Source organism: Streptosporangium canum (assembly GCF_900113865.1).
In the GTDB taxonomy this organism is placed as follows: Bacteria; Actinomycetota; Actinomycetes; order Streptosporangiales; family Streptosporangiaceae; genus Streptosporangium; species Streptosporangium canum.
In genome coordinates, this window is the sequence record NZ_FOQY01000013.1 from 55,019 (window position 1) to 109,060 (window position 54,042).

60 protein-coding genes and 2 pseudogenes (2 of these 62 only partly in view) are annotated in these 54,042 nt (G+C 69.9%); 31 read left to right on the plus strand and 31 right to left on the minus strand.

Annotation, left to right across the window (positions count from 1 at the left end; genetic code table 11):
* Positions 1 to 1,947, plus strand: partial view of a helix-turn-helix transcriptional regulator gene (locus tag BM085_RS20370; RefSeq protein WP_093888542.1) — the 3' portion only. It extends 783 nt beyond the left edge of the window; 1,947 of the gene's 2,730 nt are visible here — the last part of the coding sequence; the start codon falls outside the window, past its left edge; the stop codon is at positions 1,945 to 1,947.
* Positions 1,948 to 1,949: 2 nt separating this feature from the next.
* The gene (locus tag BM085_RS20375) at positions 1,950 to 2,279 is read left to right on the plus strand and encodes a cupin domain-containing protein (protein WP_093888543.1); all 330 of its coding nucleotides are present in this window, start codon (positions 1,950 to 1,952) and stop codon (positions 2,277 to 2,279) included.
* On the opposite strand, the gene BM085_RS20380 is transcribed toward BM085_RS20375, so the two are convergent.
* From BM085_RS20380 to BM085_RS20390, 3 genes are all read right to left on the minus strand, one after another.
* Positions 2,261 to 2,605: a DUF1330 domain-containing protein gene (locus BM085_RS20380; RefSeq protein WP_093888544.1), complete on the minus strand. Its 345-nt coding sequence runs from the start codon at positions 2,603 to 2,605 to the stop codon at positions 2,261 to 2,263. The genes BM085_RS20375 and BM085_RS20380 overlap by 19 nt on opposite strands.
* Before the next feature lie 28 nt (positions 2,606 to 2,633).
* Complete coding sequence (locus BM085_RS20385) at positions 2,634 to 3,002, minus strand: nuclear transport factor 2 family protein (protein ID WP_177245181.1); 369 nt, start codon at positions 3,000 to 3,002, stop codon at positions 2,634 to 2,636.
* Between the two features lie 468 nt (positions 3,003 to 3,470).
* Positions 3,471 to 3,833 carry a hypothetical protein gene (locus tag BM085_RS20390; protein ID WP_093888545.1) on the minus strand — a complete coding sequence of 121 codons (363 nt, stop codon included), beginning with the start codon at positions 3,831 to 3,833 and terminating at the stop codon, positions 3,471 to 3,473.
* 383 nt (positions 3,834 to 4,216) lie between these two features.
* Between BM085_RS20390 and BM085_RS46850 the strand changes: the two genes are divergently transcribed.
* Positions 4,217 to 4,339 (plus strand): hypothetical protein, encoded by a 123-nt coding sequence (locus BM085_RS46850; protein WP_281249857.1) that lies wholly within the window; start codon positions 4,217 to 4,219, stop codon positions 4,337 to 4,339.
* A 111-nt stretch (positions 4,340 to 4,450) separates the two neighbouring features.
* Here the strand turns inward: BM085_RS46850 and BM085_RS20395 are convergent, their stop codons facing one another.
* From BM085_RS20395 to BM085_RS44540, 3 genes are all read right to left on the minus strand, one after another.
* Positions 4,451 to 5,299 (minus strand): hypothetical protein, encoded by an 849-nt coding sequence (locus BM085_RS20395; protein ID WP_093888546.1) that lies wholly within the window; start codon positions 5,297 to 5,299, stop codon positions 4,451 to 4,453.
* Between the two features lie 178 nt (positions 5,300 to 5,477).
* A complete protein-coding gene (locus BM085_RS43210) occupies positions 5,478 to 6,842 on the minus strand; it encodes a hypothetical protein (RefSeq protein WP_143120996.1) in 1,365 nt (454 codons plus the stop codon).
* Positions 6,843 to 6,962: 120 nt separating this feature from the next.
* Entirely contained in the window at positions 6,963 to 7,106 is a 144-nt protein-coding gene (locus BM085_RS44540; protein WP_177245182.1) for a hypothetical protein, read from the minus strand.
* Between the two features lie 103 nt (positions 7,107 to 7,209).
* On the opposite strand from BM085_RS44540, the gene BM085_RS20405 reads away from it, so the two are divergent.
* Positions 7,210 to 7,566: a hypothetical protein gene (locus BM085_RS20405; protein ID WP_143120997.1), complete on the plus strand. Its 357-nt coding sequence runs from the start codon at positions 7,210 to 7,212 to the stop codon at positions 7,564 to 7,566.
* Between the two features lie 721 nt (positions 7,567 to 8,287).
* On the opposite strand, the gene BM085_RS20415 is transcribed toward BM085_RS20405, so the two are convergent.
* Positions 8,288 to 8,995: a type 1 glutamine amidotransferase gene (locus BM085_RS20415; RefSeq protein WP_177245183.1), complete on the minus strand. Its 708-nt coding sequence runs from the start codon at positions 8,993 to 8,995 to the stop codon at positions 8,288 to 8,290.
* A gap of 339 nt (positions 8,996 to 9,334) precedes the next feature.
* Between BM085_RS20415 and BM085_RS20420 the strand changes: the two genes are divergently transcribed.
* Complete coding sequence (locus tag BM085_RS20420; protein ID WP_093888551.1) at positions 9,335 to 9,616, plus strand: hypothetical protein; 282 nt, start codon at positions 9,335 to 9,337, stop codon at positions 9,614 to 9,616.
* 148 nt (positions 9,617 to 9,764) lie between these two features.
* Positions 9,765 to 14,201, plus strand: coding sequence for a ThuA domain-containing protein (locus BM085_RS46015; protein WP_143120998.1), 4,437 nt, complete (start codon positions 9,765 to 9,767; stop codon positions 14,199 to 14,201).
* A gap of 65 nt (positions 14,202 to 14,266) precedes the next feature.
* Here the strand turns inward: BM085_RS46015 and BM085_RS20430 are convergent, their stop codons facing one another.
* On the minus strand, positions 14,267 to 15,031 hold the full coding sequence (locus BM085_RS20430) for a class I SAM-dependent methyltransferase (protein WP_093888553.1): 765 nt from the start codon (positions 15,029 to 15,031) through the stop codon (positions 14,267 to 14,269).
* A gap of 135 nt (positions 15,032 to 15,166) precedes the next feature.
* Between BM085_RS20430 and BM085_RS20435 the strand changes: the two genes are divergently transcribed.
* From BM085_RS20435 to BM085_RS20445, 3 genes and pseudogenes are all read left to right on the plus strand, one after another.
* Entirely contained in the window at positions 15,167 to 15,787 is a 621-nt protein-coding gene (locus BM085_RS20435; RefSeq protein WP_093888554.1) for a TetR/AcrR family transcriptional regulator, read from the plus strand.
* A 278-nt stretch (positions 15,788 to 16,065) separates the two neighbouring features.
* Positions 16,066 to 16,497 (plus strand): annotated as a pseudogene (locus BM085_RS20440) (FAD-dependent monooxygenase); the annotation flags it as partial.
* Between the two features lie 220 nt (positions 16,498 to 16,717).
* Positions 16,718 to 16,945, plus strand: coding sequence for a serine hydrolase (locus BM085_RS20445; RefSeq protein WP_093888555.1), 228 nt, complete (start codon positions 16,718 to 16,720; stop codon positions 16,943 to 16,945).
* On the opposite strand, the gene BM085_RS20450 is transcribed toward BM085_RS20445, so the two are convergent.
* Together BM085_RS20450 and BM085_RS20455 are read right to left on the minus strand one after the other, a co-directional pair.
* The gene (locus tag BM085_RS20450) at positions 16,890 to 17,672 is read right to left on the minus strand and encodes an ABC transporter permease (protein ID WP_093888556.1); all 783 of its coding nucleotides are present in this window, start codon (positions 17,670 to 17,672) and stop codon (positions 16,890 to 16,892) included. The genes BM085_RS20445 and BM085_RS20450 overlap by 56 nt on opposite strands.
* The gene (locus BM085_RS20455) at positions 17,669 to 18,613 is read right to left on the minus strand and encodes an ATP-binding cassette domain-containing protein (protein ID WP_093888557.1); all 945 of its coding nucleotides are present in this window, start codon (positions 18,611 to 18,613) and stop codon (positions 17,669 to 17,671) included. Before BM085_RS20455 ends, BM085_RS20450 begins: the two co-directional genes overlap by 4 nt.
* A gap of 39 nt (positions 18,614 to 18,652) precedes the next feature.
* Between BM085_RS20455 and BM085_RS20460 the strand changes: the two genes are divergently transcribed.
* Positions 18,653 to 19,222 (plus strand): TetR/AcrR family transcriptional regulator, encoded by a 570-nt coding sequence (locus BM085_RS20460; protein ID WP_093888558.1) that lies wholly within the window; start codon positions 18,653 to 18,655, stop codon positions 19,220 to 19,222.
* A complete protein-coding gene (locus BM085_RS20465) occupies positions 19,219 to 19,413 on the plus strand; it encodes a hypothetical protein (RefSeq protein ID WP_093888559.1) in 195 nt (64 codons plus the stop codon). The genes BM085_RS20460 and BM085_RS20465 overlap by 4 nt, the downstream gene beginning before the upstream one ends.
* On the opposite strand, the gene BM085_RS20470 is transcribed toward BM085_RS20465, so the two are convergent.
* The 4 genes from BM085_RS20470 to BM085_RS20485 form a co-directional block, all read right to left on the minus strand.
* Positions 19,397 to 20,149 carry an ABC transporter ATP-binding protein gene (locus tag BM085_RS20470; protein WP_093888560.1) on the minus strand — a complete coding sequence of 251 codons (753 nt, stop codon included), beginning with the start codon at positions 20,147 to 20,149 and terminating at the stop codon, positions 19,397 to 19,399. The two genes, BM085_RS20465 and BM085_RS20470, sit on opposite strands and share 17 nt — an antisense overlap.
* Positions 20,146 to 21,162 carry a FecCD family ABC transporter permease gene (locus BM085_RS20475; protein WP_245789470.1) on the minus strand — a complete coding sequence of 339 codons (1,017 nt, stop codon included), beginning with the start codon at positions 21,160 to 21,162 and terminating at the stop codon, positions 20,146 to 20,148. Before BM085_RS20475 ends, BM085_RS20470 begins: the two co-directional genes overlap by 4 nt.
* Positions 21,163 to 21,203: 41 nt before the next feature.
* Positions 21,204 to 22,217, minus strand: coding sequence for an ABC transporter substrate-binding protein (locus BM085_RS20480; protein WP_093888562.1), 1,014 nt, complete (start codon positions 22,215 to 22,217; stop codon positions 21,204 to 21,206).
* 308 nt (positions 22,218 to 22,525) lie between these two features.
* Positions 22,526 to 23,473 (minus strand): helix-turn-helix domain-containing protein, encoded by a 948-nt coding sequence (locus BM085_RS20485; protein ID WP_093888563.1) that lies wholly within the window; start codon positions 23,471 to 23,473, stop codon positions 22,526 to 22,528.
* 101 nt (positions 23,474 to 23,574) lie between these two features.
* Here BM085_RS20485 and BM085_RS20490 point away from each other — a divergent pair, with 101 nt between their 5' ends.
* Entirely contained in the window at positions 23,575 to 24,618 is a 1,044-nt protein-coding gene (locus tag BM085_RS20490; RefSeq protein ID WP_093888564.1) for a saccharopine dehydrogenase family protein, read from the plus strand.
* A 37-nt stretch (positions 24,619 to 24,655) separates the two neighbouring features.
* On the opposite strand, the gene BM085_RS20495 is transcribed toward BM085_RS20490, so the two are convergent.
* Positions 24,656 to 25,087, minus strand: a complete 432-nt coding sequence (locus tag BM085_RS20495) for a hypothetical protein (RefSeq protein WP_093888565.1) — start codon at positions 25,085 to 25,087, stop codon at positions 24,656 to 24,658.
* A gap of 66 nt (positions 25,088 to 25,153) precedes the next feature.
* Here BM085_RS20495 and BM085_RS20500 point away from each other — a divergent pair, with 66 nt between their 5' ends.
* Complete coding sequence (locus tag BM085_RS20500) at positions 25,154 to 25,801, plus strand: TetR/AcrR family transcriptional regulator (RefSeq protein ID WP_245789472.1); 648 nt, start codon at positions 25,154 to 25,156, stop codon at positions 25,799 to 25,801.
* Here BM085_RS20500 and BM085_RS47425 read toward each other — a convergent pair.
* The gene (locus BM085_RS47425; protein ID WP_143120999.1) at positions 25,762 to 26,085 is read right to left on the minus strand and encodes a Tn3 family transposase; all 324 of its coding nucleotides are present in this window, start codon (positions 26,083 to 26,085) and stop codon (positions 25,762 to 25,764) included. The genes BM085_RS20500 and BM085_RS47425 overlap by 40 nt on opposite strands.
* 56 nt (positions 26,086 to 26,141) lie before the next feature.
* Here BM085_RS47425 and BM085_RS20505 point away from each other — a divergent pair, with 56 nt between their 5' ends.
* Positions 26,142 to 26,864, plus strand: coding sequence for a VOC family protein (locus tag BM085_RS20505; RefSeq protein WP_093888567.1), 723 nt, complete (start codon positions 26,142 to 26,144; stop codon positions 26,862 to 26,864).
* Positions 26,865 to 26,982: 118 nt separating this feature from the next.
* The gene (locus BM085_RS20510) at positions 26,983 to 27,168 is read left to right on the plus strand and encodes a hypothetical protein (RefSeq protein WP_218158771.1); all 186 of its coding nucleotides are present in this window, start codon (positions 26,983 to 26,985) and stop codon (positions 27,166 to 27,168) included.
* A gap of 342 nt (positions 27,169 to 27,510) precedes the next feature.
* Here the strand turns inward: BM085_RS20510 and BM085_RS20515 are convergent, their stop codons facing one another.
* On the minus strand, positions 27,511 to 28,017 hold the full coding sequence (locus BM085_RS20515) for a MarR family winged helix-turn-helix transcriptional regulator (protein WP_093888568.1): 507 nt from the start codon (positions 28,015 to 28,017) through the stop codon (positions 27,511 to 27,513).
* A 154-nt stretch (positions 28,018 to 28,171) separates the two neighbouring features.
* On the opposite strand from BM085_RS20515, the gene BM085_RS20520 reads away from it, so the two are divergent.
* The 4 genes from BM085_RS20520 to BM085_RS20535 all read left to right on the plus strand — a co-directional run bounded on the left by BM085_RS20520 (position 28,172) and on the right by BM085_RS20535 (position 31,509).
* Positions 28,172 to 28,888 (plus strand): hypothetical protein, encoded by a 717-nt coding sequence (locus BM085_RS20520; protein ID WP_093888569.1) that lies wholly within the window; start codon positions 28,172 to 28,174, stop codon positions 28,886 to 28,888.
* Positions 28,885 to 29,718 carry an SGNH/GDSL hydrolase family protein gene (locus BM085_RS20525; RefSeq protein ID WP_093888570.1) on the plus strand — a complete coding sequence of 278 codons (834 nt, stop codon included), beginning with the start codon at positions 28,885 to 28,887 and terminating at the stop codon, positions 29,716 to 29,718. The genes BM085_RS20520 and BM085_RS20525 overlap by 4 nt, the downstream gene beginning before the upstream one ends.
* 148 nt (positions 29,719 to 29,866) lie before the next feature.
* The gene (locus tag BM085_RS20530; RefSeq protein ID WP_093888571.1) at positions 29,867 to 30,217 is read left to right on the plus strand and encodes a YciI family protein; all 351 of its coding nucleotides are present in this window, start codon (positions 29,867 to 29,869) and stop codon (positions 30,215 to 30,217) included.
* Positions 30,218 to 30,222: 5 nt separating this feature from the next.
* Positions 30,223 to 31,509, plus strand: a complete 1,287-nt coding sequence (locus tag BM085_RS20535) for an RNA polymerase sigma factor (protein WP_093888572.1) — start codon at positions 30,223 to 30,225, stop codon at positions 31,507 to 31,509.
* Between the two features lie 132 nt (positions 31,510 to 31,641).
* Here BM085_RS20535 and BM085_RS20540 read toward each other — a convergent pair whose 3' ends face one another.
* Positions 31,642 to 33,684, minus strand: a complete 2,043-nt coding sequence (locus BM085_RS20540; RefSeq protein ID WP_177245184.1) for a serine hydrolase domain-containing protein — start codon at positions 33,682 to 33,684, stop codon at positions 31,642 to 31,644.
* Positions 33,685 to 33,757: 73 nt separating this feature from the next.
* Here BM085_RS20540 and BM085_RS44545 point away from each other — a divergent pair, with 73 nt between their 5' ends.
* Positions 33,758 to 34,087 (plus strand): GNAT family N-acetyltransferase, cg3035/Rv0428c family, encoded by a 330-nt coding sequence (locus BM085_RS44545; protein WP_177245185.1) that lies wholly within the window; start codon positions 33,758 to 33,760, stop codon positions 34,085 to 34,087.
* 68 nt (positions 34,088 to 34,155) lie between these two features.
* Here the strand turns inward: BM085_RS44545 and BM085_RS20545 are convergent, their stop codons facing one another.
* The 3 genes from BM085_RS20545 to BM085_RS20555 all read right to left on the minus strand — a co-directional run bounded on the left by BM085_RS20545 (position 34,156) and on the right by BM085_RS20555 (position 39,135).
* Positions 34,156 to 35,160, minus strand: coding sequence for a HEAT repeat domain-containing protein (locus BM085_RS20545; RefSeq protein WP_093888574.1), 1,005 nt, complete (start codon positions 35,158 to 35,160; stop codon positions 34,156 to 34,158).
* A gap of 6 nt (positions 35,161 to 35,166) precedes the next feature.
* Entirely contained in the window at positions 35,167 to 35,835 is a 669-nt protein-coding gene (locus tag BM085_RS20550; RefSeq protein ID WP_093888575.1) for a HEAT repeat domain-containing protein, read from the minus strand.
* Between the two features lie 153 nt (positions 35,836 to 35,988).
* A complete protein-coding gene (locus BM085_RS20555) occupies positions 35,989 to 39,135 on the minus strand; it encodes an ATP-binding protein (RefSeq protein ID WP_093888576.1) in 3,147 nt (1,048 codons plus the stop codon).
* A gap of 140 nt (positions 39,136 to 39,275) precedes the next feature.
* Here BM085_RS20555 and BM085_RS20560 point away from each other — a divergent pair, with 140 nt between their 5' ends.
* Positions 39,276 to 40,421 (plus strand): serine hydrolase domain-containing protein, encoded by a 1,146-nt coding sequence (locus BM085_RS20560; RefSeq protein ID WP_093888577.1) that lies wholly within the window; start codon positions 39,276 to 39,278, stop codon positions 40,419 to 40,421.
* Between the two features lie 166 nt (positions 40,422 to 40,587).
* Here the strand turns inward: BM085_RS20560 and BM085_RS43220 are convergent.
* The 3 genes and pseudogenes from BM085_RS43220 to BM085_RS20575 form a co-directional block, all read right to left on the minus strand.
* Positions 40,588 to 40,662, minus strand: a pseudogene (locus BM085_RS43220) (mycothiol transferase); the annotation flags it as partial.
* A gap of 190 nt (positions 40,663 to 40,852) precedes the next feature.
* Positions 40,853 to 41,296 carry a hemerythrin domain-containing protein gene (locus BM085_RS20570; protein ID WP_093888579.1) on the minus strand — a complete coding sequence of 148 codons (444 nt, stop codon included), beginning with the start codon at positions 41,294 to 41,296 and terminating at the stop codon, positions 40,853 to 40,855.
* A 310-nt stretch (positions 41,297 to 41,606) separates the two neighbouring features.
* Positions 41,607 to 42,458 carry an aminotransferase class IV family protein gene (locus BM085_RS20575; protein ID WP_218158772.1) on the minus strand — a complete coding sequence of 284 codons (852 nt, stop codon included), beginning with the start codon at positions 42,456 to 42,458 and terminating at the stop codon, positions 41,607 to 41,609.
* On the opposite strand from BM085_RS20575, the gene BM085_RS20580 reads away from it, so the two are divergent.
* Complete coding sequence (locus BM085_RS20580; protein WP_245789474.1) at positions 42,412 to 42,699, plus strand: TetR-like C-terminal domain-containing protein; 288 nt, start codon at positions 42,412 to 42,414, stop codon at positions 42,697 to 42,699. The two genes, BM085_RS20575 and BM085_RS20580, sit on opposite strands and share 47 nt — an antisense overlap.
* A 248-nt stretch (positions 42,700 to 42,947) precedes the next feature.
* On the opposite strand, the gene BM085_RS20585 is transcribed toward BM085_RS20580, so the two are convergent.
* Together BM085_RS20585 and BM085_RS20590 are read right to left on the minus strand one after the other, a co-directional pair.
* The gene (locus tag BM085_RS20585; RefSeq protein ID WP_093888580.1) at positions 42,948 to 44,093 is read right to left on the minus strand and encodes an RNA polymerase sigma factor; all 1,146 of its coding nucleotides are present in this window, start codon (positions 44,091 to 44,093) and stop codon (positions 42,948 to 42,950) included.
* Positions 44,090 to 44,497 (minus strand): YciI family protein, encoded by a 408-nt coding sequence (locus BM085_RS20590; protein ID WP_218158773.1) that lies wholly within the window; start codon positions 44,495 to 44,497, stop codon positions 44,090 to 44,092. Before BM085_RS20590 ends, BM085_RS20585 begins: the two co-directional genes overlap by 4 nt.
* A 440-nt stretch (positions 44,498 to 44,937) precedes the next feature.
* Between BM085_RS20590 and BM085_RS20595 the strand changes: the two genes are divergently transcribed.
* Together BM085_RS20595 and BM085_RS20600 are read left to right on the plus strand one after the other, a co-directional pair.
* Positions 44,938 to 45,249: a transposase gene (locus BM085_RS20595; protein ID WP_425443272.1), complete on the plus strand. Its 312-nt coding sequence runs from the start codon at positions 44,938 to 44,940 to the stop codon at positions 45,247 to 45,249.
* 197 nt (positions 45,250 to 45,446) lie between these two features.
* Complete coding sequence (locus tag BM085_RS20600) at positions 45,447 to 45,881, plus strand: hypothetical protein (protein ID WP_093888583.1); 435 nt, start codon at positions 45,447 to 45,449, stop codon at positions 45,879 to 45,881.
* A gap of 186 nt (positions 45,882 to 46,067) precedes the next feature.
* On the opposite strand, the gene BM085_RS46020 is transcribed toward BM085_RS20600, so the two are convergent.
* Positions 46,068 to 46,292: a hypothetical protein gene (locus tag BM085_RS46020; protein WP_245789476.1), complete on the minus strand. Its 225-nt coding sequence runs from the start codon at positions 46,290 to 46,292 to the stop codon at positions 46,068 to 46,070.
* A 71-nt stretch (positions 46,293 to 46,363) separates the two neighbouring features.
* On the opposite strand from BM085_RS46020, the gene BM085_RS46025 reads away from it, so the two are divergent.
* Positions 46,364 to 46,651, plus strand: a complete 288-nt coding sequence (locus BM085_RS46025) for a hypothetical protein (RefSeq protein WP_245789478.1) — start codon at positions 46,364 to 46,366, stop codon at positions 46,649 to 46,651.
* Here the strand turns inward: BM085_RS46025 and BM085_RS20610 are convergent.
* Positions 46,620 to 46,850, minus strand: a complete 231-nt coding sequence (locus tag BM085_RS20610; protein ID WP_245789480.1) for a hypothetical protein — start codon at positions 46,848 to 46,850, stop codon at positions 46,620 to 46,622. The genes BM085_RS46025 and BM085_RS20610 overlap by 32 nt on opposite strands.
* A 126-nt stretch (positions 46,851 to 46,976) precedes the next feature.
* On the opposite strand from BM085_RS20610, the gene BM085_RS20615 reads away from it, so the two are divergent.
* From BM085_RS20615 to BM085_RS20635, 5 genes are all read left to right on the plus strand, one after another.
* Positions 46,977 to 47,546, plus strand: coding sequence for a LuxR C-terminal-related transcriptional regulator (locus BM085_RS20615; RefSeq protein ID WP_245789482.1), 570 nt, complete (start codon positions 46,977 to 46,979; stop codon positions 47,544 to 47,546).
* A 156-nt stretch (positions 47,547 to 47,702) separates the two neighbouring features.
* Positions 47,703 to 48,080, plus strand: a complete 378-nt coding sequence (locus BM085_RS47430; protein WP_093888584.1) for a hypothetical protein — start codon at positions 47,703 to 47,705, stop codon at positions 48,078 to 48,080.
* Positions 48,077 to 49,516: an MFS transporter gene (locus tag BM085_RS20625; protein ID WP_093888585.1), complete on the plus strand. Its 1,440-nt coding sequence runs from the start codon at positions 48,077 to 48,079 to the stop codon at positions 49,514 to 49,516. The genes BM085_RS47430 and BM085_RS20625 overlap by 4 nt, the downstream gene beginning before the upstream one ends.
* A 122-nt stretch (positions 49,517 to 49,638) precedes the next feature.
* Positions 49,639 to 50,853 carry a cytochrome P450 gene (locus BM085_RS20630; RefSeq protein WP_093888586.1) on the plus strand — a complete coding sequence of 405 codons (1,215 nt, stop codon included), beginning with the start codon at positions 49,639 to 49,641 and terminating at the stop codon, positions 50,851 to 50,853.
* Positions 50,854 to 50,872: 19 nt separating this feature from the next.
* On the plus strand, positions 50,873 to 51,070 hold the full coding sequence (locus tag BM085_RS20635) for a ferredoxin (protein WP_093888587.1): 198 nt from the start codon (positions 50,873 to 50,875) through the stop codon (positions 51,068 to 51,070).
* Between the two features lie 274 nt (positions 51,071 to 51,344).
* Here BM085_RS20635 and BM085_RS20640 read toward each other — a convergent pair whose 3' ends face one another.
* Complete coding sequence (locus BM085_RS20640) at positions 51,345 to 52,007, minus strand: TetR/AcrR family transcriptional regulator (RefSeq protein WP_218158774.1); 663 nt, start codon at positions 52,005 to 52,007, stop codon at positions 51,345 to 51,347.
* A gap of 190 nt (positions 52,008 to 52,197) precedes the next feature.
* Here BM085_RS20640 and BM085_RS20645 point away from each other — a divergent pair, with 190 nt between their 5' ends.
* Positions 52,198 to 52,872, plus strand: coding sequence for an SRPBCC family protein (locus BM085_RS20645; protein WP_093888589.1), 675 nt, complete (start codon positions 52,198 to 52,200; stop codon positions 52,870 to 52,872).
* Between the two features lie 182 nt (positions 52,873 to 53,054).
* On the opposite strand, the gene BM085_RS20650 is transcribed toward BM085_RS20645, so the two are convergent.
* Positions 53,055 to 53,774, minus strand: a complete 720-nt coding sequence (locus BM085_RS20650) for an ABC transporter permease (RefSeq protein WP_093888590.1) — start codon at positions 53,772 to 53,774, stop codon at positions 53,055 to 53,057.
* 37 nt (positions 53,775 to 53,811) lie between these two features.
* Positions 53,812 to 54,042: the 3' portion of an ABC transporter ATP-binding protein gene (locus BM085_RS20655; RefSeq protein WP_093888591.1), read on the minus strand. It continues 654 nt past the right edge of the window; 231 of the gene's 885 nt are visible here — the last part of the coding sequence; its start codon lies beyond the right edge, outside the window; its stop codon occupies positions 53,812 to 53,814.

A 54,042-nucleotide genomic window follows, 5' to 3' on the forward strand; every position in this document is an offset into this window, starting at 1 on the left:
AGCCTGCTGCTGGTGGCGGCGGTCGACGAGACCGGTGAGCTCGCCGTAATCCTGCGTGCCGCCGCCGCACTGGATGCGGCCGTGGATGACCTGTCCCCCGCCGAGCAGGCCGGTCTGGTGCTCCGCGGTGATGCGGAGGGCACCACGATCCGTTTCCGTCATCCGTTGATCCGCGCCGCCGTCTACCAGCGGGCGCCGCTCGGGCAGCGCCTTGCCGTACACCGCGCGCTCGCGGCTGCCCTTGACTCGCCCGAGCACGTCAACCGGCGGGCCTGGCATCTCGCGGCCGCGGCCACCGGGGCCGACGAGGAGGCCGCCGCCGCGCTGGAACGCACCGCCGCCCGCGCTCGCGAACGCAGCGGCTACGAGGCGGCAGCGGCGGCGTACGAACGAGCTGCCCGCCTGAGCGTGGAGCCCGACGCCAGGGCTCACCGCGAGGCCCTCGCCGCGGAGGCGGCGCTTGAGGCCGGTGACTTGGAGCGCGCCAAATCGCTGGGGGGCCGCGCGTCCAGGTGGCTGGATAAGGATCTCTCGGTGAACGCGCGGATCGCCCAGGTGCGGGCACTCGCCGACTTCTGGCAGGGCTCCTATCCCGCCGCGCACCGGTTGATGCTGGACGGCGCCGAGCTCATCCGCGACACCGATCCCGGCCAGGCGGCCGTGATGCTGACCCAGGCCGTTCACACCTCCTGGTACCTCGGGGAGTCGCAGCTCGCCGCGACGCTGGACCTGCTGGCAGCGCTGCCGCTGGCCGATGCGGATCCGCTCGCGCCGGTGGAGCCCTACCTGCGCCACCTCGTCCGTGGCCGTTCCGAGCGGCCGCCGCCGCTGGGCGAAACCCTTGCTGCGGTACGGCTGCGCGGCCGTACCCCCGACCAGGTGTTGATGATCCTCTGCGGAGCGGCGCTCGCGCTGGGCCAGGACGCCGATGCCCACGAGCTGGCAACCTCGGTCGCCGCGGGCCACCGCGCGAGAGGCGGCGCGGGACGGCTCCCGACGGTGCTCTTCTTCGTGGCCGAAAGCGAGGTATTCACCGGACGGCACCTGGACGCGCTCGCCACGGCGACCGAGGCACTGCAGCTCGCCCGCGACACCGGCCAGCAGCAGTGGGTCAGCCAGTTCAGCAGCGTGCTGGCCTACCTCGACGCGGCCAGGGGCGATGAGGCGGCCTGCCGGAGCAACGCCGAGGAGGGGCTGGCTGGGGCAGCCGCAGGCGCCATCTCCGCCGGCGCGCCGTGGGCGCACTGGTCGCTCGGGCTGCTGGACCTGGGCCTCGGCCGCGCCGCGACGGCCCTGGCCCGATTTGAGCGGCTGACCCGCGAGCCGATGCGCCATCACATCTGCGCCACCCGCTCCACTCCCGACCTGGTGGAGTCGGCCGTACGGGTGGGGACGCCCGAACGCGCAGCCGAGCCTCTTGCGCGCTTCGAGCGATGGGTCTCCTCGGTCCAGCAGCAGTGGGCCGACGCGCTGTTGCTACGGTGCCGTGCGCTGGTCGCCGCCGACGACAACCAGGCGCAGGCGCTCTACACTGAGGCGCTCCAACTGCATGACCAGGACGGCCGGGCGCTGGAGTACGCCAGGACCGCGCTGCTCTACGGCGAGTGGCTACGCAGGGCTCGGCGCAAGGCCGAAGCGCGCGGCTGGTTGAACGAGGCCATTGAGGTCTTCGACCGGTTCGGCATGCGACCGTGGGCCGAACGAGCCCGCGGCGAGCTCACCGCAACCGGCGCCCAGGACGAGGGGTCCAAGCCCGCCGAAGGCGCGGCCATCGGCCTCACCCCGCAGGAACTGCAGATCGCCAGGCTCGCGGCGCAGGGCATGTCCAACCGCGACATTGCCGCGCAGCTGTTCCTCAGCCACCGGACGGTCGGCTACCACCTCTACAAGGCCTATCCAAAGCTCGGCATCGTCTCCCGGAGCGAACTCAAGAAGTTGGAGCTGTGAACATGATGGTTCTACCTGAACAAATAATCCCCCTGCACGTCGATGAGGTCCAGCCGGTCGAGCTGGCGCCCGGCATCCAGGTGCGGATGCTCACCGGCATGCCCGGGATCAGGCCATGGGTGATCGACCTGGCCCCTGGCGCCGAGTGGCCGGACATCGACGTCCACGAGACGTACGGCGAGGCGTACTTCGTCGTGAGCGGCGAGCTCATCGAGGGCGACCGCACCCACGGACCGGGCACCTACGTCGCCTTCGGCCCGAAGACGAGCCACCGGCCCCGTACGGAGACCGGTGTGCGCGCCTTCGGCTTCAACTACGACGTCACTGCTTGACGCATCGCCTCCGCGGCCGAAGCCGGGTCGTAGCCGCCGGGGATGCCTTCGACCAGGATGATGTCACCGTCGATGTGCCGCGAGCGCAGCGGCGCGATCTCCTGGTACGCGGGCGAGTTCCACCAGGCCCGCGCCTCGGCGATCCCGGGGAAGCCGATCATCACGAGGTGCCCGGGCCAGTCGCCCTCCAGCACCTCCAACTGCGTGGCGCGCACGAGGAAGCGCCCACCGTACGGCTCGAAGGTCGCGGAGATGCGCTCGATGTACTCGGCGATCTCCGGGTGCGGGTCGGCCTCCTGCAGGCGGGCAATGACATATGCGGACATGATTCCTCCCGATGTTGGTGGACGACCGTCAGACGCCGGCGGGCACCTTGTCCAGGAAGCCGAGCACCTGGCTGATCCGCCCGTCCTCGCCGAGCACCGCGACGTCGAAGCCGATGACGACCGGCTCGGCGCCCTCAGGGCCCAGGTGCCAGGTGAAGCGCGCGATGTTGTGGTGGGCGTCCACCACGCCGCCGAGGCTGAAGACCAGCCCACCGAACTGTCCCTGGACCGCGGCGATGGTGGCGTCGAGCCCGTCCCTGCTCTGCACGGAGACCAGCGGGTCGGTGTACACCGCGTCCTCGGCCAAGACCTCAGCCAGCATGGACTGCCGGGCGGCGGCGTCGGTCTCGTTCCACGCGGCCAGGTAGCGCTGGACCAGCTCGTTCATGTCGCTCATGTCTGTCTCCTCAGTGGTGGTGCTCTCTTGTGACCACAAACTTACGGATACGGGAACGACGGGGAATCTGACGCGCTTAGGTACTTTCGAGCGGGATGATCCGTCGGTACATGCCGCCGTGCGACCGTTCCGGCTCTTCCATCGCCCGAACATGAACACCGCCACCAACCCCGGCGCTCGATGGCTGTTCCCCGACGCCGCGCCGGTCAGCCTCTCAACCCCCCGGAGCCCTGCGCGAACAACGTCGCTGCGGTGCTCACCCGTATCCGGGGGACAGACCAAGTACGCCGGAAAGGGGCAACGGCGGTCGGCACACCGGACAGAGTTGAAACTCTGTCCGCTTCCCGAGACGGCGTCTGACCAGGTCAGCGCAGCCAGGCCGCTGCGGGCACCAATCCGGCCCCACGCCGGGCACGGCTATCCACAGCTGAAACCCCGGCTTCCGCCTCCACCGCCTGAGCAGCCCTATTAGCCCTTTCCGGCGTACTTGGTCTGCCCCCCGTCGAGATCGACGAGGTCATCGTCTTTCTGGACGGGGGCGGTCAACTCGCGGTGCGGGTGGGTTCGCGAGGCTTCTACTCGCGTCGCGACCAGCGTCGCGACCTCTTCGAGCACAACACGATGACTTTCTCCGCCGCTTCCGCGCTCAACCAAATCGACCTGCTTCACAGCGGGCGGCGTGAAGGGCTCGAAGGGGCCGCGCGAGCGGAACCTGCCGGTGTTCGGGAAGATGCCGCGTTCGGTGGCGAGAGCGTCGTAGATGGGTGTGCCCAGGTCAGTGCCGGACCAGGTTGCGTGGAGTGGGCTGGTCAGGGCTGCATGCGTGTCCATGCGGTGAGGTGTAGCGGGGCGGTGGGGCTTACGTCTGGTCTCGAGGTGGTGCTCCGCTAGAGGAAACGGAAGCAAACACCTGTCACATATTGTGATTTTTCATCACTCAGGGTGTGCGGCGGAGTGCGCGCTGGTAGTCGGAAGGCGTCGATATGCTTCCTGAGAACTCAAAGACTCGGCCCGTTAGGCGCGGGCCGAGCCTTGTTTTTCGAGTTCGCGCCGGGTCCGGAGACCGAGCGCTGAGACTGTCTACAGCAGCTTCAGCGTAGTCAGCAGGTGGCTCCACTTGCAATTTCTCTCTGGGCCCGGCGGCAGTTCGTCCTGTTCGCTTCGAGGCCGAGGGAGGCCGTATGCCTACTGGTAGATGCTTCAAAATTTCGTGGGTGGTGAGTGTGCCGGAGAGCTGGGGCCAGCACGTGCGGACGATCGTCATCGCGGTCGTGATCGTGGTGGCCGTCGCGTACGGGGTGGATCTGAGCGGGGTGCCGTACTTCCCGCGCGTGTGACGGCGGTGTAGGGCCTGAGGAATGCGTACGGCGGTCACCCCCTGCGTGGGGGTGGCCGCCGTCGTCGTGTGGTCCAAGAGCGGGCTGGCTTGGGCTGATTCTGTCTGTGTTCTACGACGTGCTCGGCTGGGTGTCGGCCAGTGTGCGGAGCACATACTCCGCAGTGCTTTGGAGACGTTGGCTGAGGGTGTCGGCGTATTCGAGGCGGCGGCCGGCGGTGGTGTGGTCGTGGACGAAGTCGCGGAGGGCGTCGGCGAGTTCGGCGGAGGCGAGGGTGGTGAGGTTGTCGCCGCGCCAGGCGTATTCGTCAAGGCGGCAACCGAGGGCGGCTTCGAGCTTGCCGAGGAGGTCGAGGCGTTTGCGGACGTCGCTGGGGAGCGCCCTGGTGTCGGCTTGGGTGCGGGCCGCGGTGACCGCCTTGTGGACCTGGGCGGCGTGCTCGTCGCGTAGGCGCCGCATTTCGGTGGCGCGGACGTTCTCCGATCGGGTGAGGAGGGCGTCAAGGTGGGCGGCGAGGATCCTGTGTGCCTGGGTGAGGATGGCGCCATCTCGGCGGCGGCGCGACGTCTCGGTGTCGAGCGCGGCGAGGCGGGCGACGGTGCGGATCCGCTCCTCCCAGGAGGTGAGGGTGGACAGGATCAGCCGGATCAGCTCGTCCGCGGCGAGGGACAGCGGGACCGGTGCGCTCTTGGACGTGGACACGACGGGGCCGCCAGCAACGGCGCGGATACCGCCGAGCTCCATGTGGACGCGGACGAACAGCATCGGCAGGTCATCGAGAGCCTTGGCGATCGCTCCCCGGTCGGCGTCACAGAACGCCCGCGGGGTCAGCGCGGGCAGGCGGGTCGTCTTCCCGCCGGCGGATTCGATGCGGGGGTCTGAGCATCGGCCGGCGCGGGCGCACTCGTTGAGGCCGTCGTCGAAGTCGTCGGGTGCGGAGTGGATCCAGTCATGCGGCATTTCGGCCTCCCCGATGGATGCGCTTACGGACAGGCCACTGGTGAGGCTGGTGGTGGGCAAGGAAGCAGCGGGGGCGGGGCGGCTCTCCGTTGGGGCGGAGAGCCGCCTTCGCGTCTCAGGCTAGACGATCTCTAGGGCGCTAGGCGTGCACGCCAATAGCAGCTCCGCTCTTAAGCGGTCACCAGTAAGAGACGTTCACGATCGCGGACGCTTTACAGCTACGGCTACCTGCGATGTTATCGCGGTAGACGTCATAGCTCAGCCTGTCCACGATTTGGGGCATGTGGCTGAAGGTGAACGTGCCATCCGCGTTCGTCGTGACGGCTGGCAGCATCGTTGTGGTGCCGTCCCACTCGCGGTAGGCAACGGTGAGTTGCTGAGCGCCGGGAGCTGAACCGTCATGCTCGGTGAGCTGGCCGGTGAAGGTGATTGTCCGGAACCACCGCGCCTCCGCTGGGCCCGTCAGGACGAGCTTGCATGAGGGGAGCCTTGCGCCATGCAGCCGCCACAGGTGAAAAGTGCGATCAATTGACTTTTCAACTACGGCGAACAGGTCTGATCCGGAGAAGGTGAGGCCCTGAATCCACACGAGGGACTGGGCAAACAGTTGGGCCTTTGCACCAGTGTTCACATCGAATAGAACTAACGGCTCGTCATCCACGTTGTCCGTGTTCCGGCTGACAGCCATCTGTGCGCCGTCTGGGCTGACGGTGATATTCCCGTAGCCGAGGACACCTTCTTCTTTGCCGTATGAGCGGGACTTGGTGAGCGTGGTCAGGTCCCAGGCGGCGAAGTCGTTCGCAGATCCAGGTGTCGTGTAGGCCGTAGAGCCATCCGGAGCGAGGGCAACTTGGCCCCAGCCATCCCAAAGTGCGTGGTCATAGGCATCTATGGTGCCGCGCAGGGTGGCGGCGCCGCCCTGGGTGTCGTACACCAGCAGGTCCTTGCCCTCTGCCACCAGCAGCGTGTTTCCTGCAGCGGCGATCCGAGGGGCGGAGTAGGGGGCGGCCGACGTTGGGACAGGCTGCGGTGTGGGATCGGACAGGTCGAGGCTAAAGGCGCCGCCGCCACTGGATGCTGGGCAGCCGTGGGAGACCCAGAGCCAGTGTCCGGATAGCGCGAGTTGGTTTGGGCATGGGAGCGCGGCGAGGTTGATTCGCCGGATGATGGCGAGGTCGGCGGTGTTGATCTCGGCCACCTCGTGTGAGCCTCTGAGGGCTGCGTACAGGCGGGTGCCGTCAGGTGTGGCGACCAGGTCTCTCACTTCGGAGACTCCGGTGATGGCCCCGGTAAGGGTTCCTTCGGTGTCTGCGACGATGATTCGGTCGTCTGTGGCGACGAATATCTTGCCGCCGGCGGCGGCGATGTCGCCGGCGCCTGTGACGTCACCTAGAGAGGTGAGCGAGTCGGCGGCTGTGGCGGTGGTTGCTTGAGTGACCGCCAGGCCGGTGATCAGGGTGAGGCCGGCTCCTATGGTGGCGAGTCGCCGGGTAATGCGTGTGAGGTTTGATTTACTGCTGGCCGACCGACGCGATAAGTACACAGGGCCTCCGGGAGACGCTGACTGAGGGGAACGCGTGTTCGACGATAGCCGGGCAAGCTTCCATGATCCAGAGGGGCGAGGGCCTTGCATTCCTCGATCTGCTGGCGATGATCCAGGCGGTCACGGCTCCTCCGGGGTGTCGGGGTGGATGATCTTCCGGTACTCGCAGGCGTCATCGCAGCGGGGGCAGCCCATGACGGTCTCGACCACGCAGTTGGGGCAGGCGTTGAGGGGGTCCAGCCCACATAGGGTCAAAACCCACATTCGGTGGATCATGTAGCTGAATGGGGATGCCGCCCTGGGCGAGGTCGGTCTCCGCGCGTACAGTGATCGCATGGTGCTGATCATGAAATGTCGTTTGATCAACATGTCTAGAGTTGTTCGGGCAGTGATCACCGGGCTGGCCGCGACGGCGGGAGTCTTCGCCCTCCTCATGCTGTCCATCCCCACACTGAGCTGGCTCGCGCTCCCCTTGATGCCGGTCTACCTCCTGCTGGCGTTGCCGCTCGGCGCGCTCGCCGGCCGTCTTGCGGGGCTGTCCCGTCCCTGTCTGACGGTGGCCAACGGCTGGCTTCTCGCCCTGGTCGCCGGGGAGGTGCTCGCCTGGCTGCCCTCCGGCTACGACGCCGGTGCCAGGGCCTTCGTCGTGGGCCCCTACCTGGCGCTGTTCGCTCTGCCGGTCGGGCTCGCCGTCGTGGCCGGGCTCACGTCCGGGCCCGAGTGACCGGCGTACGCCCTCTCGGCCCGGGTATGTGATCCGCCCGGGTTCTGGGCGCGTTCGACAGTTTCGACCTCCCGGGTCGTACCTCACCAGGGGCGACACTCGTTCATGATCCACCGAATGCGGGTTTTGATCTTATGTGGGCTGGATCCCCTCATCGAGGACCGCCCTGTGATCCAGGACAGTGTGCAGGGCGTCGCTCAACGTGCGGCCACGGCCTTGGCCTCGGTCGGCGCGCCCAGCAGTCCTCCGGCGCTGGAGATCCCCTTCCAGCGTGAATCCGCTCTCCCGTGCGGGGGATGCCGGCCGCGCGCAGGCTCAGCCGCGGCGACCCGGAGTCGCCCATGAGCCCCTTGTCCCACTCGTCAACGAGGACCGACGCCGATACCGGTCGCACCGCATCCCGCGCTGCCGGACCACCCCACCCGCCGGCATGATCTGGCCGTCTTCGCCGACATCGGCCGGCCCCTGCGGGCACGCGATCCCTGCCAGGCCCTGGACCTGCCGATCGTGCCGAAGAATGCTGCGAACATCCGCTCCAAGCTCAAGCGCTTGGCCAAGCGCGGCATCCTCGTCGAGGCCGAACCCGGATCGTTCGCTTGGCCGCAGCCCGTAGCTCCGGCACCGGGTCCCCGACCGGCTGGCACCCAATCCCAACGACGGGACGGGCATCAACTCGCGGACCGCCCTCTCGGAAACATCGAATAGGTAACCCCTGATACGGCTAGGGGCGTCCCTCTTTGACCACGGTGGCGAAACGGGAGGCCACCTCGCCCCAGGCGGCCCGCGAGAGCGGGTCGTTGGTCACGGCGACGGCGTACAGCTCGTCGAGGTCGAATCCTCGCCGGCGGATGTACTCGACGTCCCACCGCTGGATGCGTTCGGGCCCTACCTCGGGATGGAACTGCACGCCCCAGGCGCGGTCGCCCAGCCGGAAGGCCTGGTAGGGGCAGCGTTCGGTCTCGGCCAGCCAGACCGCGCCCGGCGGCAGGGCCGTGATGGCGTCGATGTGGTTCTCGATCGCCGGGACGGTGGCGGGCAGTCCGCCGAAGACCACGTCGTTCGCCGCCTCGGCCCTCATGGTGATGGACGTGCTGCCGTGCTCGGGCGCCCCGGCGTCGCCCTGGACCTTCCCGCCGCCGACCGAGGCCAGCATCTGCCCGCCGAGGCAGATGCCGAAGAACGGCACCGACCGGGCGAGGGCCTGCTCGACGAGGGCACGGGTGGCCGGCAGCCAGGGCGCCCTGTCGTCGTCATCGGGCAGGTAACCGCCGCCGAGCACGATCAGGCCGTCGTGCTCCAGCCGTGACGGGAGGGCGGACCCGTCGAAGGCGGTGACCACGTCGACGGCGACCCCGGCGGCGTCCAGCCATTCCCCGAACCGCCCAGAACCTCCGTTCGTCTCGTTCTGTACGGCAAGCACACGCGGCATTTCTGGCATGAGGCCCGACTCTACCGTCCTTGCCGGGGCGCTGGTAGGAGCGGGCACCGTGCCTTGAGCCAACGCCTGTCTTATCGCCGATACAGAAAGGCTATATATGGTCCATGTTATGTCTTGAAGTTGGCGGAGTTTCGTTGACAATCATCAAAAGTCGGCTCTACCGTCCCAAAACATGTAGGTGTTTAAGGCGCATGTCGCTGGAAGTCTTCTGTTCCGTACGGCCGTCGGCGCGTCCTCGGGCAGTGAAGGAGACACGCGTGTCTGCACCGGAACCGCTGCTCGTCATGAACGGGGTTCCCGCCCGCTCGGTCAGAATGAGCGGGGGAGTCCATGCTCATCAAGGCCCTGACCGGTGCGCACCAGCCAGGCAGCCTGTCCTTCGGCTTCGAGTCGATGAACGGTCCGCGGCGCCACGGCCACGCGCCGGCCGACACCGAGGCGGGATTCCGGCGGGTCTACCTATCCGAGCCCGGGCACCCGTACTCGGGAGCGCGGTGGCCGCCGGGCCACGGACCGGGGTACGAGCACACCTTCGTCCACGAGGTGAAGGCCCTCGCCACCGGGGCCGATCCTGAGCCGTCGTTCGCCTGCGAGAGCCGGTGGACCCGGTGAGCCATGACCGGACGGCCAACAAGCCCTGCCGGGCCGCCCATGTCCGGCAGCCCATCCCCCAGTGAAGGGAACCTCCGCCATGCCCCCCAGCCGGTTCACCGTCCGCGCATCCCGATGGGTGGCGCGGACCAGCGCCTTACTCCTGGCCATGTCGAGCACGGTCGTGCTCACCGTGGCCGCCACCCCCGCGCAGGCCCACGACGTGATCGACCCCGCCGACTACCAGCGCGTCGAGCTGGCCAAGGGCGTCGCCGAGATGGGCGAGCCCATGACCATGGCGGTGCTGCCCGACCTTTCGGCGCTCCACACCTCGCGCGACGGGACGCTGCGCCGTACCGACTCGCAGGGCCAGACCAGCGTGGTCGGCACGCTGTCCGTCTACACCCATGACGAGGAGGGCCTGCAGGGCGTCGCCGTGGACCCGGGCTTCGCCGCCAACCGGACCGTCTACCTCTACTACGCGCCCCGCCTGAACACCCCGGCCGGTGACGCGCCCGCGACCGGCACGGACTGGTCGGCCTGGCAGGGCGTCAACCGCCTGGCCAGATTCACCGTCAAGCCCGACTGGACGCTGGACACGGCCAGCGAGGTGAAGGTGCTCGACGTGTCCGCCGACCGAGGCATGTGCTGCCACGTCGGCGGCGACATGGACTTCGACGCCCAGGGCAACCTGTACCTGTCGACCGGGGACGACACCAACCCCTTCGATTCGGCGGGCTTCGCGCCGATCGACGAGCGGGCCGGCCGTAACCCGGTCTACGACGCCCAGCGCAGCTCGGGCAACACCGACGACCTGCGCGGCAAGATCCTGAGGATCAAGGTGAACCCGGCGGACGGAACCTACACGATCCCCCAGGGGAACCTCTTCCCGCCGGGCACCCCGAAGACCAGGCCCGAGATCTACGCCATGGGCTTCCGCAACCCGTTCAGGATGACCGTGGACAAGACCACCGGTGTGGTCTACGTGGGTGACTACGGCCCCGACGCGGGCAGCACCGACCCCGACCGCGGGCCCAGCGGGCAGGTCGAGTTCAACCGTGTCACCAAGCCGGGCAACTACGGCTGGCCGTACTGCACCGGGACGAACACCCTGGCCGAGACCTATAACGAGTACACCTTCCCCTCGGGCCCCGCGGGGCAGAAGTACGACTGCGCGGCGGGCGGCCCGGCCAACAACTCGCCGCGCAACACCGGCCAGGACAAGCTCCCGCCCGCACAGGCGGCGTGGATCAGGTACGGCGGGGACGCCGGCTCGCCGCCCGAGTTCGGCGGCGGCTCCGAGTCGCCGATGGGCGGCCCCGTCTACCGCTACGACGCCGGCCTGAACTCGGACGTCAAGTTCCCCCAGGACCTCAACGGGCACTTCTTCGCCGGAGAGTTCGGCCGTAAGTGGATCAAGGCGATCGACGTGGCGGCCGACGGCACCCGCGGTGAGATCGCCGATTTCCCATGGACCGGCACCCAGGTGATGGACCTGGCGTTCGGGCCCGACGGCGCGCTCTACGTCCTCGACTACGGCTCCGGATACTTCGGCGGCGACGCCAACTCCGCGCTCTACCGCTTCGAGTACATCAAGGACAGGGACCGCTCGCCGATCGCGGTGGCCAAGGCCGACAGGACCTCGGGGAAGACCCCGCTCACCGTGAAGTTCTCCAGCGCCGGTTCCGCCGACCCCGAGGGCGGCGCGCTCACCTACGCCTGGAACTTCGGCGACGGCGCCACCTCCACCGAGCCGAACCCGACCAAGACCTACACCACCGAGGGCGAGTTCTCCGCCACGCTCACCGTGCGCGACCCCCAGGGCAACTCCGGCACGGCCGGCGTGGTCATCACGGCCGGCAACACCGCCCCGGCCGTGGCCATCGACGTGCCCGCCCCCGGAAGGCTGTTCACCTGGGGCGACACCGTGCCCTTCACGATCAGGGTGACCGATCCCGAGGACACCGGCATCGACTGCGCGAAGGTCAAGATGACCTACGTGCTCGGCCACGACAGCCATGGGCACCAGATCACCTCGAAGAACGGCTGCTCGGGCGAGCTGACGATCCCGGCCGACGGTGAGCACGACGACGCGGCCAACATCTTCGCCGTCTTCGACGCCGAGTACACCGACAAGGGCGGGCTGACCACCCACACCCAGCACATCCTGCAGCCGCGCCACCGCCAGGCCGAGCACTACACCGCGATGTCCGGCATCGCGCAGATCTCGAAGACGGCCGCGCACGGCGGCAAGACCGTCGGCGACGTGCACAACGGCGACTGGATCGCCTTCACGCCCTACCGGCTCGACGACACCAGGACGATCAAGGCGCGGGTCTCGTCGGCCGGCGTCGGCGGCGCCATCGAGGTGCGGGCCGGCTCGCCCACCGGCACCCTGCTCGGCAAGGCCGTCGTCCCGGTGACGGGCGGCTGGGAGACCTTCGTCGACGTCCAAGCCCCGCTCAGCGGCGCAACGGCCGAGACCACCACGCTCTACCTGGTCTTCACCGGCGGCTCCGGCGCGCTGTTCGACCTCGACGACTTCACCCTCGCCAAGGAGGGCGCCGGCGGCGGCCCGATCCACGCCGCCGACGGCAGGTGCGTGGACGTCGCCGGCGCCAACAGCACTGACGGCACCAAGGTGCAGCTCTACTCCTGCAACGGTTCGAACGCGCAGACCTGGCTCGTGGAGGGCCAGGCCATCAAGGCGCTCGGCAAGTGCCTCGACGTCGCCGGCGCCAACAGCGCCGACGGCACCCGGGTGCAGATCTACTCCTGCAACGGCTCGAACGCGCAGAAGTGGACCGCCGAGAACGGGGCACTGAAGGCGCTCGGCAAGTGCCTCGACGCCTCGGACGCGGCCCAGCTGGTCATCAGGACCTGTAACGCGAGCGCGGGCCAGAAGTTCACGGTGCAGACCGGCCTTTCGGATGGCGGCGACGTTCTGGTCTTCTCCCGTACGGCGGGCTTCCGGCACGACTCGATCCCCGCGGGCATCCAGGCCATCAAGGACCTCGGTTTCACCGTGACCGCCACCGAGGACCCGGGTGCCTTCACCGCGGCCAACCTGGCCGGCCACAAGGCGGTCGTCTTCCTCAACACCACGGGCGACGTGCTCGACGCCGCCCAGCAGGCCGCGTTCGAGGGCTACATCAAGGCGGGCGGCGGCTACGTCGGCATCCACGCCGCCGCCGACACCGAGTACGACTGGCCGTGGTACGGCGACCTCGTCGGCGCCTGGTTCGCCTCCCATCCGGCGGTGCAGAAGGCGACGGTCGAAGTCGAGGACCGGGCGCACCCGGCGACCGCGCACCTGGGCGCCACCTGGGAGCGGACCGACGAGTGGTACGACTACAAGACCAACGCCAGGACCAGTGCCCACGTGCTGGCGACCCTGGACGAGTCGACCTACTCCGGCGGCAAGATGGGCGCCGACCACCCGATCGCCTGGTGCAAGCCGTACGACGGAGGGCGGTCCTTCTACACCGGCGGCGGGCACACCGCGACCTCCTTCGCCGAGCCGGAGTTCCGCAGGCACCTGCTCGGCGGCATCGACTACGCCGTGGGCGAGGCGCGGGCCGACTGCCGCCCCGAGAGCGGTTACACGGCCCTCTACAACGGCTCGACCACCGGGTGGGAGCAGGCCGGGCCCGGTAGCTTCGCCAACGCCGGCGGCACGCTGACCTCCCAGGGCGGCATGGGCCTGTTGTGGTACAAGGCGAAGGAGTACACCACCTCCTACTCGCTCAAGCTCGACTGGAAGGCGGCCGGCGACGACAACTCCGGCGTCTTCCTCGGCTTCCCGTCGTCGACCGACCCGTGGTCGGCGGTGGACAACGGTTACGAGATCCAGATCGACGCCACCGACGCCCCGGAGAAGACCACCGGCTCGGTCTACGGCTTCAAGTCCGCCGACCTCGCCGCCCGGGACGCGGCGCTCAACCCGCCCGGGCAGTGGAACACCTACGAGCTGCGGGTCGAGGGCGAACGCCTGCAGATCTTCCTCAACGGCGTGAAGATCAACGACTTCACCGGCACCGACCCCGCCCGCTCGCTGAAGAACGGGCACGTCGGGCTCCAGAACCATGGCGACGGCGACGAGGTGTCGTTCCGCAACATCCGGATCAAGGAGCTCGGCCCGCCCGCCGGTGACACCGTCATCCAGGCGGAGAGCTGGTCCCAGGCCAACGGGGTGGATACCTACCCGCATGGGCCCGCGCACGGCGGCACCGTGCTCGGCTACGTCAGCCCCGGCGACTGGGCGGCCTACGACGTGGACCTCACCGGCGTCACCGCCTTCACGGCTCGGGTCGCCTCGCCCGGCCCGACCGGCGGCTTCGAGATCCGCGCCGGCTCCCCGACCGGCTCGATGCTCGGCGGCGTCACCGTGCCGAACACCGGCGGCTGGGAGTCCTACACCGACGTCTCCACCGCGCTCGCGAACGTCCCCTCCGGCGCCGCCCGGCTGTACCTGGTGTTCACCGGGGCGAACTTCGACGTGGACGACCTCACCCTGGTCCGCGGAGCCAAGGCCGGTGAGGCGCCGGCGACCGAGGCCGCGCGTGATCTCCTCGGGTCGGTGACCCGCCCGGCCGGCCCGTCATAGTTGTTGTCGTGCCGTGGCCGGATACGCGTTCATCAGCTGGATCGGCGGCGATTCGGCGGATGGACTCAGGAGGTGTCGGCGCGTATGGCGGTCGCGGCCAGGGTGGTGTAGTTCATCGTGAAGCGTCCGCCCAGGGAGTCGATGGCGCCCCCGACCGCGTCCAGTATCTCGGCCAGCTGATCGGGACGGAGTTGGGTGAGGCCGCCGGTAGTGGGGAGCAGGTCCAGCCATTGGTCGCGCGTGTAGGACCGCTCCCAGTCGAATCGCCACTGTTCGGGATCGTCGAACTGTTCGGTCTCGCGGATCTGGTCGGCGAACTTCGCGTATGCCGCCTGGTAGAGGTCGAGCGGTCGCCGGGCCGGTTGACCGTTGAGCGGGGAGTCGGGCGCCGCCCGCCGGTAGGCGGCGGCGAACGGCTCAGCCACCTCGGCAGGCGGCTCGTACACGTGCCCGAAGATCGCCAGCCGTCCCCTTGGACGCAGCACACGTGCCGCCTTCACGGCGCCGGCGACCGGATCCACCCAGTGCCACGACTGGGCGGCGATGACCGCGTCGAACGTCCGGCCGGCCGGCTGCCAGGATTCGAAGGCCGCCACCTCGACCCGCAGGCCACGGGATCGCGCGAAGTCGGCCATCCGCGCATCGGGTTCGACGCCGAGTACGGCGCAGCCGGCGGCCTGGAACCGGCGGGCCGCGATGCCGGTACCGCAGCCGACGTCGAGCACGTCAGGCCCGGGGCTCCCGGCGACGATCCGCGCCACCAACGCATCGGGGTAGCCGGGCCGGGCTTGGTCGTAGCGTCGCGCGTCCACGCCGAACGACTCGGCCATCCGCCGGACCTTGTGCGACTCCGATGGGGAGGGTTCTGACTGCTCTCGAGGTAATATGGGCACGTGCCCACTTTAGTGGGCGTGTGCCCACTAGGCAACGGGTGCCGGCGGGCCGACGCACGAAAGGATCTCTGAGTGCCGACCGGTGTGCACCTTCACGACGCGCGGCAGCAGCTGTTCGACGCCGCCGAACGCGTGCTTCTGCGGGACGGTCCGAACGGGCTGACCAGCCGGGCCGTCACCGACGAGGCGGGCTGCGCCAAAGGCGTCCTGCACCGGCACTTCGCCGACTTCGACGCCTTCCTCACCGACCTCGTACTCGACCGGGCCGCGCAGCTCGAGACACAGGCGGGTGCGCTGCGCGAGTCCGCCGGCACCGACACGGTGGCCGACAACCTCACCAGCGCGCTGACCACCCTGTTCGGGCCGATTCCGATGGCGATCGTCCCGCTCATCACCTTCCGGGACGAGCTGCGCGCACGGCTGCGGCAAGCCAGACCCGGAGGCGGCATCGCGATCCTCGCCCAGGCCACGACCGCGATCTCCGCCTATCTGGCCGCCGAGCGTGAACTGGGCCGCATCGCGGCCGACGCCGACCTCGACTCACTCACCCTCTCCCTGGTCGGTGGCGGGCATCTCCTGTTCGCGGACCGCGACCTCGGCCCGCCGGCCGCGGCGGTCGTCAACAAGTTCGTGACAGCGGTCATCGCCGACGTCGTGCAACGACGACCGGCCTGGAGCATGCCTGACAAATGATCACTGTGGCTGCGGCTGGATGGTCGTCCATGGTGAGACGTGGTGAGCCGACCGACACAGACGGGCAGCGGCTGGAGCCGCCGCTGCCCGTCAGGGGATCGTCCATGGCGGACGACAAAGGGCAGGGGGAATACCCACTCCCTGCCACTCTCAACGTATAGCGCACCGGGGGGCTTGCGGTAAGACCCGGGTCGTGCCGCAGAATGGGCGGCCAAGGCCAGAACCTGGGGAAACGACGGATTCGCGACGTGCGCGGGTTGTCGGCGTACAGGTCGCGCGGGACCGTCGGACCGCGCTGGCTGTCCCGGTTCGGCGACGCCACCCGGCAGGCCGAGCGCTACCGGGTCGGCCGGGTGCTGCTGGCCGGCGACGCGGCGCACATCCACCCGCCGACCGGCGGGCAGGGGCTCAACCTCGGCGTGCAGGACGCGTTCAACCTCGGCTGGAAGCTGGCCGCCGCGGTCAACGGCTGGGCGCCGGAGGGGCTGCTGGACAGCTACCACGCCGAACGGCACCCGGTGGGAGCCCGCGTGCTGGACAACACCCGCGCGCAGATCACGCTGCTGGGGACCGATCCGGGCGCGACCGCGCTGCGGGAGCTGTTCGGGAAGCTGATGGACTTGGAGGAGGTGAACCGGTACGTGACCGGGATGATCACCGCGGTCGGGGTCCGCTACGACTTCGGCGAGGGCCACGAGCTGCTCGGCCGGCTGCCCAGGTGGTTCGGCGCCGCCGTCGGCTGAGCGCGCGGTTGCGGCCCGAAAGGGTGGGATCTTGATCGGGACGCTGGAGTGGCTGGTGGAGCTGCGAGCGTACGGCTGAGGCCCCGGACCCGCTGCCGGATGACCGCCTCGCCGAACCGCCGCCGGCGACACCGCCGAGGACATTGACCATGATGTCCCCCGCGGCGGTGGCGATGGCGGGCTGCGCATGCTGCTGAACCGCACCAGCGGCCTGTTCGACTGCACCGAGGACGCCGCGATCGGCGCCGTCCTGGAGCCGGTCACCGGGGCGAGCCTGGCCGATCCGGTCCGGGACCGGATCGGCCGGCCGCTCAACCTCAAGCCCACCTACGGCACCCCGCCTCCAGCGCGCCGCTTCCCTACCGGCTCAGCCGCCGGTAGGCGCGGGCCGACAGCGGCAGGAACACCAGCGTGATCGCCACGGGCCAGGCGACGGCCAGCAGCACGGCGTGCTGCGCCGCCCACGACTCGCCCGCGAAGCCCGGATTGCCGAACAATTGGCGGCAGGCGGCGACCGTGGCCGACAGCGGGTTCCACTCGGCGAGCGCGCCCATCCAACCCGGCATCTGCGCGGGGGAGACGAATGTGTTGGCGACCATGGTGAGCGGAAGCATGATCATCCACGAGGCGCTCGCCGCCTCGGGGGTGAGCTTCAGTCCGGCGAAGATGCCCACCCAGATGAGCGAGAAGCGCAGGAGCAGCAGCAGGCCCATCGCGGCCAGCGCGTTCAGGGGGCCGTTGTGCCAGCTCCAGCCCACTGCCATGCCACAGGCGATGAGGATGGTCAGCTCCAGCGTCGAGCCGGCCATGTCGGCGATGGCCCTGCCGAGCACCACCCCCGTCTGCGAGACCGGCATCGAGCGGTACCTGTCGGTCACGCCTCGGGAGGCCTGTGTGGTGACGACGATCAGCGTGGTCGTGATGCCGACGGCCATCGTCTGGCCGAACATGCCGGGCATCAGGTACTCCCGGTAGTTCTCGCCCGCGCCCGCGACGGCCATCGCGCTGCCGAAGACATAGCCGAACAGCAGCACCATCACGATCGGGTACAGCAGTCCCGACAGGATGGCGGCGGGGTTGCGCACCCAGTGCAGCAGATGCGCCCTGGCGATCACCCAGCCGTCGGAGAGCACGTGGGTCATGCCGTCACCTTCAGGAACACCTCGTCGAGCGTCGGACGGCGCAGGGCCACGTCCTCGACCTCGATTCCCTTGGCCTCCAGTTCGCGCATGACCTGCCCGAGAGCGTGCATGCGGTCGGCGACCGGTGCGGTCAGCCTGCGGGCGTCGGGATCGGCCACCGGCGGGCCGAACGCGGCCAGGACGTCGCCCGCCTCCTGAAGGTCCCGCTGGTCGCGCAGCACCAGGTCGAGCCGGTCGCCGCCGATCGAGGACTTCAGCCGGTCGGGAGTGTCGTCGGCGATCACCCTGCCCTCGCGCAGCACCGCGATCTGGTCGGCGAGCTGGTCGGCCTCGTCCAGGTACTGGGTGGTCAGCAGCACCGTGCTGCCGTCCGTGACCAGGGCGCGGACGGCCTGCCACACCTCGTTGCGGTTGCGGGGGTCGAGACCCGTCGTCGGCTCGTCGAGGAAGAGCACGCGGGGGGCCTGGATGAAGGTGGCGGCCAGGTCGAGGCGACGGCGCATCCCGCCGGAGTAGTGCTTGATCCGCTTGCCCGCGGCCTCGGTGAGCCCGAACTGCTCCAGCAACTCGTCGGCCCTGCGCGCGGCCCGTTTGGCGTCCAGGTGGTAGAGCCTGCCCCACAGCACCAGGTTCTCCCTGCCGGTGAGGATCTCGTCGACGGCGGGCTCCTGCGAGGCCAGGCCGATGACCTGGCGGACCTTCGCCGGCTGGGCGGCCACGTCGAGGCCGGCGACGGTGGCCCTGCCGCCGTCGGCCCGCAGCAGCGTGGCCAGGATGCGCACGGCGGTGGTCTTGCCCGCGCCGTTGGGGCCGAGCAGCCCGCAGAGCGTCCCTTCTCGCACGGTGAGGTCGAACCCGTCGAGTGCGTGGGCGCCGCCGAAGCGCTTGGTGAGCCCTTCGGCGACGATTGAATAGGAGTTCATTGCTTCAGAGTGGGACATTAATGTCCCAAAGTCAAACGCTCATGTTAGAGTTTGGGAGTGAGTAGTTCCACGACCGAGTCCGGGGCCCGTAACCGCACTCGCCGCGCGATCCTGGCGGCGGCCGCCTCCACGCTCGCCCGCGACCGCAAGGCGACCTTGGCCGACATCGCCGGGGCCGCCCAGGTCGGGCGCAGCACGCTGCACCGCTACTTCGCCGACAGGAACGAGCTGATGGCGGCGGCGATCGTCGACTCCTTCCGCGCGGTGGAGGACGCGGTCCGCGAGGCCGCGATCGACCAGGGGCCCCCGCTGGAGGCCATGCGCCGCCTGCTCACCGCCATGGTCGACGTCGGCGACCGGTTGGCGTTCCTGTTCGGCGACCCGCGCGTGCTGGAGGAGTTCACCGACTGCTTCGAGCCCGACATGTCGGTGCCGACCACGACCGACCTGATCAGGCGCGGCCAGGACGAGGGCGTCTTCGACCGCACCTTCAGCCCCGAGTGGATCCAACACGTCATCTGGGCGGTGACCTACACCGGCTGGGAGGCTGCGGAGAAGGGAGAGCTGCCACGCCACGGCGTCGCCGCCACGGTGATCCGCACCTTCGAGAACGGAATGGTGACATGAGGATCCCGGTGACCGGCGCTGGCGCCGGCGGCGACATCGGCAGGCTCGTGGCGAACGGCCTGGCGGGCCACGGGATGTTCGCGGGTGATCAGCTCGCGCAGGCCCCGGAGGGTGCCGACGGGTTCGGCGTCGAGCCCGCCGACGCGGGCGGTGACAGGCTCAGCAGCCGGGTGATCACTGATCCTCCTTGAGTTCGAAGACGAGCTGGGTGCGCTGTACGGCACGCACGCCGTACACCTGGGCGATCCGCTCGGGGGTCAGCACCTCGGCCGGAGATCCGCCGGCGATGATGCGGCCGCCGTCCATGAGGTAGAGGCGATCGCAGTACTCGGCGGCCTGGTTGAGGTCGTGCAACGCGGCCAGCGTGCTGATGCCCAGTCCGCGCACCAGCCGGAGGATCTCCAGCTGGTGGCGGATGTCGAGGTGGTTGGTGGGCTCGTCCAGCAGGAGCAGGCGGCTCCGCTGGGCCAGGGCGCGGGCGATGAGCACGCGCTGCTTCTCGCCGCCCGAGAGCGTGGTGAAGCCGCGCTCGCGCAGATGTCCCGCAGCCACCCGTTCGAGGGCCTGGGCGCAGATGAGCTCGTCGGCCGCGGTGGTGCGGTCGAGTGGCCTCTTGTGCGGGGTGCGGCCCATGGCCACTACTTCCGCCACGGTGAAGTCGAGCTCCGCCGGGGCTTCTTGGGCGACGACCGCCGTGCGCCTGGCGGATTCGCGTGGCGTGAGCCGTACCAGGTCGTCGCCTTCGACGGTGATGAGACCGGCGGACGGGCGGAGGGCGCGGTAGGCACTGCGCAGCAGCGTCGACTTACCGCAGCCGTTGGGGCCGAGCAGGCCGACGAACTCGCCCGGACCGATCTCCACGTCGGCTCCGTGGACGATCGGCCGGCCGTCGATCTGAAGGGAGACGCCGTTGAGTATGAGGATCATCCGCGCCTCCGCAGCAGCCACAGGAAGAACGGGACGCCGAAGACGGCGGTGACGATGCTCAGGGCCAGCTCCTGCGGGGCGGCGACGGTGCGCGCCGCCACGTCGACGAGTTGCAGGAACACCGCGCCCAGCAGGGCTGAGACCGGCAGCACCCGGCGGTGGTCGGCGCCGACGAGCATCCGCGCCGTGTGCGGGACGATCAGGCCGACGAAGGCGATGGCGCCGCTCGTGGCCACCAGGACGCCGACCAGCAGCGAGGTCAACAGGAACAGCCGCACCCGCAGGGCGGTCACGTTGATACCGAGGGAGATCGCACTCTCCTCACCGGAACCCAAGGCGTTGAGCGGCCGGTGCTGGACGAGCAGGTAGGCGACCCCGGCGAGCAGGACGACGGTGGGGATCGGCAGCATCTCCCAGCGGGCACCGCCGAGGCTTCCCATCAGCCAGAACAGCACCTGCTGCGCTGCCCTGCCGCTCTGCGCCTGCTGCAGGACGTAGCTGTAGACGGCCTGGAACAGGTAGGCCAGGGCGACGCCCGCCAGCACCAGGCGTGCCGGGGTGATCCGGCCCGAGCGCTGGGCCAGGACGTACACCAGCACCAAGGCGAGCAGCGCGCCGAGGAACGCGGCCACCGACAGGGAGAGCCCGCCGAGCACCGATGAGCCGAGGATGAAGACCAGCACCGCGCCCAGCGACGCGCCGGAGGAGACGCCGAGCAGGAACGGGTCGGCCAGCGGGTTGCGCACCAGCGCCTGCAGCACCGTGCCGACCACCGCCAGACCGGCCCCGACCAGCAGTGCCAGCAGGGCTCTGGGCAGGCGGTAGTCCCAGACGATCTGGGCTTGCGCGGGCGTCCAGACAGGGGTGACGGAGCCGGGCACGAGGCGGTCGGCGACGATGCCCCAGACCTGAGCCGGGCCGACCTGGACCGCGCCGATGGTCACCGCGAACAGTGTCGATGCGACGGTGGCGAGGACGAGCACGGTGATGACCGGCCACAGCCGATCAGACACACGTGCCGCATACCCCCGTCGCGACGCCGTCGGCTGCCCCATCAGGCGAAGGCTTCGGGGTGGAGGAACTTGGCGATCTCCACGACGGCCAGGATGTTGCGGTAGCCGGGGTGCTGGGCGGCGGCGGGAAGGGCCAGGTAGCGCCGGTCCTTCGCGGCGGCGCTGTTCTTGGCGATGGAGAAGGCGTCCTCCGCCTTGGCGGGTGCCGTGGGCGTCTGCTTGCCCATCAGCGTGGCGTACTCGGTGACGAGCAGCGCCTGGGGATCGGTGGCGGCGATCTTCTCGGCGCTCACCTCGGTGTAGTCGGCCTTGACGTCGCCGAGGACGTTCTCGCCGCCTGCCAGGGCCACCATCTGGTCGGTCAGCCCGGCTCCGCCGTACGCGTTGACCGGCCCCTTGCCGCCGTCGGTGGCCAGGACCCTGATCTTGGGCCGGCCGGCGACCCGCCTGGCGGCATCGTCCAGGGTGCCGCGCAGCTCGGTGATCAGTTTGTCGGCGCGGTCGGGGACGCCGAAGATCGCTCCGAGGTTGCGCAGATCGGTGAAGGTCTGGTCGATCTTGAATTCGAGCTGCTTCTCCGGGCTGCACCAGCCGCCCAGCAGGTAGACGGGCGCTCCTGCCGTTCCCAGTTCCTCGACGGTGGCATACCCGCCGGCGGCGTCGAAGCCGGCCGAGGAGTTGTCGAGCACGAAGTCGGCGCCCTGGGTGAGCATGATCTCTTTCTGCGGCAGCATGATCGTCGGTGAGATCTCCGGGATCTTGTCGTAGTGCTCTTTCTGGCCGGGCAGGAAGGCGCTCTCGGAGAAGTTGGTACGGCCGGCGATCCGGTCCTGCAGGCCGAGCGCGAGCAGGGTCTCCAGGGCGGGCTGATAGCCGGTGACCACCTTGGCGGGGGGTTTGTCGAAGGTCAGCTTCCGGCCGCAGTTCTCGACGGTGACGGGGAAGCCCGCCTGCTGAACGGCGGCCGGCCGGGTGGTGGCGGCCTGGGGGGTCACGGGCTGGGCGCCGCAGCCCACCAGGGCGAGCGCGGACAACGACACGGCGAACAGCCTCATGAGTGCCTGGCTCCTTGCAAAGTGATATCAGGTGCAAATCATTCGCAAGTTAGGGCCGATCGGATGCGGAGGTCAAGGCCGTCTCCGCACTTATTGCAGAAGTAACGCTGTTGCATATATCTTGCAGCTACTGCGCATAGGGGGTCGGCCGACGGGCCCCGCCTTCGACACGACGAGCGCCGGTTCGCCATCCCCGGTGACACGGGATCCAAATCATCTGGCACATGGATCGATCCAGTGGCGCGCCTGCCCCGTTTGCCTTTCGGCTGCCGGGGCGGCCGAGAGCCGTCAAGGCGAGGACCGCGGCCTCACGCCCGGAACGTGCGGCGGTAGGCGTCCGGCGGTACGCCGACCGTGCGGTGGAAGTGGCGGCGCAGCGTCGTCGCCGTGCCCATGCCCGCGGCCGAGGCGATGGTGTCGACGCTGTCGCCCGTGGTCTCCAGCAGCTCCTGCGCGCGGCGGATCCGCTGCGTCAGCAGCCACTGCAGCGGGGTGGTGCCGGTTACCGAGCGGAAGTGGCGGGCCAGGTGGCGCGAGCTCATGTTCGCCTGGCGGGCCAGGTCCTCCACGGTGAGCGGCTGGTCCAGCCGCCGCATCACCCAGGGGAGCAGCTCGGCCAGAGGATGGCCGTCCCGGGCGGGCACCGGTGTGGTGACGAACTGGGCCTGGCCGCCGGCCCGGTGGGGCGGCACGACCAGGCGGCGGGCGACCACGTTGGCGATCGCCGAGCCGTGGTCGCGGCGGACCAGATGCAGGCACAGGTCCATCGCCGCGGCCTTGCCCGCAGACGTGAGCACGCTGCCGTTGTCGACGTAGAGCACGTCCGGGTCGACCTTCACCCGGGGGTGGCGCGCGGCCAGTTCCTCGGTGTGGGCCCAGTGCGTGGTCGCGCGCAGCCCGTCCAGCAGGCCGGCGGCGGCGAGCACGAACGCGCCCGTGCACAGGGAGACCACCCGCGCGCCCGACTCGTGGGCCGCGCGCACCGCCTCGACCAGGTCGGCCGGCGGGTCCTCGCCGACGTCCGCCAAGGCAGGGACGATCACGGTGTCGGCGTGCGCCAGCCGGTCGAGCCCGCAGTCCGGCTCCAGCAGGAACCGGCCGACCCGGACGGCGTGCGTGCCGCACACCCTGACGTCGTACCAGGGGCCTGGCAGGGCGGCCGGAGCGGAGCCGAAGACCTCGTAGGCCAGGGCCAGCTCGAAGTGCAGCATCCCGTCGGTGGCGGCGACCGCGACGGAGCGCGGGACAGGGCTCATGTCGGGAATTGTACGGGTCATGTCATTCCGGACACTGGGCGCCGATGGGCCGACGGGACAGGATTTACGCAGTGGATCACTTCGAACACGCGGGAGCAGGCATGGGATCGGGTCGGAACGTGGCGGTGTTCGGCGCCTACGGGCACACCGGGCGGTTCGTGGTCGCGGAGTTGCGCGAGCGCGGATACGTCCCGCTGCTCCTCGGCCGAGACCAGGACAGGCTGCTGGCGCTGGCGCTGGCCCAACCGGGGCTCGAGGCGCGGCAGGCGTCGGTCGACGATCCGGCCTCGCTCGACCGCGCGCTGAACGGCGCGGCCGCCGTGATCAACTGCGCCGGGCCCTTCGCCTCGACCGCCGCCCCGCTGGTCGAGGCGGCGCTGCGCGCCGGCATCCCGTATGTCGACGTGGCGGCCGAGCTCGAGGCGAACCTTGACACGTTCGCGCACTTCGCGGAGCGCGCCCGCGCCGCGGGCGCCGTGGTGGTCCCGGCGATGGCCTTCTTCGGCGGCCTCGGTGACCTGCTGGTCACCACCGCGATGGGAGACTGGGCGGCGGCGGACGAGGCGCACATCGCCTACGGCCTGAGCAGTTGGCACCCCACCGCCGGAACGCTCGCTTCGGGTGTGGTCTCGGGGCGGCGACGGGGTGGCCGCCGTGTCCGCTACACCGGCGGACGGCTGGAGTACCACGACGACGCTCTGCCGACCCTGGAGTGGCACTTCCCGGCTCCGCTCGGCCTCCAGAGCGTCATGGGAGAGTTCACCATGGCCGACGTCGTCACCGTTCCCAGCCACCTGGCCGTCCCGGAGGTGCGCACCTACATGACCGCCAAGGCGGCCGCGGACCTGTCCGCTCCTGACGCCTCGGCGCCGACCGCCGTCGACGGGCGCGGCCGCTCCGCGCAGACCTTCGTCGTCGACGTCCGCGTCCGCTCCGGCGGCACGGAACGCCGCGTGGCCGCCGCCGGTCAGGACATCTACGCCATCAGCGCGCCGCTCGCGGTGGAGGCCGTCGACCGCATCCTCACCGGCCGGACCAGGACCACCGGCGTCGCCTCCGCGGGCGCGCTCTTCGACGCCCCGGACTTCCTCCGCGCCCTGTCCTCGCACCTCTCGCTGCAGGTCCCGCTCGACACACGCGGCTGACCGGCGACCGGTGCCGGGCTGCCGGTGAATCCACTTGTCAGGGGGCGCAGTCCTTCGCACGGGTGTCCGAGGTCGGCCGCACGGAGGTGGCGGCTACCAGCAGTGCGGCGAACGCGATGGGAACCGCCGTCTGATATCCGATCCACACCTCACCCCCGGCGCCGCTGCCCCGCCATGCCATCAGCAGGCCGGCGAGCGTCGCCAGCACCCAGCCGCTGTCGTAGGCGACCATGAGCCGCGTGTATGTGCGCATCGGGCGGCTGCGCACATACCCGATCTCGATCCCGCCGCCGATCAGTAGGGCGACGCCGGAGACGGCCATCAGCCAGGAGGGCACACCGAGCAGATCGCCGAGTCGGGCAGCGCCGATGATGAAGGCGGCACCGAGCGCCACCTTGAAGGCGCCGTCGGCGATGACCCCCGCCAACCGGCGTGTCGCCGGCGAGGTCACAGTCCGGGTCTGTGTCATGAGCGTTCCTCCCTGATGCCTGTCCGACTTCCTGTTCCGTAATTCGATTACTACAATAACGAAATTATGAGAATGACGAGAGCCGAGACCAAGGAACGCAACCGCCGCGCCCTGCTGGATGCCGCGTTCCACGTCGTCTCCCGAGACGGGTACCGGGCCAGGCTTGAGGAGATCGCCGAGCGGGCCGGCCTGACCACCGGCGCTGTCTACTCGCTGTTCGGCAGCAAGAGTGGCCTGGTGGCCGCCCTGGTCACCGACTACCTGCGGCCGCACTACGAAGAGATCGAGCAGGCGATCCCCGCTGAAATGGATCTCCTTGAAGCGGTCGACGCCTTCGCCCGGCACTACCGGCGCAGCTGTGACGCCCCTGACGCGCTGTCCGGCCTGTCGCTGCAGTTCACCCTGCTGGACATGGCCCTGCACGACCCCGAGCTGGGGTCCCGGCTTGCCGCATCCGTCCGGACACAGGAGAGCCGCCTGATCGCGTTGTTCACCGGCAGATCACACAACGGGAACGTCGTGACGTCGCATCAGGCGCGACGTCTGGCTACCGCGCTCAGGGCACTGTTCGTCGGCCTCAGCCAGGGCGTCATGCTGGGCCTCGCCCACGGTGCCGACGAGCGGTACTTCGCCGACACCGCCTGCGCCCTGGCGTCTGACGCGGCCCTCATCGATCACGATGCGGGCGCTCCTGAGCTTCGCGGTTCGGAGTGATTACGGCGGCGCAGGCACGAGGCCGACATGTGCGGGTTTGCTCCTGCGGCCTCGCTGGAGTGGCCTCGCAGTGGGTCCGCCCCCTCACCCGCGCGCCACTTCGCCGTCACCCGCCGGCGAAGCGGTGCGCCGGTGAGGTGGCGCAGCAGCCGCACAGCGCGAATCACGCGGCCGACCTCGCGGAAGGCGGCGCGGGTGGCGTTCTTCCGCGACCCGGAACGCAGCCGCTTGGGCAGGGTCGCCGGCGTCGCCGTCCTCGATCGGGCTAGCGTTGCTTCCGTCATGCGCCAGGAGGACGTGCCCTGTCTGCGCCTGTGAGCCAGCAGATTGGAGATGCGGGATGACTTCTCAGCTCGTCGCGCTCTGCTTCGATGCGAACGACCCGTTCCGCCTCGCGCGCTTCTGGGCCGGAGTCCTGGGCTGGGAGATGGCCGACGACCCCCACGATGGCATCGCGCTTCTGCCGAGCGATGACACCGGGTTCCGGATCCGATGTCTTCCGACCCAGGAGAAGAAGACCGGCCAGAACCAAATGCACTTCGATCTGACGAGCACGTCCCTCGAGGACCAGCAGCGGACGGTGGCGAGGTCGCTCGGACTCGGTGCGCGGCACATCGACATCGGGCAACGCCCGGAAGAGGGGCATGTGGTGCTCGCCGACCCCGAAGGCAACGAGCTCTGCGTCATCGGGCCGGGCAACAGGTTCCTCGCTGACTGCGGATTCGTCGGCGCGCTCGCGTGCGACGGGTCGCAGGAGGTCGGATACTTCTGGAGCGAAGCGCTGGGCTGGCCGTTGGTCTGGGACCAGGACCAGGAGACCGCCATCCGCTCGCCGCACGGCGGCCCGAAGATCACGTGGGGCGGTCCGCCAGTGGCGCCGAAGACCGGGAAGAACAGGCTGCACTTCGACCTCGCTCCACCTGTGCACGGTGATCAGCAAGCGGAGGTCGACCGCCTCGTCTCCCTCGGAGCGACTCGAATCGACATCGGCCGGCGCGGGGCCAGCCGGGTGGTGATGGCCGATCCCGACGGCAATGAGTTCTGTGTGCTGACCCACCGATAGCGTGACCAGACCCGGGGGCGGCGTGCCTCCGATCCACCCCGCGGCACGGTGTGATGCCGGATCGGCGAGTTACGCTCCTTCACGGCCGGCATCCGCAGATTGAGCTATCTTGTCCGGCATGATCACCGAAGGCTGGCTGGCAGACACCCGGGCGTCCTATGACACCGTCGCCGCAAGCTATGCGGACCAGGTGCGCGACCTACTCGATCAAACGCCCTACGAACGCGCGTTCCTGGCGCTGTTCGCCGATCTGGTGAAGACCACCGGCCGGGGGCCGGTTGCGGATGAATCGCCCCGACTTTGATGGAGACCTTGGTGTGCCCCGGGTTCCGTGGCGTCGGGTTTCTGGATTGTCATGCCACGATGGTCGTGTTTTCGACCTCCTCCGACGGCAGGTGCCCGATATATCAGTGACGTAGTCACCCTCTCCCGAGGGCAGCGCGGGTAGCGCGGCCGGTAGTGACCAGGGCCGGCCCTCGCCGCGCTGAACCGGGGTGCCGTCCAACGCAGCCCCCTTACACCGCCGCCCCGGGCGGTTCCTTCCGGCGGGAAACGGCCGGCGTCGTCATGCGCGGTCGCCGTCGACCACCCCATGCGTGTGCCGGTGACGTGCTGTGGCCTCCTGCGGCCGCACCTGCGTGCGTGATCACTGGGGCAGGTGCCGGTATCCGGGGTGAACGCCCGCCGTGAGGCCCTGCTGGGCGGCGATGGCTTCGAGCAGCTCGGTGAGCTGCGCGCGCTGGGTGTCGTCGAGCGCGGCGCAGATCTCGTCCTCGTGCGCGGAGGCGAGATCGCGCATCCCGGCCATCACGCGCTCGCCTTCGGCGGCCAGGTGCAGCGCGTAGTTGCGGCGGTCCTGCGGGTTCCGCCGTCGCTCGACGAGCCCTTTGCGCTCCAGGCCGTCGACCAGCGCGACGACCCGGCTCGGCACGACCCCCAGCTCCTCGGCCAGGGACTGCTGGCTGCGGCCCGGCCGGGTGGCGATCATACGCAGGAGCCCGACGTCGGAGGGGGCCACTCCGAGGCCGCCGATCCGTTCGGCGAACCGCGTCGCGGCGTGCGCGCCCACCTGGGAGAGCAGGAACGCCGCGCCCCTCGGTCGGGACCGCGGCGCCGATCCGTCGTCATGGCCGGTCTGCGGTTGCGTGGTCATGCAGTGATGGTAGTGGCAGTGAATAGTTCTGTGCTATGAATAGTTCACATCACAGAACGGAGATGGATGTGCCCGATGCCACAAATGAGGACTGGCCGCGCTATCCGGGCCTGGCAGGCAAGGTCGCGCTGGTGACCGGCGGGCGGGTGATCGTGTGACAGCCGCCGAGCGCACCCCGCGCCAGGCCCAGTCCGGGCCGCCGCTGGGGATTCTCGCCGTCGTGTTCACGGTGCTGTTCCTCGCCGGAATCGCGATCAGCACGATCATGGCGGGTGGCGAGACCTTCCCCTCGCCCTTCGGTTCCCAGGCCGGGATTCTCGCCTACTTCCACGATCACCCCGACGCCGTGCGGGTGAGCGGGTTCCTGCAGTTCGCCGCCTCGGTGCCGATGGCGATCTACGCCGCCACCGCCTCGGCCCGCCTGCACAACCTCGGCGTCCGCGCACCCGGTGCCACCATCGCCCTGGTCGGCGGCGCGCTGGCCGCCACCATGCTGGCCCTGTCCGCGCTGTTCAGCTGGGTGCTGTCGCGGCCCGAGGTGCTCACCGGGGCCGCCGTGGTCCGAGCCCTGCAGGACCTCGCCTTCGCCACCGGCGGCACCGGGCACGTCGTCTTCCTCGGCCTGCTCGTGGCGGGCATCGCCGTACCGGGGCTGCTGGCCGACCTGCTCCCGCGCCCGCTCGCGCTCGCCGGCCTGGCCGTCGCCGTCGTGGCCGAGCTGTCCACGCTCACCCTGCTCGTCCCCGGCGCGGCCGTGTCGCTGCCGATCGCCCGCTTCGCCTCCCTGGCCTGGCTCGTCACCGCGGGGTTCCTGCTGCCCCGCACCCGGGCCGGCAAGAACGCCTCCCGCACGAAGGACGCAGTCGCATGAACACCGAAATGACCGAACGGCTCCTGCGGTTCCAGCACCCCGAGAAGGTCCTGGGCTATCTGGGCGGCCTCGACGACGACCGGCTCGCCACCCTGTTCGGGCTGGACACGGCCACCTACCGGCGGGTACGCCGCTTCCACGAGGAGCAGGCCCGCGGCGCGGCGGCGGAGCTGCTCGACGCCCCCGGATTCGCGGAAAAAGTCGACCGGCTGCCTTTCGCCCCCGGTCAGCGTGTTCTGGCCGTCGGCGAGAGCACCACCGACGACCTGCTGTCATGGTTTGAGATCCTGCGCCATCTCCTCGACCTCCGGCGTCCCGCCGACGGCATCACCCTGATCAACGTGGCGGTCACCGGACAGACGACCACCCAGGCCCTGGCCGCGCTGCCGGGGCTGTCCCTCCACCGCCCGGACTGGGTGCTGTGCATGCTCGGCGGCAACGACGCCCAGCGTCTCGCGGCCGACGGACCGACGCTGGTCAGCCTCGCCGAAACCGAACGCAACCTGCACACCCTGCGCGACCTCCTCGTACGGCGCACCGCGGCGCGATGGGCGTGGATCACCCCGGCCCCGCTGGACGAGGAACGCGTCGCGGCCTATCCGCACTTCCAGCGGGCCGCGATCAGCTGGGCCAACCGGGACATCGACGCCATCGGGAAGATCTTGAACGCGCAGCCGGACCTCACGGTCGACAGCGGCCCCGTCATCTCCCGGCAGGGCGGAGAGCGCTTCCACCTCGACGACGGCCTGCACCTCTCCCTCGCCGGTCAGCAGGCCCTGGCCGCCGCCCTGGTCGAGGCGCTGGCCGACACCCGCGCGGACCGGCCGTAAGCTTCTCCTCTTCGGTCCCGCCGGCACCCGTGACACCGGCCTGGAGAAAATCTCGGGGAAGCTGTCGATGTGGCCGCATCCCGTTCGTCGTCATGGTGTACGGCGACCCGCCGCGCGAGAAGATGACAGGACCTGAAGGAGCCGGACCATGAAGTACATGCTGCTGATCAACAGTGGTGCGATCGACGCGAACGGCGGAGCCGCGGAGTGCGGCGTCGAGGACTGGATGGCCTACGACAAGGCCGTGCAGGACGCGGGGATCTACGTCTCGGGGGAGTCGCTGGCCGACCTGGTCACCGCCACGACGGTCCGGGTGGGAGCGGACGGCGAGCGGGCCGTCACCGACGGGCCGTTCGCCGAGACCCGCGAGGTGCTCGGTGGTTTCTACGTCATCGACGTGCCGGATCTCGATGCCGCGCTCGACTGGGCCGCACGCTGCCCCGGCGCCCGCGGTAGCGGCTCGGTCGTGGTACGGCCGGTCGCCGACTTCGGGGCCTGACGGAGATGGCGGAGCAGCCGACCGATGCCGGTACGGACAGGGCCGTGGAGTCGGTGTTCCGGGAGGAACACGGTCGGCTGCTCGCCTCCCTCGTCGGCCGTTTCGGGGACCTGGACCTGGCGGAGGAGGTCGCCTCCGAGGCGATCGAGGCCGCACTGGTGCACTGGCCGGTGCGGGGCGTCCCGGCTAAGCCGGGCGCCTGGCTGCTGACGACGGCCCGGCGCAAGGCCGTCGACCGGCTGCGGCGGGACCAGGCCTACGCCGCCCGGCTCGCCGCCCTGCAGGTGGAGGCGGACCGGGCCGCCCCCGCTCCACCCGCGGATGCGGACGCCGATCTCCCGGACGAGCGGCTGCAGCTGTTCTTCACCTGCGCCCACCCGGCCCTGCCGGCCGAGGCTCGCGGGGCGCTGACGCTGCGCTGCCTGGCCGGACTGACCACACCCGAGGTCGCGCGGGCCTTTCTCGTCCCGCCGGCGGCAATGGCCCAGCGGATCGTGCGGGCGAAGAAGAAGATCCGAGAGGCCCGGATCCCCTTCAGGGTGCCGGGCGCCGACGAGCTGCCCGCACGCCTGCCGGGTGTGCTCCAGGTCCTCTACTCGATCTTCACGGAGGGGTACGCGGCCAGCGCCGGCCCTCGGTTGCAGCGGCTCGACCTCGCCGAGGAGGCCCTTCGGCTGGCGCGGATCCTGCGCCGGTTGCTGCCCGCCGAGCGGGAGGTCGCCGGCCTGCTCGGGCTCATGCTGCTGGTCCACGCGCGGCGCGATGCCCGGACCGGCCCGGACGGCGGGCTCGTGCTGCTCGAGGACCAGAACCGCGACCGCTGGGACCGTACGATGATCGAGGAGGGCCTCGCCCTGGTGCCCGCCGCGCTGACCGGCGGCCCGCCTGGACCGTACGGCGTGCAGGCCGCGATCGCCGCCCTGCACGACGAGGCGGCAGACCTCGCGACCACCGACTGGCCGCAGATCGTGGCGCTCTACGGCGTGCTGCTCGCCCTCGCCCCCTCCCCGGTCGTCGCCCTGAACCGGGCCGCGGCGGTGGCGATGCGCGACGGCCCGGAGGCCGGCCTGGCGCTGCTCGACAGCCTGGCCGGCGAGGAGAGGCTGCGCGCCCACCATCCCTACCCGGCGGCCCGGGCGGACCTGCTGCAACGGCTCGGCCGGCTTCCCGAGGCCGCCGCGGCCTACCGGGAAGCGCTCGCCCTGGCCGGCACCGAACCCGAACGCGCCCACCTGCGACACAGGCTGAAGGCGGTTGAGCCGTCCGGCCCGGACGCCGGGGCCGGCACCTGACGGCCCCGGCACTCCAGCCGCCGCCATCGCAGCCGACACCGGCCGAGGACAGCTGAACGGCTCCGGCTGTCCCCCGGGGCCGGACGACGTCCGCTCCCATCGTGAAACACCGACGGAGGCCGGCGGGCCTCCTCAGAGGAGGCAGAAGACGTTGTCGATGAACTCGTCGTCGAAATTGACCGGGTTGGCTGACCCTTCCGAGTAGGCCCAGCTCAGGCTGCGCTGCCCGTTCTCGGAGTGCACTGACCACGTCCGGTAGCCGGGAATCCGGCCGTCGTGCCACCAGACGTTCTTACCGCAGCTCAGGGTGGTCCGGAAGATCCCCATTCCGGCCCACTTGGAGCCCTGGCCGGTGTAGACGAGGTTGCTCTTCATCTCGTTGAGCCAGCTCGCCCCGGTCACGTACCCGGCCAGCAGATACTTGTAGAAGAGGTTGAGCTCGGGGATGGTCGAGACCATCTGGCCGCCCGCCGCCCAGCGCGAGGCGTTCTGGCCGGTGGTCTCGACCCGGCTGGAGGTGTCGGGGTTCCACCAGTAGCCGCGCAGCCGCACCGACGAGAGCGCGGTGTCGGTGGGGACGGAGGTGCCGGTCAGCCCGAACGGGCCGATCAGGTCACGGCTCATCTGGTCGGGGTAGGACCGGCCGGTGACCCGTTCGATGATCATGCCGATGACCAGGTAGTTGCTGTTGGAATAGGAGTAGCGGGAGCCCGGCGTGAACAGCCGTGCGTGCCGGTTCACGATGTCCAGCAACTGCTGGTTGGTGAACCCCTGCGTCATCGTCGTCCCGAAGCTGGGCAGGTCCTCGGTGAAGTTGTACAGCCCGCTGGTGTGCTGGAGGAGATTCCGCAGGGTGATCTGGTCGCCGCCGGTCACGCCGGGCAGGTACTGCGAGACGCGCGCGCCCAGCGAGACCTGCCCGGCGGCGGCCAGCCGCAGCAGTTCGGCGGCGGCGAAGGTCTTCGAGACGCTCGCGACGCGCACCCGCACGTCCATGCCGGAGACGTCGCCGTAGTGCGCCTGGAACGTGCCGAGCGTCCCGTCCGACAGTTCGGCGATCGCCGAGGTGCCGTTGAGCCAGGCGGTGTGCAGCATGGTGTTCTGCACCATGGCGCGGGCCTGGTCGGCGCCGGTCGTCTCCCGGGTCATGACGCCGACGAAGAGCGTCTGACCGTTGTCGACGTACCCCTGCGCGCTGATCAGCCGGGCGCCCTTGCGCAGCGTCTTGAGGTTGAGCTGGTCGTGGCCGAGGCCGTACCACCAGCCCGGCCCCGGACCGGAGGTGTTGCGCAACATGATCGCGTTGAAGGTGCCGTCGGCGTTGCGGCCGGCGTCCACCAGCCGTGCGCCGTTCTGGTTCGCCAGGTTGTTGATCTGGGCGTCGCTGCCGCCCAGCCACCACCAGAACTGCTGCGAGCTCCAGCCCGTCATCAGCAGGTCGTACCAGCGGGTGCCGCCGCCTGCGTCGAACGGCCGCAGCTTGACGGGGCGGGCGCCGGTGGCCTGCTGCTGCGCGAGCACGAACGAGGTGTCGCCGTAGTACCACCACCAGGGCCGGGCGCCGTCGCCGGTGTTGTCGACCAGTGCGACGGCGAACCGCCAGCCGTCCGCGGTCCAGTAGCGGGCGACCGAGGCGGGCCGGGTGCCGGTGTAGTTCGCCAGGTCGACCACCCCCTGGTCGGTCAGCCCGTAGTAGAGCCCCCAGGAACGCACCCAGAAGGCGCCCGCGTTCTTGACGAGGGTGGCGGTGAAGGTGAGCTGGGTGCCGGGCTGGTGGGCGATGTCGCTGACCCGCGCGCCCTGGCTCTGCGCGTAGTCGTAGATCTGCTCGATCGTCCAGCCGTTGACGGTCCACCACTGCGTCGGCGCGGTGAGGTACTGGTCGTCCCCGTAGGACTCGTTGAACGCGGCGGCGGTGCCGGCCCTCGGGGTCGCCCGCGCCATGGCGCCCGTGCCGTCCTCGGTGCGCTCCGGCGCCTCCGTCGTGGTTTTCACCAGATGCCCGCCCGACCGGGTCTCGCCGACGACGGGGACCTTCGGCGTCGCCCTCGCCACGCGACCGTCCTGCTGCCCGACCACGACGCCGGGCGGGGGTCCGGGGGCGGCCTGGACGGGCGCCGCCAGGGCGAGCGGGAACAGGAGTATCACCAGCAGGGACAGCAGCCGTCGGCCCACAGGACGCACACCTCTCTTCGAGCGATCACTGACATGATCGACCAAAGCGGGCGCTTGTTCAATATCCGGGGCGGTGCCCGGCCAGGCGACGCCGGGCCGCACCCGGCACGAGATCGTCGGCCTGGGCATCACGGAGTACGCGCCATCAGATCCACGGGACGAGGAGATGCTGAGGCACCTGGTCCCCGAACTCGTCCGGCTGTGCAGCGCATCGGGTCCGTGGCAGATCGAACGGTGCGCCGCCAACGTCTGGCCTGCCCGGCACCTCGAGGAGCGCGACGGCTGGCTGCTGCGCCACACTCCCGGCGTGAACCGCAGGCGCTCCGACTCGGCGCTCCCGCTGACCGGCGCGACCCCGTCCATCCCGGCGCTGGAGGCCTTCTCCACCGCCCGCAGCCTCTGAGGAGCACATCTTGACGGACCTGGCCACCGCGGCGGCTCGGGAACGAAGAGCTCGCGGCCGGCCTTCGCCTATCGTGCGTCGCGTATCCCGAGGATGTATGCCGCGGTGAGCGCGACGGCACGGTCTTCGTCATGTGACAGATCCGCGAGGGCACGTGACGCTGTGGTTCCCGGGATGTCCGCGAGCGCCTGGGTCAGCCGTCGACGTGCGGACGGTCCGGCGGTGCCGTGGGCGAGGCGATCAACGAGCCTGGCAGCGATCCGATCCGCCAGCGCGGGACGACTCGCCAGCGCGCTCAGCGCATCGGCTGCATCGACGTCATTCGTCCCCTCGACGACCATGTCGATGAGCGTCGGGACCGCGTCGGCCACTCCACGTGCCCCGAGCGCCAGAGCCGCATACCGGCGGACCGCGATGTCGGGGTTCGCGAGGGCGTCCCGCAGCAGCGCGGTCGCCTCACCGTCCGGAATCTCGGTGATGGACTGGACGGCACGTTTCCGCACCTCGGCCACCGGTGAGCCGAGGCCCTCCGCCAGCAGCGCCAACCCGCCATCGCCCGATTGCGCCAGAGCCCATCGAAGGGCTCCGGCGACGTTCGGGTCCGTCTCGCTCAGCACCGCCTCGACCAGTGCTTCCACCGGCACCGGAACCTCTTCGACTGAGGACAGGGCCGCGCGCTGGCGCTTCCCGGCGCTCTTCGACCCCAACGACTGGAGGAGCGCGACGATCTGGAGGACGTCCTCCCAGCTGGTGGGTTCTACGGCGCCGATCCGACGGAGTCGCGTGAGCAGCTCCGTCTCAGCCGCGATGCGTTCTCGCGTCTGGCGGATGAGGTCGTCGACGAGCTCCGAGGGTGTGAAGCCGGGGTCATCGAGCGCGCGCCCGACTTCACGCAGCGACAGCCCCAAGGACCGCAGGCTCTCGATATGGAAGATCCGCCGGATGTCCTCGCTGGAGTACTCGCGGTAGCCGGCGCCGCTACGACCCGTTGGCCGCACCAGGCCGAGCGAGTCGTAATGCCGGAGCATGCGGGCGCTGACCCCGGACTGTCGCGCCACATCGCCGATCAACACTGCCTGTCACTCCTCCTTGCTGATCCCGCCGAGGGCTACGACGCGCTTGGCCTCCTCGATCGCGAACTCGAATCTGGTATCCGGGTCGCGCAACAGCCGTTCCGTGGCGATCGCATGCGCGCGCACGCGAGGATCGAGATCCGTCATCGCAATGCTCAGCGTGGGCACAATCACCTCACCGAGCGCCACCAGCGCCCGGCTGAGACTCAGCTGCGTCTCACGTTCGCCGCGGCCGAGCTGTGTCGACAATACTGCGGCCAACTCGGGCTCCTCACCTTCGGGCACGAGCACGACCGCTGTCCGCCAAGCGCTCCGCGCCACCTCATCGTTGGCGTCGGACAGAAGAGCCCGGGTGATCGCCGGCCATGCCTGCCGGTCCCCGATCTTGGACAGCGTGTGCAACGCCTGGCTCCGTGCCTGCGCGCGCTCCGAGCGGACTTCGTGGAGAAGCTTTGGGATCGTCATTGATGCCGAGTGGCGGGTGAGTGCCCACGTCAGCATGTCGCGCACGTAGAATTCGGGTTCGATCGCGCATCGTTCGATGAGCTTGTCGACGGACCGCGGGTCAGGGGTCGTGCCGAGTTCCATCGCCGCCCGCAGCCGCACTGACGAGCGGCTGTCCTCCAGCCCCCGGAGAGCTCGAATCGTATCCGTGTCCTGTTTCTGCATGGTCATCGGGACCACCTCCTTGGCCACAGTGAAGACCTTGTCACCGTGTCAAGGTCAAGCGGGATCACGCCGCGAGATCACCAGGCACCCTCTGCCCATCGAGTGCGGTGCCTGCCAAGCCTGCCTGTGCCCGGCCCACGACGATGCCCGTCCGCGGCCTTATCCGCACAGCTCTGTCAGCCGGTCGGTGGCCTCGTGCGGTGTCAGGTCCGCGCCCCGTCGGTAGGCGGTGTCGTAGCCGGTACGGCCCAGCCGTTCCGCGAGCACCTCCGCGAGGGAGCGCAGTTCGGTGTCGCCGTGGTCGAAGGCGCCGCGGATGGCCTGGCTCAGGCCGAGCGCGGTGGCGGCGCCGGCCGGGTCGCCCTGCAGAAGCAGCAGCCTGGCCAGGAGTTGGGCGGCCGAGGGGGCGTCCATGTTCGCCTGCGCTGCTCGGACGGCGCGGGGCAGCAGTTCGCGGGCGCGTACGGCGTCCCCGGCGGCGAGAAGGTTGGCCACCCGGGCGGGGAGCAGCTGATTGTCGGTGGCCTCTGCCGACAGGGGCAGCTTGCGGGCGATCGCCTCCATCCGGTCGAGTTCCTGATCGGCGCGTTCGACCTCTCCGGAGCGGCGGTACAGCTCGGCCAGGCAGCCGAGAACATCGATCTCCAGCACCGGCTGGCCACGCTGCCAGGCCGCTCGCTCGGCGGTTTCGATGTCGTGCCGGGCACCGGCCAGGTCGCCGGCGCGCATGCGTTCGGTGGCGAGCCCGAGCCGGGTCGAGACCTCGTCCTGCGAGCCGAGGTCGGTGGCGATCGCGATGCTGTGCTCGTAGGCGGTGATCGCCTGGCCGTGGTCACCGGCGATGGCGTGGATCTGCGCCAGGCCGTACAGCGTCTTCGCCGTCCACCACCGATCGCCCGTCTCCTCGAACGCGTGCAGCGCCGCCGCGATCGCGGTCGCGGAGCTCTCCCGGTCGCCCCGTCCGCGATACCGCATGGCTTCGATCATGAAGGTGCAGGCGATCGCCCAGCGGTCCGAGCCGCCGCGCACCCGAGCGATCTCCTGGTCGACCAGCCCGTCCAGCCCGAGCGTCGCCGCCATCGCCAGCGCTGTCGTCAGCAGCATCGGATAACGCCGTAGCGCGCCCGTGCGCGCGCAGTCGTCGATGAGCGCGCGCAGCCGTTCGGGGTCGTTGATCGGCCCGCCCTCGCCGGCTACCAGGTGGATCGCGGTGAACGCGGCCCGGGCGTCCGCGGGCAGCGCGTCGCCGAACCCGGCGACCTTGGCGACGTAGGCGTCGGCCCGAGCGTCGTAGCGGAGCATGACCCAATACCAGTACAGCGGCCCGAGAATCCGGGCCGCGGTCTCGGCGTCGCCGCCGTCGACGGCCGTTTGCAGGGCGAACATCAGGTTGTCGTACTCGGCCTGGAACAGCCGCAGCGACTCCGCCTGCTTGTCCGAGCGCAGCAGCGGCTCGTGTTCCTCGGCCAGGTCGGCGAAGTGCCGCGTGAGCCCGCGCAGGACGGCTTCGGCTTCCCCCGCGAGGCGGAGCTTGTCCGCCGAATGGGCTCGGATGGTTTCCAGCATCCGGTAGCCGTCACCGGCCCGCTCCACGATGGACTTGTCGACCAGGGAGTCCAGCAGGTGGACGACCTCGCCCGCGGGGAGCGCCTCGTCCGAACAGACCGCCTCAATCGCGGCGATTCCCATTCTCGCCGGAAAGATCGACATTCGGCGGGCCAGCGTCCGTTCTTGATCGGTGAGGAGGTCCCAGCTCCATTCGATGACCGCATGGAGGGTCTGCTGGCGGGGCTGGGCGGCCCGGTTACCGGTGCTGAGCAGCCGGAAGCGGTCATCCAGCCGCCGGGCGACCTGGCCGGCGCTCATGGTCCGCAGCCGCGCCGCGGCCAGCTCCAGGGCCAGCGGCAGCCCGTCCAGCCGGCGCACGATGTCCACGACCGAGGCCGCGGTCGACGCGTCCAGCGCGAAGCCGGGCTGTACGGCTGCCGCGCGATCGAGGAACAGCCGTACCGCGTCCGATCCGCCGGCCCGAGCGGAATCCGCGTGCGCCGGGGGCAGGTCGAGCGGGCCCAGACGGCACAGCGTCTCACCCATGACTTCCAGCGGTTCCCGGCTCGTGGCCAGGATGATCAAGTACGGCCGGCGCTCCAGCAGTTGCCCGGCGAACTCCGCGACGGGCTCGGAGATCTGTTCGCAGTTGTCCAGGACCAGCACGCCCTCACCACCGGCGAGCAGATTGACCACTCGGTCCAGCGGCGTGCCGGACGGCTGGGCATCGGCGACGCCGAGCGTGCCCAGCACCGCCTCGGGCAGCCCGTCCGCCGTGTTCACCCCGGCCAGGGAGACGAACCAGATCCGGCCACGCCGATGGGCCCGGTGCCGGCTCACCGCCTCCACGGCCAGCCGGGTCTTACCCACTCCTCCGGGACCCACGACGGTGACCAGCCGGGAGGTCTCCAGCAACCCAGCCAGCAGTCCCCGCTCCTTCGCCCGGCCGACGAAGCCGGTCAACTGGGCCGGCAGACGTCCTCGCACCGCCTCCGGCCGAGCCTGTCCCGCCTCGGGGATCTCCAGCTCCCCCCGCAGTACGGCCAGGTGCGTCTTGCGTAGTCCCTCAGACGGGTCGACGCCCAACTCCTCGGCGAGCGTGCCGCGGACCTCCTCGAACACGGCCAGCGCATCGGACTGGCGGCCTGCCGCGTGCAAGGCCCGCATGCGCAGTCCGGCCAGCCGTTCGCGCAACGGGTGGCCGGCGGCCATCGCCGCCATATCGGCCAGGATCTCGTCGTGGCGGCCCAGTCGCAGCTCCGCCTCGAACCGGTCTTCAACGGCCGCGACGCGCAGTTCCTCCAGCCGCGCGCCGGCCGTACCGGCGAAGGGGGCATCGCGTACGTCGGCCAGCGCGTCTCCCCGCCACAGCGCCAGCGCCTCGTCCAGCAGCGAGGCCGCCCGCTGCGCGGCGCCCGCGGCCAGTTCGCGACCGCCCCGCTTCGCCCTCTCCTCGAACCGGTAGGCGTCCACGTCCTCGGCGCGTGCGTGCAGGCGGTACCCGCCGGCCGCCCTCTCCACGACCCCGGCCCCGCCCAGAGCCTTGCGCAGCCGGTGCACCAGCCCGTGCAGCGCGTTGACGGTGCCCCCGCGCGGATGCTCCCCCCACAGGCCGTCAACGAGTGCGTCGACCGACACCGTCTCGCCCCCGGCCAGTGCCAGCCGGGCCAGCAGCGCGCGAACCATGACGCCGCCGACATCGATCGGCGCACCATCGTCGGCATAGGCCCGGACCGGCCCCAGCACCTCAATCCGCATGCGCAAAGGCTATGAGTACACAGCGGCGCGCGTGCGCTTGAAAGTGGCGCCGCGCCGACTGAAAGAGCGTTCTAAGAGGCATGTAAGCGCCGCCGGACACTGTGGAGGGCGTACGGAAGAAACGTCCGAAAGGCAGTGCAATGGCAGCGCACGAGAAACTACAGCAGGTGCTCGACCGGGCGGTGGCCGAGGTCGGCGTCCCCGGCATCGTCGCCGACGTCAAGGACGGGGACCGGACCTGGTTCGGCACCGCCGGTGTGGCCGACCTCGAGACCGGCGCCCCGCGCCGGCCGGGGGAGCACTTCCACACCGGCAGCAGCGGCAAGACCTTCACCGCCGCCGTGCTCCTGGCCCTGGAGGCCGAGGGCCGGCTGAGCATCGACGACACGGTGAACGCGCACCTGCCCGGCGTGCTGGACGTCAACGGCTACGACGGCGACAAGATCACCATCAGGCACCTGCTCAGCAACACCAGCGGCCTGTTCCCCACCGGCCTGGCCCCGGAGGTCAGCTACCGCTACGCCACCCGCTCCGGGTTCGTCCAGCATCGCTTCGACACCTTCAGCACCGAAGAGCTGCTGCGGGTGGCGGTGTCCCAGCCGCCGGTCGGTGCGCCCGGCGAGCGCTTCGAGTACGCCAACGGCGGCTTCTACATCGCCGGCGCGATCATCGAGAAGGTCACCGGCAACAGCTACGCCGACGAGGTCGAGCGCACAGTCACCCGGCCGCTCGGGCTGACCCACACCCGCGTGCGCCCCACCGCCGACACCGGCTATCCCACTCCGCACCCGCGCGGCTACTCCCACCTGTTCCTCAAGGACGGCGCCGACCCCGCCGCGCTCACCCCGGAGAACTGGCAGTCACTGATGGAGGAGCCCGGCCTGCCGCCCCTGGACGTCACCGAGCTCAACTCCTCGCTGGGCTACGCGGCCGGCAACGTCGTCTCCACCACCGGCGACATGATCCGCTTCTTCGCCGCGATGACCACCGGCAGCCTGCTGCCGCCCGCCCAGCACCGGCAGATGTGGACCACGGTCTCCACCGAGGGCAGCTACTGGATGCCGCACACCCGCTACGGCCTGGGCCTGTTCGAGTTCGACGAGCAGGCGACCGGCGGCCGGACGCTGCGCGGCGTCGGCGGCAGCCTCTGGGGATCCTGGTTCTTCGCGGTCGGCACCCCCGACGGGCGGCACACCATCGCCGTCCACACCAACACCGAATGGAAGACCTGGGACCTCATGTTCAAGGTCGTCGAAGCGGAGTTCGGCGTCTCCATCGGTGCGTAAGCACGCTGCCCGCCACCGGCTCGCGATGTCCACCGGGGGCCGGCGCGGCAGAAGCCTTCCCAACGGTGCTGTCTGTCCCCGGCGGCTCCTGGCAGACGGTGCACGGGCGGCCATCCTCAACCAGGTGAAGTCAGGACCCGTGGTGATGTGGCGGTCCGTGCGGCGGTTACTCGCCGGTGAGCCCGTCCACCGCCTCCCGCAGGAGGTCGGCATGGCCGTTGTGCTGTGCGTACTCCTCGATTCGGACACCCTGCGGCCACGGGATCGCGGTGACACTGTTGCCGCAGGTCATCGGCAGTTGTCTGCGGTAGATCGTGGTGGAACGTACAAGCGCACGACCCGGTTCCGATGGTCCTGTCACCCCGTCTCCCGGGAGACGGTCATGCTCCTCGGGGGCGAAAGACCGTGCGCCTCCCGGGAGACGGCCATGCTCACCCCCCGGCCGCGGGCTCTGGGGTGATGCGGTCCCAGGCGGATATCGGCAGCATGATCACCGAGGCGGGAAACAGGCCGTGCTCCTCGCTGTCGATGTGCCGGTGCAACTTCCCGATCGCCTCCAGCACGGCGGGCCAGTCCGGCGCCGCGCGGTCGATCGCGCCGAACACTCCGTGGATCTCATCGTGCTCATCGCAGAGCCGGTCCACCGCCCCCGCCAGCGACCCCTCGGCGCGCAACTCGGCGAACAGGCCGCTCTCCTCGAGGGCGGTGTGCGGGAGGAGCTGGGCAAGCAGTTCGTCGAGCAGAAGCGCGGCGTCGCCGTACCGGCTCTCGCCGATGGCCCGGCGCAGTGCCCCGGCGCTCTCCTCGATCTGCCAGTGCTCCTCGGACAGCCGGCCGATCAGCGGAAAGTCCCGGCAGCCACAGTAATTGCACATGATGTGATCCCTCGGTGTCAGCGTGTGAATCCAGGATGCCCCGCGAGGACTTCACCAGGTAGAGGAGGACGCCCGCCGTCGATAGGGTCTTTCGTCCTCTTCGGGACATCGGCGGCCATGCTCCTTGTGCGGACGCTCGGCCGCCCCGATCCCGAGCCCGGCGCGGACCAGCACGTACTGGTCCGCGAGGCCACCGCTCCGAAGGCGCCCTGGGGGAAGGCTCGCGCGGGACCGGCGGACACCGAGGTGAGGGCGGCCCGGCCCCGGCGGCCCTTCCGGTGTTCGGCCGGGGATGCGGTTGGACCGGCTCTCACGGTGAGGTGAGTGGTTCGGCCTGGTAGGCCCGGTGAAGCACCTCCAGGAAGGACGGCGCCTCAGGCAACGGCACGGAGCCGATCCGGCGCACCGCCACACCCGGCGTCCATGAGTTCATGACCACGGCCCCGGCCAGCGCCGGCAGGCCGGCGAGTGTGACCTCCTGGACGCGCTGGGGGATCCCGAGGCGATCCAGCTGCCGGCGGACGATGCCCATCGTGGTCCCGCCCAGCATCTCGGCCTCGGGCCACACCACCGCGGAGCCGTCCCAGAAGGCCAGATTCCAGATCGACGCCTCGCTGAGCCGGCCCCGGCGGTCGACGAAGGCGGCGTCGTCGAAGCCCTGTTCAACGGCCTGGCGGAGGAAGTACGTCTTCGCCACCTCGCCGACGTGCTTCACGGCCGGGAGGACCCGTTCGCGTTCGACCGTCGCCAGTGTCAGCGGACCCTCCGGGCCGGACGCGGGCGGTCCGGTACGGACCAGCACCTCGGGCTCCACGTCAGCCCCGGCCACGGTGAACTCGCCCGCCGGCGAGTACACCGTGGCCGTCAGTGAGAGGTCGGCCGGACCCGCCTCCAGTGCCGCCCGCAAATGGGACCGCACCCGATCGTCGGGCAGTGCCTGACCGAACAGCTTCACCGAGGCGAGGCGCAGCCGCTCCAGACGCAGGTCGAGGCCCCGGACCCGGCCCCCACGCACCTGCATGGCGGTGAAGTGGGCATAGCCCGCGAAGGCGAGTGGTGTCAGATCGCCGGCGGTCGCCGCCCGGCCGTTACGTTGAACGACGGGTTCGGACGTCGTGTCGCCTGCCGGTCGCCGTTCACTCGGAGCCAAGCTGCCTGACATAGGGACCCCGCTTTCCTGCTGGACTACTCGAAGCCGAGGCCAGATCCGCCCCGACCTCGCCCCTGACCTCGTCATCGAACTGCTGTACGGCCCTGCCTACTACCACTGGCTCATCCGCCAGCGGCCCGCCGACGCGGATCACATCCACATGATCGTCGATGTCGCCCTCGCCGGCCTCGCCCCGGCGAACACCCGCCCAGACGCTCCTCCCGCCGGTAACAGCCGCCCGCACCCGCAGTGAGCCAGGCCCGCGATCAAACAGCCACGCCCGCCTGAACGAGCCGGCAGCCGTTGGCACTGAGAACGAGCATGGTAGATGTCGCGCGATTGGTGCCGGGTGTCCGGTTGGGGTCCGGCTTGTGGTGATCGCCGGTCAGGAGCGAAGAGCACGGGATATCGGCCTTTGGAACGGCAAATGACGCGGTCCGGCCGGCCGACGGGGTGAGCGGACCGTCCCTATCGGGTCGGTGAATGCCTGCCGCCCGCCGCTCAACTGCGTAGCCGCGTGTTGAGCCGTGCGGCCTGTCGCGTGAGGTGGTCGCGTTCGGGGAGGCTGGGCGCCGATCGGGCGGCTTCGGCGTAGAGCCGTGCTGCGGCCACCGGGTCACCGTCACGCTCGTGCAGGTACGCCGCGACGGCGGCGTGGCGGGGCAGGGCGGTGTCCAGCCCCGCCAGTGCGGCCAGGCCGGCCCGCGGGCCGTCGGCCTCGCCGACCGCGACGGCCCGGTTGAGGCGGGCCACCGGGCTGTCGGTGAGGCGCACCAGTTCGTCGTACCACTCGACGATCTGCACCCAGTCGGTCTCCTCGGCCTTCTGGGCGTCGGCGTGGAGCGCGGCGATGGCGGCCTGAGCCTGGAATTCGCCCAGGCGGTCGCGGGCGAGGGCCGCCTGGAGCACGTCGACGCCCTCGGCGATCAGGCGGGTGTTCCACAGGCCGCGGTCCTGCTCGGCAAGAGGCACGAGGCTGCCGTCGAGGCCGGTCCGTGCCGGGCGCCGCGCGTGGTGGAGCAGCATGAGCGCAAGCAGGCCCGCGACCTCCTCATGTTTGGTCACTGCGGCCAGTTGGCGGGCGAGTCGGATCGCCTCGACGGCGAGGTCGACGTCGCCGGAGTAGCCCTCGTTGAAGACCAGGTAGAGCACGCACAGCACCGTGGCGACGTCACCGGGCTGGTTGAACCGGACGCCCGAGACGGTCCGCTTGGCCCTGCTGATCCGCTGGGCCATGGTCGCCTCCGGCACGAGATAGGCCTGCGCGATCTGACGCGTGGTCAGGCCGCCGACCGCGCGCAACGTGAGCGCGACGGCCGAAGCCGGTGTCAGGGAGGGGTGCGCGCACAGGAAGTACAGCTGGAGCGTGTCGTCGGCCGGCTCGCCCGGGCCGGGCACGGGCTCGCTCTCGACGCGTAGCTCGCGGTGCCGTCGCGAGGTTTCCGCGCGGGCGGCGTCGAGGAACTTCCGCCAGGCCACGGTGATCAGCCAGCCCTTGGGATCTCGCAGCGGGTCGTCCTGACACACGCGTACGGCCTCGACCAGGGCGTCCTGCACGGCGTCCTCGGCCGCCGCGAAGTCGGCTCCGCGACGGACGAGGACACCGATCACCGCGGGCACCAGCTCCCGCAGCAGCGACTCGTTCACTCGATCACCGTGGGATGCTCGGCCATGAACGGGCGCACCTCGAGCCACTCGTGGATCGGCTTCCCACCCGCCCCCGGAGCCGCGGACAGCTCGCCGGCCAGCTCGAGCGCCCGCTCGTAGGTCTCGACGTCGATCATCATCCAGCCGGCGATCAGGTCCTTGGTCTCCGCGAACGGGCCGTCGGTGACCGGCGGCCGCCCCTCGCCGTCGTATCGGACGAACGTGCCCTCCGAGGAGAGCGCCTGACTGTCGACGAACTCGCCGGTGCCCTCGAGCCGAGCCGCGAAATCCCGCATGTACTGCACATGGGCCGAAAGCTCTTCCGGCGTCCACTGGTCCATCGGCACGTCGTTGACCGATGCCGGCGCGCCCCGGTAGTGCTTGAGCAGCAGGTACTTGGCCATCATATTCTCCTTGGTGCGGTACGGCCCATTGTGGCCGTGTTCACTTCGGGGACGGAACCGCGCGCGGGTTCTCGACATCCCACCGCGACATTTCCTGGCGGACTTCAAAGACTCCGCGCGCCGCGGCGTCACGGATGGGCACTGCGCCTTGTCCAGCGCGAGCCCTGCGTCGTAGCCCGACCGGGCCTCGTCGATGGGTGGCGGATGCCCGCGGCCATCTTCGCCGCCGCAGACGCCACCGCCCGCCGCAACCCCACGGGACGGCGTTCTCCACCAGAGCGTCCCTGTCCGGCACCTTCGACGGCATCCCCTTCGACTAGGGCCTGTACGGGGTTGAGATCAGAGGGATGCGCCTGTGTGGTGGTCTGCCGTCCTGGTAGGCCATCTCTAAGGCGCGCGGAGACCTCACCGACGAGGAATGGGCCTTGATCGATCCTCACCTGCCCTTGGGTGAGCGCGGTCCGATCCCGGACCTGCGGCGGCAGTTCAACGCGGTGATGTGGCGGTTTCGTACTGGCAGCCCGTGGCGGGATCTGCCGGAGGAGTACGGGCCGTGGTCGACCGTCTACGACCGCTTCCGATCCTGGGCGACCACAGGCGTCTTCGAGGAGCTGACGCAGGCCGTGATCGCCGAGGCCGCGGCCCGTGGACAGGCCGACCTTGACCTGGTCAGCGTGGACTCCACCACAGCCCGCGCCCACCACCACGCTGAACCTGTACCAGGGTCGTGTCCCGCCTCCAGACCTTGCTGATCGCGACGCTGTCGCGATGCCCCGCCTGCCATCGCGATCCATACGACCTCATCGACCTTGGTCGAGGACCATGACCAAGCTCTGGTTTGAGGGATTGACATTTCGATGTTCATCCCGCGCCGTATCCCCCGTGCGGGGGAAGGGATGGCTCTCGGTGGGGATGCCCGCAGGCCACCGCCGCTGACATGATCGCTGGCATGACTAAATGGATCGGCCGATGGGCCGGTTGCGCGGCGATCGGCTGGACACTGCTATATCTGGCGTCGAAGGCTCACTTCGCCCTTGAGGAACGGATCGGTGTCACCGGCGGCCCGCAGGTTACCGCGGACGCTTATCGCGACTATGGGCCGGGAGAGGTCGCCCAGGCCCAATGGGCCAACGCCGCGGCCGGCGCCCTCATCGTCTTACTGCTGCTGGTATCCCTGACCTCTGTCCGCCGGCTACTACCGCGATGGATACTGCTCGCGCTGTTGTGGACGTGCGCAGCCATGGCCGCCGCGGGCGCGATCGGCATGCTCGGCGGAGCGATGCTCACCGACCGCGGCGGCGCGGTCTTCGGCGGCTACTGCGCGGTGTGGGCGGTGCTCCTCATCGTCGCGACCCTTGATTTCCACCGCCGCAGCCGAGCATAGGCACCACACGGCTCTCCCGCGCTCACGGCGCCGATGAGCCGGTCAGACCGACGATCTGGACGCCACGATCACCGATCTGCATTCTAGGCTGACCCACCTGGAAAGTCCGCGATGATCAGTCTTACCGATCCCGCTCGCTCGGCTCTGACCCGCGCCGTGCCCCTTTGACGCTTACTGCAGCGTTCCTTAAAGCAGGTAGACGAACGTGCGGCGCAGGGTTCGGGGCTGTGGCGGTGAGCGTCCCCAGACCCACGGCTGGGCGTGGGCGTTGAGTTGGGTGGCGGCGGCGGCGACCGCGTGGGCGATCTCGGTGGCGTCGGCGAAGGTCTGCCCGGCGAACGCGGCTCGGCGTAGCAGCCGCCACCAGCCTTCGGCCAGGTTGAGCCAGCAGGCCCTGACGGGGATGAACACCTGGCGAATGCGCCGGTGGCGCAGCAGCCATTGGCGAACTTTCCAGCTGAAATGGCTGGAGGAGGTTGTCGGTGATGATGACGATCGGGCCGCGCCGGTTGGCGGCTGCGACCTGTTTCAGCAGCTGGATCCAGCCCTGGCTGTTGCGTGAGGGCGCGCAGAAGGTGAGTTCGACTCCGTCGCGGATGCGCAGCGCGCCGTACACCCAGGTCTTGTCGATGCCGCGGGAGTATTCCAGCGGAGCGTTGATCCGGTGCCCGTCGACCGACCAGCCGGGCGCGGGCGGGAAGGTGCGCGGGGTCACCGGCCCCAGTTCGTCGGCGCAGATCACCGTGGTGCCCGGCGGCGGGTCGGTGTAGAGGCCGACGACCTCGGCCCTTTGGGGGCGAAGTCCGGATCGGTGGAGGTGCTCCGGGAGCGGGTGTGCCGCCGGCGCACGTGTTCGGTGAGCAGGATCCGGCGGATCTGGCTACGCGCGATCGTGATGCCCGCGGCGCGGGCGGCGGTCAGGCTGTTCAGCGTCCACTCGGCCGCGCCGCTCTCATCCGCCGTGGTCAACTCTCCGCCCTCATCGCGGACCGGCCGGCCCGGCGGATCGGAGCGGGCCAGTGCGATGACGCGTCCGCGTTCGACCTCCCAGGTCAGCGGGGATCGCCACCCCCATTCAGGAACGCTGCACTGAGCGTGGTCGGCGAGGCCGCCGACGGCGCGGAGGCGGTGGAGCTGAGCAGGGACCTCCGGCCGGACGTGGTGCTCATGGACCTGCACATGCCCAGCCTGGACGGCGTGCGCGCCACCGAGCTGATCACCGCGCAGCTGCCGGGCGTTCGGGTGCTCGCGCTGAGCACGTTCGACCTGGACGAGAACGTGGTCGCGGCGCTGAGGGCGGGCGCCGACGGCTTCCTGCCCGAGGACATCTCCTTGGAGGAGCTGATCGAGGGCGTACGCGTGGTGCACCGCGGTGAGTCGGCCGTCGCGCCCCGTCTGCTGACCAGGCTCATCGGCACCTTCGTCCGCGCCTCGCGCCCGCGGGCGGTGCCCGCCGGGCCGGCCGGGCTGACCGGCAGGGAGCGGGAGATCCTCGTGCTGATCGCCCGTGGCCGCTCGAACCCGGAGATCGCCGCCGACCTGGCCGTCTCCCCGTCGACCGTCAAGAACCACGTGACGAGCCTGTTCGCCAAGATAGGCGTCAGGGACCGGGCGCAGGCCGTGATCGTCGCCTACGAGGCGGCGTTGGTCCAACCTGGAGAGTAGGACCAGGATCTCAGAGCCCTGGCCCGAGAACCGTCCCCGGGCAGGAGGAAACCGGCCGCCCGCGACGGCACGCTGTTCGGCGCCCCGGAGACCCTGATCTTCGACGAGCCGGTCAACGGCCGCGATCCCGACGGCATCCTGTGGATCCGCACGCTCATGCGCAAGCTCGCGGCCGACGGGCGCACGGTGTTCGTCTCCAGCCATCTCATGAGCGAGATGGCCCGGACCGCCGACATGAGCGTGGGGGAGCAGAGCGGCAGGGTTCGACCGGGGCTTGAGGCTTTCCCGGCTTCCGCCCAGAACCGTCCACGAGAGGCGGCGAAAAGTCTCCGGGCTCGGTTCAACGACAGCCTTGAAGTCATGAGTGCTGGTGACAACGGGCGGCCCGGCGCGGAGCCGGCCATCGAGGCCCGTGGCCGGAGGCCGCGCCGCGGACGGATCGATGCGCGCAACGCCTCCATGGCCGTGGCCGGCGAGTCCGAACCCGGGAGAGCCCGCCGGGCCCCCGGCGAACTGAAGGAGATGACCACGTGATTCCCGATTCAGCTCCCGCCACGCCTTCCTGGCGGGAACTGCTGGGCCCCGAACATCTCGGAGCCGCGATCGTGCTGGCGGGCGGCGTGCTCGTCGGTGCGGTCAATATCTATCTGGCCTCGAGTCTGCTGCCGACTGTGGTGGCCGACATCGGCGGCGCCGGCTTCTACGCGTGGAACATGACGATCTACCTCGTCGCCATGGTGATCGCGACGATGCTGGTCAGCCGGCTCCTGGCCCGGTGGGGGAACGTCGGCGCATACCGCCTCGGCTTCGCGGTGTTCCTGGTGGGCTCGCTGGCCTGTGCGGCGAGCCCGGCGATGCCGGTACTGCTGGCCGGCCGCGGCGTCCAGGGATTCGGGGCGGGGGTGCTTTCCGGGCTGGGGTTCGCCGTCATCCGCGCGGCTCTGCCGCGCCGGCTGTGGACCCGTGGCAACGCGCTGATGTCGGCGATGTACGGCGTCGGCAACTTCGTCGGCCCGGCGCTCGGCGGCCTGTTCGCCCAGTTCGGCTCATGGCGCCTGGCGTTCGCGGCGATGGCGGTGATCGCGGCGGCGTGCTGCGCGGTCGTTTCCCGGGTGCTGCCGCGCGGCGAACGCGGCGACGCGCGGACGCCGGTCCCCGCCGTGTCGCTGCTGCTGGTCACGGCGGCCACCGCGGCCGTCAGCCTGGCGGGGGTGCTGCCCGGCACCATGGCGATGGCGGGTGGCATCGTGGTGGCACTGCTGCTGGTGGCCGCCTTCGTCGCCTACGAGCGGCGCAGCGAGCTACGGGTCTTCCCGCGCACGACCTACCAGGCCGGCTCACCACTGAAGTGGATCTACCTGACGCTCGGACTACTGGCCTTCGGCGTCGCGGTCGAGTCGTTCGTCCCGCTGTTCGGCCAGCAACTGGGCGGGCTGTCCCCGCTCGCGGCAGGCCTGTTCGGGGCGGCCATCTCGCTCGGCTGGTCACTGACCCAGCTCGGCAGCTCATCGGCCACCAGGGAGCGCACGGTACGCCGTCTGCGCATCCTCGGCCCGCTGCTCCTGGCGTCCGGCTTCCTCCTCCAGGGACTGCTGCAGCGCGAGGACACGCCGACCTGGCTGGTACTCCTGTGGGTACCGGTGTTGTTCATCGCGGGTTCCGGCATCGGCCTGGCCTACCCGCACCTGTCCGTGGCCGCCATGTCCAGCACCCAGGATCCAGAGGAGGGACGCAGGGCCGCCGCGGCGATCGCCACCGTGACGAGTCTGTCGATCGCGTTCGGCACGGCCGTGGCCGGAGTCCTGGTCAATCTCGGCGACCCGTCGATGCTCGACTCGGCACGGTACGTACTGTTCGGATTCGCGATCATCTGCGCGGTCGGCGCCATCACCGCACGTGCGGCGGACCGTTCAAGCCGCCCGGAACCCGCCGAGCCGATCGGCCACCCTCCGCTCCAACAGGGCTCGTGATTCGCGATCCACCGACCCGACGTCCACCCCTTCGGGGGTGAAATATCCGGCTCGGGTTTCCGATCGCCTGTTCACCACGTGCCTGAGATCACCGATGACCGCATTCGATGTGAGGAGATGCCATGGCTGACGCCCGGCCAGAGACGCCGATGTTTCCGATGGCCCGTGCGACGGGGTGTCCCTTCGACCCGTCGCCGGAGTTGAGCCGCCGACTCGAAGACGCGCCGGTCTCACGAGTGAGGCTGTGGGACGGCAGCACCCCGTGGATGGTTACCCGCTATGCGGATGTGCGCGCGCTGCTTGCCGATCCGCGTGTCAGCGTCGATGTGGCGCGACCCGGCTTCCCGCACACCAACGCGGTGAGCAAGGCACGCGACGCGCACATGAAAACGCTGATGCAGATGGATGCGCCGGAGCACATCGCCCAGCGGCGGCTTCTGACCTCGGACTTCACGATCAGAAGGATGGAGGCGTTGCGGCCCCGGATCCAGCGGATCGTCGATGACCTCATCGATGAGATGCTCGCCGGCCCGAATCCGGTCGACCTTGTGGAGGCGTTCGCGCTGCCGGTTCCCTCACTGGTGATCTGCGAACTGCTGGGCGCGCCCTATACCGCCCGCGACCTCTTCCACCGGGTGTCCCGCACGCTCGTCATGGACGAGCCCGATCCTGAACAGGCCATGGCCGCCAGCGAGGAACTGAATGCCTATCTGGAGGACTTGGTGGACAAGAAGAATGCCGAGCCGGGCGACGACGTGTTGAGCAGGCTGGCCGTCGAGCAGTACCGGACCGGCGCGATGACCCGGCGTGAGATCGCCACGGCCGGTCAACTCCTCCTGGTGGCCGGGCACGACACCACCGCGACCATGATCGCGCTGGGCACGACCGCACTGCTGGCGCACCCGGACCAGTTGCGCGCGGTCCGCGACGACGACCCCGCACTGGCGGCCAACGCCGCCGAAGAGCTCCTGCGCTACCTGTCCATCACCCATACCGAAGCCCGCCGCGTCGCGCGGGAAGATCTCGAGATCGGCGGCCGGCTCATCCGCCAAGGCGAAGGCATCATCGTGGTGAAAAGCGTCGCCAACCGGGACCCCTCGGCCTTCCCCGACCCCGACACCCTCGATGTCCGCCGCAAGGCCCGCCACCATGTCGCCTTCGGTTTCGGCGCCCACCAGTGTCTGGGCCAGTCGCTCGCCCGGGTGGAACTGCAAGTCGTCTACAGCACCCTGTATCGACGCATCCCCACACTGGCCCTGGCCGTACCGCTGGAACAACTGACGTTCAAGGAGAACGCGGTCTTCTACGGAGTGCGCGAACTACCCGTCACCTGGTAAATCACACAAGGAGAAACGCGTGAGGATCACCATCGACCAGGACGCCTGCATCGGCTCCGGGCAATGCGTACTCGGCTCACCTGAGGTATTCGACCAGCGCGACGCCGACGGCATCGTCGTGCTCCTGCAAGACAACCCGGAACCCGGGCTGCAGAAGGACGTCCGTGAGGCCGCCCGCATCTGCCCAGCCCGGGCGATCACGCTGACCCCGCCGTGAACCATCTCGAATCGTTGTCGTGGGTGCTTCCGCGGCGGGTCCGACCGCCGCGGAAACCCTGCGCCGGAATGGATGCACCGGCGCGGGCGCGCGATGACGCTCACGCTGAGGACGGCTCGGGCCTCACGGCGCACACCGCGGCGATGCACGGCCATGACTGGCAACGCCTTCCCGGAAAATGCGGAGATCCCGGTCTCTCGCCAAGCCGCTGAAGCGGCTTGCGGAGCGCGAGCCGACCATCACAGGCTGCGGGCGGCGGCGGGCGGACACGGTGTCAGTCGCCGGGCCCGCCGTCCCCGCGGTGCGCCGACAGGTCGTCCAGTTCGGCCGCGAAGAGCAGGGCGGGGTCGAATCCCATTCCGGTGAAGTGGCCGGCGAGTTCCAGGGACAGGACACCATGCAGCCGGGTCCAGAAGCTCAGGGCCCGGTGCAGGACCGCGGGCGGGGCGGGGTGGCCGTCCGCCCAGTCACGGTGGTCTGCCAGGTGTGCGTCGAACGGCGTCGCGGGGCTGTCCGAGGGCAGCGCCGCGCAGGCGTCGAGCAGGATCGCCATGATCTCGGATGAGATGAGCGTGATGGCGTCGGGCGCGTGGTAGCCGGGGACGGGGGTGCCGTAGATGAGGAGGTATCGCTGGGGGTGTGCCAAGGCCCAACCGCGCACGGCGTGTGCCAGCACCGTCAGGTCGGCACCTGCGAGGGAGGCCGAGTGGAGGGTGTCGGCGAGGCTTCGGTAGGCGTCCCTGATGAGTTCGGTGATCAGCTCGTCACGGCTGGCGTAGTAGCGGTAGAGCGCGGGTCCGCTCATGCCCATATGTTTGGCGATCGCGTTGAGGGAGAGCGCGGTGGCCCCCGTCGTGGCGATCTGTTCCCACGCGTGTTCCTTGATCTCCGCGCGCACCTGGGTGCGGTAGCGCTCGCGGGGGGTCCTCGTGTCCATCTCCGCCATGATCTGCCGCCTTGCCCACCCGTGAAGCTACATCTTGAAGATTAAGTTAGAAGGTATCACGAATCTTCTTGACCCTCCTTTCCTGGCCTGTTATATCTTCTAACGTAAGCATGATGCTGTAGCTGATCGCGGATTTGCGGCGCGGATCGCAGCCGTGCACCCGCAGACGAAGGGAAACGCCATGCCCAGCAATGCCCCGTCGAACACACGAACCGTCCACCCCGGGTCCCGCACCCGCATCGCCGCGTTCACGATCTCACTCGCCGTCGCCGGCGTCCTCGCAGGCAACACCCCGGGCGCACAGGCCGTCACCGCACAGCCCCGCCCTACCCACCATGGCGGTGGACTCCAATGTCGCGGCGCCGGCGTCGACCCCACCGCCAAGGTCCGCTACCGGACCAAGACCTTGATCAAGGCGCCGCTGAGCACCATCTGGAAACTGCAGACCGACGTGGAACGCTGGCCCTCGTGGCAGAAGCCCGTCACCAGCATGAAGCGCCTGGACCCGGGCCCGCTCCGCGAACACTCGCGGTTTCGGTGGACCACCCCGGTGCCCGCCACTCCCGTCACCCCGCCCACCACGCTGGTCATCACCTCCACCGTCCGGCACATTCAGCACCACACGTGCGTCCGCTGGACCGGGCCCGCGATCGGCGAAGGACTGCGCATCGACCGGGGCGTCCACGTCTGGACGTTCACCAAGGTCAAGGGTGGCGTCCTCGTACGCACCGAGGAGACCCATGCCGGCGACCAGATCGAAGCCAACGCGCCCCTCGCCACCGACTTCCTCGGAAAAGGTCTCGAGGCCTGGCTGAAAGACCTCAAGAACACCGCCGAAGCCCGCGCCGGCGACTAGAAGATCACTGAAGGTGCCGGGGGCTGACCTCGCCTCGGATGACGGCGGGGTCAGGCTGGTGTTATGCGAGGTGGATGGGCTGGAGAGCGGGTCAGACCGATCAGCGGCCGGCGCCACGAGACGCGGCGCACGCCGAAGGCCCTCCAGGAACGGACCCGCACCAGCGCGGCCGCCGGGAGTTGTCATCGGCGCGGCTCCCAGCGGAAGATCCGGGAAGCCAGCGCGACGGCGACAATGACCCAGCCCAGTGTGGGCACCAGGAGAATCAGGGAGTCCGTGACGGGAACACCGCCGTTCCAGGCGTTGACGACCAGTTCGGTGGCCGAGCCGCCGGGGAGCAGCCGTTTGAGCAGGGCGAGTTCCTCGGTGCCGGTGATCCCCACCCAGCTGGCCACGGTGATGGTGCCGATGCTGATGGGCAGCGTGGTCACCTGGGCGTGTTCGGGGGAGTTCGTCACTCCCGCCGTGGCCAGTCCCAGGCCGAGCATCATGATCACCATCGAGAGGACGGCCGCCGCCAGGAGGAGAATGTTGTCCGGCTCGCCCGTGGCCACAGCCAGCACGGTCATGATCACGGCCACCTGGACCAGCGAGATGACGGTGATCGGGAGGAGCAGCCCGGAGAGGATGCCGGTGTCGCCCGCCGCGGTGGAGCGCAGCCGCTTGAGGAAGAGGTTCTGCCGGCGTGAGGCCAGAGTGGTCACCGTGGTGGTGTAGAGCCCGAACGCCCCGACGGTGAACATCACCACCGCCGCGATGTATCCGAGGCTGCCCAGGGCCGCGAAGACTTCGTGCCGGTAGACGAAGAACGCGCTGACCGCCGCGGGCATGACGAGACTGGTGACCAGGACCAGCCGGTTCCGGAAGATCTGGACCAGCTCGCTGAGAGCGATCGAGAGCATGGCGAAGGTCCTTTCTTGGAAAGTCCCGGGAGCGGGTCTAGTCGCTGCCGATGGCGCGGAAGACGTCGTCGAGCCGGGTCGGTCCGGCTTGAAGTTCCCCCAGCTCCACCGCGTGGTCCTGCGCCCAGCGGAGCAGGGTGTGCAGATCCTTCTGCAGGCCGAAGGTCTCGATGAGGAACTTCCCGTCGCTCTCACGCATGGCCTGCAGCGGTGGCGCCGGTGCGGTGGCTGGAAGGGAGAAGCGGATGGCGGCCGGCAGGGTCCGCGT

Excerpts from the sequence above, each read along its gene's own strand:
- BM085_RS20515 (WP_093888568.1), bottom strand. The coding sequence starts at position 28,017 with ATGACCACGCAACCGCAGACCGGCCATGACGACGGATCGGCGCCGCGG.
- BM085_RS20385 (WP_177245181.1), bottom strand. The coding sequence starts at position 3,002 with ATGAGCGACATGAACGAGCTGGTCCAGCGCTACCTGGCCGCGTGGAAC.
- BM085_RS20390 (WP_093888545.1), bottom strand. The coding sequence starts at position 3,833 with ATGGACACGCATGCAGCCCTGACCAGCCCACTCCACGCAACCTGGTCC.
- BM085_RS47430 (WP_093888584.1), top strand. The coding sequence starts at position 47,703 with ATGCGCAAGCTCGCGGCCGACGGGCGCACGGTGTTCGTCTCCAGCCAT.
- BM085_RS20550 (WP_093888575.1), bottom strand. The coding sequence starts at position 35,835 with ATGACCATGCAGAAACAGGACACGGATACGATTCGAGCTCTCCGGGGG.
- BM085_RS20645 (WP_093888589.1), top strand. The coding sequence starts at position 52,198 with ATGCCCAGCAATGCCCCGTCGAACACACGAACCGTCCACCCCGGGTCC.
- BM085_RS44540 (WP_177245182.1), bottom strand. The coding sequence starts at position 7,106 with ATGTGGGTTTTGACCCTATGTGGGCTGGACCCCCTCAACGCCTGCCCC.
- BM085_RS20650 (WP_093888590.1), bottom strand. The coding sequence starts at position 53,774 with ATGCTCTCGATCGCTCTCAGCGAGCTGGTCCAGATCTTCCGGAACCGG.
- BM085_RS20575 (WP_218158772.1), bottom strand. The coding sequence starts at position 42,458 with ATGTCAGGCAGCTTGGCTCCGAGTGAACGGCGACCGGCAGGCGACACG.
- BM085_RS20560 (WP_093888577.1), top strand. The coding sequence starts at position 39,276 with ATGGCAGCGCACGAGAAACTACAGCAGGTGCTCGACCGGGCGGTGGCC.
- BM085_RS20600 (WP_093888583.1), top strand. The coding sequence starts at position 45,447 with ATGACTAAATGGATCGGCCGATGGGCCGGTTGCGCGGCGATCGGCTGG.
- BM085_RS20445 (WP_093888555.1), top strand. The coding sequence starts at position 16,718 with ATGCTGCTGAACCGCACCAGCGGCCTGTTCGACTGCACCGAGGACGCC.
- BM085_RS20465 (WP_093888559.1), top strand. The coding sequence starts at position 19,219 with ATGAGGATCCCGGTGACCGGCGCTGGCGCCGGCGGCGACATCGGCAGG.
- BM085_RS20535 (WP_093888572.1), top strand. The coding sequence starts at position 30,223 with ATGGCGGAGCAGCCGACCGATGCCGGTACGGACAGGGCCGTGGAGTCG.
- BM085_RS20375 (WP_093888543.1), top strand. The coding sequence starts at position 1,950 with ATGATGGTTCTACCTGAACAAATAATCCCCCTGCACGTCGATGAGGTC.
- BM085_RS20450 (WP_093888556.1), bottom strand. The coding sequence starts at position 17,672 with ATGACCCACGTGCTCTCCGACGGCTGGGTGATCGCCAGGGCGCATCTG.
- BM085_RS20490 (WP_093888564.1), top strand. The coding sequence starts at position 23,575 with ATGGGATCGGGTCGGAACGTGGCGGTGTTCGGCGCCTACGGGCACACC.
- BM085_RS20430 (WP_093888553.1), bottom strand. The coding sequence starts at position 15,031 with ATGGCCGAGTCGTTCGGCGTGGACGCGCGACGCTACGACCAAGCCCGG.
- BM085_RS20640 (WP_218158774.1), bottom strand. The coding sequence starts at position 52,007 with ATGGACACGAGGACCCCCCGCGAGCGCTACCGCACCCAGGTGCGCGCG.
- BM085_RS20495 (WP_093888565.1), bottom strand. The coding sequence starts at position 25,087 with ATGACACAGACCCGGACTGTGACCTCGCCGGCGACACGCCGGTTGGCG.
- BM085_RS20470 (WP_093888560.1), bottom strand. The coding sequence starts at position 20,149 with ATGATCCTCATACTCAACGGCGTCTCCCTTCAGATCGACGGCCGGCCG.
- BM085_RS20405 (WP_143120997.1), top strand. The coding sequence starts at position 7,210 with ATGTCTAGAGTTGTTCGGGCAGTGATCACCGGGCTGGCCGCGACGGCG.
- BM085_RS20455 (WP_093888557.1), bottom strand. The coding sequence starts at position 18,613 with ATGTCCCACTCTGAAGCAATGAACTCCTATTCAATCGTCGCCGAAGGG.
- BM085_RS20480 (WP_093888562.1), bottom strand. The coding sequence starts at position 22,217 with ATGAGGCTGTTCGCCGTGTCGTTGTCCGCGCTCGCCCTGGTGGGCTGC.
- BM085_RS20395 (WP_093888546.1), bottom strand. The coding sequence starts at position 5,299 with ATGCCGCATGACTGGATCCACTCCGCACCCGACGACTTCGACGACGGC.
- BM085_RS20555 (WP_093888576.1), bottom strand. The coding sequence starts at position 39,135 with ATGCGGATTGAGGTGCTGGGGCCGGTCCGGGCCTATGCCGACGATGGT.
- BM085_RS20505 (WP_093888567.1), top strand. The coding sequence starts at position 26,142 with ATGACTTCTCAGCTCGTCGCGCTCTGCTTCGATGCGAACGACCCGTTC.
- BM085_RS20590 (WP_218158773.1), bottom strand. The coding sequence starts at position 44,497 with ATGGCCAAGTACCTGCTGCTCAAGCACTACCGGGGCGCGCCGGCATCG.
- BM085_RS20525 (WP_093888570.1), top strand. The coding sequence starts at position 28,885 with ATGAACACCGAAATGACCGAACGGCTCCTGCGGTTCCAGCACCCCGAG.
- BM085_RS20485 (WP_093888563.1), bottom strand. The coding sequence starts at position 23,473 with ATGAGCCCTGTCCCGCGCTCCGTCGCGGTCGCCGCCACCGACGGGATG.
- BM085_RS20415 (WP_177245183.1), bottom strand. The coding sequence starts at position 8,995 with ATGCCGCGTGTGCTTGCCGTACAGAACGAGACGAACGGAGGTTCTGGG.
- BM085_RS20510 (WP_218158771.1), top strand. The coding sequence starts at position 26,983 with ATGATCACCGAAGGCTGGCTGGCAGACACCCGGGCGTCCTATGACACC.
- BM085_RS20530 (WP_093888571.1), top strand. The coding sequence starts at position 29,867 with ATGAAGTACATGCTGCTGATCAACAGTGGTGCGATCGACGCGAACGGC.
- BM085_RS20420 (WP_093888551.1), top strand. The coding sequence starts at position 9,335 with ATGCTCATCAAGGCCCTGACCGGTGCGCACCAGCCAGGCAGCCTGTCC.
- BM085_RS47425 (WP_143120999.1), bottom strand. The coding sequence starts at position 26,085 with ATGACGGAAGCAACGCTAGCCCGATCGAGGACGGCGACGCCGGCGACC.
- BM085_RS20380 (WP_093888544.1), bottom strand. The coding sequence starts at position 2,605 with ATGTCCGCATATGTCATTGCCCGCCTGCAGGAGGCCGACCCGCACCCG.
- BM085_RS20500 (WP_245789472.1), top strand. The coding sequence starts at position 25,154 with ATGAGAATGACGAGAGCCGAGACCAAGGAACGCAACCGCCGCGCCCTG.
- BM085_RS20570 (WP_093888579.1), bottom strand. The coding sequence starts at position 41,296 with ATGTGCAATTACTGTGGCTGCCGGGACTTTCCGCTGATCGGCCGGCTG.
- BM085_RS20630 (WP_093888586.1), top strand. The coding sequence starts at position 49,639 with ATGGCTGACGCCCGGCCAGAGACGCCGATGTTTCCGATGGCCCGTGCG.
- BM085_RS46015 (WP_143120998.1), top strand. The coding sequence starts at position 9,765 with ATGTCGAGCACGGTCGTGCTCACCGTGGCCGCCACCCCCGCGCAGGCC.